Genomic DNA, 57,671 nt, shown 5'->3' on the forward strand with positions numbered 1-57,671 from the left:
CAAGAATAGTTGGGGCAAAAACAATCGTTATGGTGGCTATATGTACCTCAGTCATAAATATGTGATGTATAAAACCATAGCCGTTTATCTGCCTAAGATAGACTAAAAAGTTGGTTGAGGTCGTGGTGTACCATTTGGGAAGTTGAAACTTTTGGTCGAAAAGATTGCCCAAGTGGTCGAAAAAGATGGTAGGAAACAAAAGGATTATGGTATCTTTGCATTTATGAAGAAGTGGAGAGAATACATCAAACAACGTGGCGTGATACTCTTTATCACGCATATTAGCATCTATCTTATGTTGGTTGGGGCGTGGTCGTTGGTGGCATACGTTACCGAGGAAGACCATTTGGCAATGATACATTCTATTTCTATCAATGCCATTGTGCTTTTTATGCTTTTAATGGTCTATCTATTAAACTTCTACTTCCTTGTTCCAATGTTTTTCGAGCCTAAAGGGCGGTTGCGAAAATGGCTGTTTGCGCTCTTCAATATGGGTTATATAATGGGCGTAAACGTTTATTTGGTATTTCCAAGTACCTCGTCTATTGCTATCCCCATTATGCGTGTAGGCTATTATCAGTTCTTTATCATTTGGATAATGCTCAATTATGCAATGGTTGTGGCAGCCATATTGGGCAGATACTTTCTAAGGCAGAGCGACTTGAAGGCACAGTTGATGAAAGAGAAACAAAAGAATATGGAGAGCGAGTTGGCGTGGTTGAAAAACCAACTCAACCCTCACTTTCTCTTTAATACGCTCAACAACATTTCATCGCTCACACAAATAGATGCTGACGAGGCACAAAACGCTATCGGACAATTGAGCGACTTGCTGAGATATGCCCTTTATGAAACGCAACAAAAGGAAGTGGGAATAGACGGAGAAATAGAGTTTATGCAGAACTATATTGGTCTGATGAGTCTAAGATGTAGCGAAAATGTGGAAATAAAGACGCAGTTCAATATCGTAAACCATCATCGCACAATAGCTCCAATGTTATTGCTCTCGCCCATAGAGAATGCTTTTAAACACGGCGTGAGCAACGGCAAGCCTTCGTTCGTACATATTTCGCTTACAGAAGATAATGACACGCTGCTCTTCACGTGCAAAAACAGCAACTACCCAAAGGGTTCGCAGGACAGAAGCGGTAGTGGTATTGGCATAGAAAATATGTGTAAACGTTTGGAAATTATCTATCCTAAGGCTTACGAAATTAAGCAGTCGGTGGAGAATAATGTCTATTCGGTGAGCATAAAACTTAATTTGAAGAAAACGTAAGTTAAGTTTAAACCCAAATCGGTCGTTAGCCCGCAAAGGCTTTTTAAAGCGTTTAGATGTTATGCTTTTCTTCGTCTTTGCACCTTATTTTGGCTCTTTTCGTTTGTTTTTTCAGTTGTTTAGCTCGCTAAACGTCTTCAAAAACAACTCAAAATAGCTCAAAATAAGCTCGCAAATCTCGAAGAAGTCTAACGACCGATTTGGGTTAAAGAGGGCATAACGTGAAACGTAAGAATATAAAAAACAAACAAGAAGAAGATGAAACTAACTTGCACCATCATAGACGATGAACCATTGGCTATCAAACTTTTAGAGAACTTTGTTGCTCGCACACCTTTCTTGCAGCTTCAGGCATCGTTTACCGACTCGGTGGCTGCCCTATCGGCTATAAAGGAGCAACCTTCCGACTTGCTTTTCCTCGATATACAGATGCCCGACCTTAATGGTATGGAGCTTGCACATATAGTTCCTACTGCTACTCGCATCATCTTTACAACGGCTTTTAAGGAGTATGCGTTCGACAGTTATGAAGTGAATGCACTCGATTTCTTGCTCAAACCCATTCGCTACAACAAGTTCTTAACGGCGGTAGAAAAAGCTAAAAACTGGTTTGAACTGAGTTTACAACACGCCGAGTTGAGCACACAACCTACCGAACTTAATGCGCAGCGTCCCAAAGATGAAGTACGCACTATCTTTCTCAAGGTGAATGGCGAACTGCAACAGGTAGCTTTAGACAACGTGATATATATTGAGGGAATGAAAGACTATGTGACTTTCTATCTTACAAATAACAAATTAGTTACCCATCTTACAATGAAAGCCGTGGAAGAGCTCCTCCCAAGTCAACGTTTTATGCGTGTCAATCGCTCGTATATCGTAGCTTTGGAGCGTGTAAGAAAGGTAGATAGGAACGATTGTATCTACATTGGTAACGAAATAATTCACGTTACCGACTCTTTTCTGCCCAAATTCAAAGAATATTTGAATAGCAAAGCATTGTTATAAGTCTTACCTTTACAATTGCCCAGCCTCAACTTGCAACACGATACGTTCTATCAATCGGTCTTTGCCTTTCGGGTCATACTGCTTCTTTAACGATGCGCCGAACATCCAAGCAAAGGCTTGATAAAACCCAGCTCTTACAGGTCCTAAGAACGCTTGTATAAGTTCGTAGCCCGTTGAGTTGGTTTCGCGGTCAATGAGCTTTATGAGTAGCTTGCCTTGAGAGTAAGTAAGTTTTTTGATGCGTGGGGTATATTGCTCTTTCAATCCCTTTTCCACTCGTTTTATATGTTCGTCTCTCAACTTCTTTGTTGGGAGAGTTTCAAGGTACGCACCTGTTTCTAAGATGATTTGATTGCACTCTTTTGCTATGGGTAATACCTTCTTTATATTCGCTAACAATCGGTTGTATGCTTGCCGTTGCTTATCGTTTTTGAACGCTAAAGGCGGAAAGATGTACACCTTATTCGTAAGCACATACTGAATACTGTCTGCACCTACCTTTGTTTTGCCTACATTCACTAACGGTACAAACGTGGGCGAATTAATATCAACCACACGGTCTTCGGGGTTGATATGGTCTTGTGCTACGGCTTGAATGGTAGTCATTAGCAAGCAAAGCATAAAATATAATCGCCATCTTTTCATATAGAAAGCAAAAGTAAGGATAAATTCTGAACTGCTGAACGATTTTAGGATTAATTTCGATTTCTCTATCTTTTCAGCATATCGGTTAACCTATTGGCAAAATTAATTTAGTGCGTATTAACTTCTTCCAATGGGCTTTGCTCTATGCTGATTTAACATTTGAAATCCACAAATAGGATTGTTCGGTATTTCTTATTATATATTCGAAATCTCTTTTGTTGATATTACAGAAAGTCAAAGTTCAACTTTGACAATGCCAAACATATATGTTTTACTGCCCAAACATTGATGTTTGGCGTCCCCAAAGTTGAACTTTTACCGTCTAAAATACCACTTAATAGCACTTTTCTTGTTCATATTCTCTTTTTATTCATTCTATATTACCGCTATCGGAGTACTATATTCTTGCACACTTTCTTCTATCTCTTCATTACTCATTACTAATCAGCTATTTACAATTGCACACGCATTTATACCACTTTTGTGTATCACGCTTCTTTTGAACGCATATACAAGAATTATGACCAGTGTATTTAACACTTACCCAACATAAAACAGAAAAATAGAAAAAGATAAGCGATAAATGCGTTATCCATCGAATAAGGTAAGAATAGGTATAGTGGCTAAAAAATAAAAAGAACGCTGCCAACGGGTAATAGATACCTCCTTAATACAAGAAAACCATACCTCGTTGTTCATAAAGAGCAACCGAAGTATGGTTTTGTTTTAACTTTTTTTATCAGCTTCACATCTCCACGATGTTACACCAAAAGTGTTAGATTCATTATTAGCGTTTTTATCAATCAATTATCACATCACATGATATTTCAAAATTATTTCATAATGTTTTATATATAAATAGTTTTTGTGTTGTACCCTCATTTTGCAATGTGGGGTTTACAATTGCAAAGGTAATATTATATTTTATAAAACCTAACATTTCATCAAACAACTTCATTTCTAAGGTTCTATTTAGACTACATCAAAATAAAGTTTATAGCAAAAAAAGATGGCAAAGTGCCTATCCTCGGATAGATACTTTGCCATCTTTGTATTGCGTCCTACCTTCTTTATTGCATATCGTTAGTAGGTTTTATTCAGATATATAGCATTTTTAGGCTTGCATTGCCGACTGTCTCACGCCCATTCTTGCCTCTACAACGTTCACCACATAGTCGCCCAACTTTTCGCATTCTTGTATAATGTCCATATACATTGTTCCTATGGCGTAGGTGTATTTGTGGTCGTTCACATCTTGAATATTCTGTGTACGCAATTGGTCACGGTAGCTGTTCATCTCGTTTTCGATGTTGAAACTGTGGTTCACATCGTTTTCCGATTTATGTCCTACCAATATATTGTTCATCTGTGTGAGTGCATCATCGGTGAGTTGGAACATCTGACCTATATTACTGTACTGCTTCTCTGTAAAGTCTTCTTTCATAGAGATGCTACGATTAACGGTTCGTGCTATGTTGTAGCAAGCATCACCGATACTCTCAAGCTCTGAAATCTCACGCAACATAGAGCGCACTTTTTCCTTTGTATCGTCGCTAAGGTGGGCATTGCTCACTTGGTCGAGATACTTTGCTATCTCTATTTCCATATTGTCTGATATGCCTTCATACTTCTCTATACGTGAATAAAGCTTCACAAAGTCGGCCTCTTCACGTGTGTTGAGCAATTCTCTTACCATACCAAACATACGCTGCAAGCGTTCTGCAAACGACTGTATCTCCTTGCTTGCCTCCAACACAGAGAGCTCTGGGGTCTTCATAATACCAGCCTGAATAAAACGTAGACGGAAGTCTTCCTCGCATTCCTTCTTGCCTGTCTTTATCAAAGCGCAAACAAGGCGTTCCAACTGTGGAATAAACCAAATAAGAAGAAAAGTATTGATAACATTAAAGGTGGTGTGGAAAGCTGCCAAAACAATAGGCAACTTGAGTTTAATATCGCTTGTCATTGCGTGACTTGTAGGGTCGTAATCTACAAACCCACATACCATATTTACAAAAGGATAATAAAGGCACAATACCCAAACCACACCAATAACATTAAACATCAAGTGTGCCAAGGCTGCTCGACGTGCTTGCGTATTTGCTGCCAAGGCTGCAAGGTTGGCTGTAATGGTTGTACCAATGTTTTCACCCATAACTAAAGCAATACCTAAGTAGATAGGTAAAACGCCCGTAGAGCAAAGTAAGATGGTAATAGCCATAACGGCTGCCGACGACTGCACAATACACGTAATGACTGTACCTATCGCCAGAAAGGCTATAATTGTGAAATAGCTATTAATATCAAACGACTTGAAGAACTCTATAACAGCAGGAGTCGTATCCAAGTGTAATGCTTTACCTGCCTCGCTCAGCAGTACAAGACTGAAGAACATAAACGAAAGACCGAAAAGGAAGTCGCCCACATACCTCATCTTTCGCATATAGATGAGCACAATGCCCGCCAAAAAGGCTGGAAAGACAAAGCTCGTAAGGTCTACCGAGTAGCCTAACGACATAATCCAAGCCGTCAGCGTGGTACCAATATTGGCTCCCATAATAACGGAAATGGCTTGTGCAAGGGTAAGCAACCCAGCGTTAACAAACGAAACGGTCATCACCGTGGTTGCTGAAGACGACTGTACAGCACACGTAATAAACGTACCTGTAAGCATACCTGTAAATCGGTTGGTTGTCATTGCACCAAGGATGTGGCGCAACTGCGAGCCTGCCATTTTCTGGAGGGCTTCGCTCATTACTTTCATACCATAAATGAGTAATGCTAACGAACCTACAATCTTAAAGAAAATGGCTAAATAAACACCTGTTGTCATAAATTATATGCATTGAAATTCAATATTCTTTTGCGCTTTGACAGGAATTTGCTAACTTTATCCCCATAATAAGAAATGTAAACAGCCTAAGTATATAAATCCTATAGTATATGAAACCAGTATTACAAATCCGTTGCAAAAATAATAAAAAAACTTTAAATGTAGCAATCGGCAGCACACTTTATGAGATTTATAAGCAATTAAATCTCAATATGGACTTTGGACCAGTGAGTGCAAAGGTTAATAATAAGGTAGAAGGACTGCATTACAGAGTGTACCACAACAAAGATATTGAGTTTCTTGACCTCCATTCTTCATCAGGACTGCGCACCTATATGCGCTCCGTATTTATGGTGTTGTGCAAGGCTGTACACGACCTTTATCGTGGTAGCAAGGTAGTGATAGACATCCCCGTATCAAATGGTTACTACTGCAATTTGCAGCTCGGACACCCCGTCACCGACGAAGATGCACACCGAATACGTGAACGTATGCAAGAGATAATTGATGCCAAAATGCCTTTTACACGTTACGAAACCACTACCGAAGAGGCAATCGCAATGTTCCAAGAGAAGGGCGATGAGGCGAAAGTAAAGCTACTGAAAAGCACAGGCGCATTGTACACCACGTATTATGAGCTTGACGATTACGCCGACTTTTATTATGGATCAATGCTCACCAACACCAAGCAGATATATCTTTTCGGTATAGAAAAATACTTTGATGGATTGATTCTTCGCTTGCCTTCTACTGAAAATCCTGCCGTCTTAGGCGAAGCTATAAAACAAGACAAGATGTTCGAAGTATTTATGGAGCATCATCGTTGGCAACACATTCTTGGTATTCGCACCGTGGGCGACTTCAACGAAGCGGTGAAAAATGACCTCTCTAACGACCTTATCAACGTGAGCGAAGCCCTACAAGAAAAAAAGATAGCCCAGATTGCCGAAACCATTGCCCACAAAGAGGGTGTAAAGGTGGTACTCATAGCAGGACCTTCATCGAGCGGCAAAACCACCTTCTGCAAACGCCTTTCGGTGCAATTGCTCACCTGTGGTATAAAGCCAGTGCAGATTTCGTTAGACGATTACTTTGTAAACCGTGTGAATACGCCAAAGGACGACAATGGTCAATTGGATTATGAAAGCATCTATGCCCTCAATATTCCGCTTATCAACGAGCAATTCGCTGCACTCTTCCGTGGCGAAGAGATAGAACTGCCATTATACAACTTTATGACGGGCGAAAGCGAAAAGAGTGGTAAACACCTCCAACTCCAAGACAATAACATTCTCGTCGTGGAGGGTATTCACGCTCTCAACCCACTACTGACGGAGCAGATACCCGACGCACAGAAGTATAAGATTTATGCTTCGGCACTCACCACCATTCTTTTAGACGACCACAACTATATTCCTACCACCGACAATCGCCTACTTCGCCGCATCGTACGCGACTATAAGTACCGTGGCTGTTCGGCTAAGGACACCATTCACCGCTGGCCAAGCGTGCGTGCAGGCGAAAACAAGTGGATTTTTCCTTATCAAGAGAATGCTGATGTGATGTTCAATACGGCAATGCTGTTCGAACTTGCCGTTATTCAAGCTCAAGCGCAAGCCGTATTAGAGGAAGTGCCCGAAAACTGCGAAGAATATGCCGAGGCGCATCGCTTACGCAAGTTCTTGGCTTATTTTGCCTCGTTACCTTACAGCAGCCTCCCTCCTACTTCTTTGCTTCGCGAGTTCTTAGGCGGTTCATCGTTCAAGTATTAGGAACTAAAGGGAGTTAGGAGGAGTAAGGAGCGTTAGGAGGAGTAAGGAGCGTTAGAGGAATTAAAGCCAAATGTTTGTTCCGTGCAGCTTTGTCGGACTTGTCGGACAAGTCGGACAAGTCTGACCCGTCCGACAAGTCCGACAAGTCCGATAAAACCACAGCCCAACCACTAATAAGCTACTTATTGGAGGGAGTGGAAAAATAGAACAATAGGGATAGGATAACTTCCAATATGTTATAGATGTGGCATAGATTGCTAAAAAGTTAGAAATTTGTAGTTTTTACAATATTTTTCTTTATCTTTGCCGAAGTTAGAATTATAAGTTTGATAATATTTATTTTGAAATACCAATGATGAAGAAAGTATTTGGCCTATTGCTACTCGTTATGGTAGCCGTATCGGCAGTGGCACAAAAGAATGTGTACAAGATTAGTGTGAAGGATGGCAACAACAAGGAAATAAAGCTCAAGGCGTATAAAGGAAAAGTGTTGTTGGTAGTAAATACGGCTACCAAGTGTGGTTTTACGCCCCAATATGAGGAACTGCAAAAGCTGTACGAAACGTATAAGGACAAGGGATTGGAGATATTAGACTTCCCTTGCAACCAGTTTGGCGAACAAGCTCCTGGGTCGTTGCAAGAGATACACGCCTTTTGTACAGGAACATACGGCATCACCTTCCCACAGTTTGCTAAGATTGAGGTAAATGGAAAGAAGGAATCGCCGCTTTATACCTATCTTAAAGCACAGCAACCTTTCAAGGGCTTTGATAAGAACAATAAGATTGGGGCATACTTAGACGAGAAATTTAAGGCACAAGACCCTAATTATGAGAAAGACCCAAGTATAAAGTGGAACTTTACAAAGTTCTTGATAGACAGCCAGGGGCACGTCGTTGACCGGTTTGAGCCCACGGCTGATATGAAAGATGTTGAAGCAGGCGTGTGTGCATTGCTGAAACTAAAGAAATAAAAATAAGATTGTTCGATGCCAAAAGGTATCGAACAATTTGTATAAACACGATTGAGAATATAGGAATGAAACAGGTATTGAACGATTATATTAAGATTTTTCTCTCTTGTCCATTGGGCGCACTGATGCAAGTGGCAAGAGACAAGATGGAAGAAGATGTACAGGCGTGGGCGAAAACTCGCTATGAGGAAATGCCAACCTTGGCAGAGGTGGAACAATTTATAGATACGTGCGCAGGTACACCTATCTATCCTGAATTTGTGGACAAAGTGTTAGTACCCTTAATCATTGAAGAAGAAAAGGTGGGAAAACAAGATGCTGCTAACTATCTTGAGGAATTGAAAGAAGAAGGGATAATGATTGAAGAGATAATTTAACAAGAAAGTAAGCTTTGTCGGACGAGTCGGATGTGTCAGACAAGTCAGACAAGTCCGACAATAGTGATTTAGCTTTTCAGCACAACTTGCACTATTTGCTTAGGCTCAATGGTTTGCATACACGCAAAGTCGCCCCTATGGCAAGGCTTATTGCCGAACACCGAACAAGGGCGGCACGTCAGATTGTGGTTCTGAATGACATCGTCAACCGACTGTCCCCAACCTAAGAAACCGCAATAAGGGTGAGTTGCGCCCCAAATACTTACAACACGAGTATCGACCAATGAAGCCAAATGCATATTGGCACTGTCCATTGATACCATCGTGTCTAAATGACTCATAAGGATTAGTTCTTCGTTAAGACCACGCAACACCTCCGAAGCACAGGTGCAACGTGCATACTTCTTAGCCCATTGGTTAAGAATAGCTTTCTCTTCTTTCCCCCCACCAAAGAAGAAAAGGCGTAGTTGGGGCTGTTTCTCTACCAACATTCTGACCACTTCTTCCATCTTTTCTTTAGGATACATCTTGCCTCCGTGGGCAGCAAATGGAGCTATGCCTATCCATAGTTCGCCCTCGTGTTTCTCGCCTATTGCGGTAGGAAGGCTTGACAATAGGTTTTCGCCATTGTGGAAGATGGTTTTAAAATCGGGTGTGATGGGGTATCCTAACTTGCTGAATACATCTATATAATTTTGAAACGATGTAGGCTGCTGCACCATCACTTTGTTTTGCTTCCTACACAGACGGCGTTTACCGCTTTTATGCTTGTTGATATGAGCTGTTTTCACCCCACTAAGAAACAAGCCCGTACGAATAACCTTAGTTCTCAGCACATTGTGCAAGTCGGCAACGGCAGAAGGCTGTTTTGCAAAAACTCTACCATACAATCGCTTCAGACCCTTTGCACCTTTGTGTTCGCCCTTGAGATCGGCATCGATAAAGTCGACATTCTTAGGCATAAATTGAAAGAAGGCACGTGCAAACGGACGCGAAAGTACGCTAATTCGCAAATTAGGGTACTTTCGTGCTAAAGCATCAACAACGGGAACGGTCATAGCAACATCGCCCATTGCCGATAAACGAATAATAATGATGTGGTCTTTCTTCAACTTTACTTCTTGTAAAGAATTGGGTTGGTTGAAGGGTCGTTGTACATTTTCATCTGTCTGTACACCTTCATATATTTACGTCCAGCCTTTATATCTTCCAACAATTGGTCGATAGCACTGCCCAAATCTACCTGCTGTTCTAAAAGAATGTTGAGCTTACCCTTACATTTCTCAATGTGTTCAGCCGAAGCATCGGTGCGCTCAGCTTGCTCTTTCATATGGTAAATTTTGAGTGCGAGGATAGAAAGGCGGTCTACTGCCCACGCTGGACTTTCGGTATTGATAGTTGCATCTTCAGCCACTTTCACATCAGAGTAAAGCTGACGGAAGTAAGAGTCTATCTGTTCCACCAAGTCGGTGCGGTCTTGATTAGAGCGGTCTATGCGTCTTTTAAGACTCATACCCTCTTCTGGCGCAATGTGTGGGTCGCGTATAAGGTCTTCAAAGTGCCACTGAACAGTGTCAATCCAGCACTTCAGATACAAGCGATTTTCGATAGAGTCTCTATCGTAAGGATTATTGATAGGTGTGTCTACATTGTCCGTGATGTGGTAATCACGAATGGCTTGACTAAAAATCTCGTTACATTGCTCTGTAAATGACATCTTTTTTATGTTTTAATTTTTTGCAAATATAATCTAAATAAATGATATAAGCAAAATTATTTTTACTTATTTTAACTTCGCAAAACTTATTTTTGAGGGCTTATTTATTGTTTCGGATTTATCTCACTTCTTATCTTTGTATAGAACTGGTCTAATATTTCCAACATATCATCTGGAAGGTAAGCAAATGTACGTTCCACCATCCAGTCGGGTATGCCATAGTAAGCCTCAGCCACAGACCCTGCTATGCACGCCTTTGTGTCGGTGTCGCCATCGCACATCACTGCCAAACGAATGGTTTCTTCAAAGTTGTTGGCGTCTATAAAGCAACGTAAAGCCATCGGAACGGTCTCTTGACAAGTGGCGTCAAAGTGGCCTTGTGCCCCTATTTTCAAGATGTCTTTCATCGGAGGTATCTCGTATTGGAAGAACTTTTGTACCTTTCGTTCTATTTCGGGTTTGGTAAAACGCATGTGTCTGAGCCAACTTATCACCTCTGCGATACATTGTGCGCCCTTTATACCTTCAGGGTGGTTGTGCGTAACAACAGCACTTCGCTCGGCTTCGCCTATCACTTCTTCCCAGTCAGAGTAAAGCCAGCCTATCGGACTGACACGCATTGCCGATCCATTGCCAAATGAGTTCATGGGTTGAGGGTCGTCCGAAGCGAGCCATTGGGCAAACATATTGCCGTAAGCACCCATCGGGTCGGGGTAACGGTTACACCAATCACGCAGTGCATCTTTATATTCACGACCATTGAGCACAGCATCTGCTATTGCTACGGTGCAGATGGTGTCGTCGGTGTATGAACATTCTGAAGTAAATAGTTCGAAGTCTCTCTTCGGTGCAGCTCCAAATTCGAAGCGTGAACCTACAATGTCGCCAATGATTGCTCCAAGCATATTAAGATAATTAGATTTGTTTTTTTAATTGTACCCCCGATGAGAATCGAACTCATATTTCAGCTTTAGGAGAGCCGTGTTCTATCCATTGAACTACAAGGGCATTGGTAATTATACGTAAAGATAGTGCAAGCAAGGGTAAAGTTTTAAATGTAGGGGCGTGATTTATCACGTTCCACGCACCTAACTTTCACCATAAGGAACTCGATAAATCGAGCCCCTACACGTTGCAAGTGCAGCTATATCTTATGCAAAGGTAGCTAAAAAATATGTTTTATATGATTTTCTTGTTCTTTTTTTACGTATCCTTTAAACTTTTATACTCTTTTCTTAGTCTTAGAGAAAGTTATGAAAAGGGTAAAAATGATTTTGATGTTGCTCGTAATAGTTACGATGGCAGCATATTCGCAAGGAAGTGTAAAGGGACGCATAATAGACAAAAAGTCGAATATGGGCTTAGAGTTTATTAATATTGCAATCCGCAAAGCAGGTGCTGAAAAGATATTCAAAGGAGCTATTTCTGATATGGAGGGCAACTTTATTATCAAGGATTTGCCCAATGGCGACTATTCCTTGACAGCAAGTTTTTTAGGTTATAAAGACTTGGTAAAGACCTTTATAGTTTCAGACAAGAAGGCTGACTATAATTTCATCGCACTTTACCTTGCCGAAGATACAAAGGCACTCGACGAGGTTGTGATAACTGCCCAACGTTCGGAAATGAAATTGGAGGTAGACCGCAAGACTTTCAATGTTGACCAACAAATAGCCAACGTTGGCGGAGTGGCTTCAGACGTATTAGAAAACATTCCAAGCGTAGAAGTAGACAATGATGGTAATGTGTCGCTTCGAGGCAATTCCAGCGTAGAAGTGTGGATTAACGGCAAAGCCTCTGGTATGACAAGCGACAATCGTGCCGAAATACTACAACAATTGCCAGCCGAAAGCATCGAAAAGGTAGAGGTTATAGACAATCCAAGTTCAAAATTCTCGGCTGAAGGGTCGGCAGGTATCATCAATATCATCTTGAAAAAGAACCGCAAGGCAGGTTATTATGGTGGTGTTCAGGCAGGTGCAAACAGCCGTGGCGGTGCTAACACCTCATTCAACATCAATTATAATAGCTCGTTGGTAGATGCTTACTTCAACATAGGTTATCGCCACAGAAAGAATACAGGTGGTGCATTGAGCCGACAGACCTATACCAACAGCAACACTTATCAAAACTATGACACCGAAAACTCACGTCGGGGCAACAATCTCTTTACCCGTGCAGGACTTACCCTCCACGCTACAAAGAAAGACGACTTTTCCCTCGCAGGTATGTTTATGCTCGGTGGTGGTTCGAGCAACAACTTCACACCTTATCATTATGGTACGATAGGAATGCCTTTCGACTCACGAATAATGTACAGAGGTACAAATACCAAAAACGATATGCGTATGCTGCACGGCGACTTTGGCTATCGTCATAGTTTCAGCGAGAAACATACCATCGATTTTACTGTAGGTTACGACCGATGGAAGATGGACAATGACAACATCTACCGCGACTCTGTAGCTTACTTTGATGAAGCTGGCAAACCCGACTACACACGTCCTACAACCCAATCATACCAATCGCGCCCAATGCACGTCAACAATAGCTCGTGGGAGGTGAAGCTCGACTACGAAAACCAAATCTCTAAGGCTTTCCGTCTACAAGCTGGTTATCAGGGAAACTTCTCAAAAGAGAACACACCACAAGAAAGTTTTGTTGACCCAAATCACTGGGCAGAAACTGATGTTGTGGAAGATGAGGCTTACTTCAATCGTTTTATCTACAAGAACGATACACACGCACTTTACCTCACAACAGCCTATAACTTCGGAAAATTTGGCTTAATGGCGGGCTTGCGTGGTGAATACTGGCGCATAAACACAGAAAGCTACTCTTACGCACAAGAGCATAACCCTGCGTTGCGCAACGCTCCTTTCAAGAAGGACTATTTCCAGCTTTTCCCAAGTGTATTTATGAGTTATCAGCTCACAAAGGACGACCAACTACAATTGAACTACACCCGTCGTTTGCGCCGTCCTTGGGGAGGTCAGCTCAACTCTTTCCGCAACACAAGCGATGCTACAGTGGTATCGTTTGGTAATCCGTTGCTCACACCAGAATACAGCAATTCGTTCTCGTTCAACTATCTTCACACTTGGACACAACACTCGTTGTTGCTCTCAGCTTACTATCGTCCAACTACCGACGTGATGCAACGTATCACCTACCGCAATGCAGCAGACGGAAAACTTTATCAAACCTCGTTCAACGTAGCCAAGAGTCAGGCAACGGGTCTTGAAATTACGGCAAAGAACAAGCTGTTCCGCATACTCGACCTTAGCACCTCTGCCAACTTCTACTACTACAAATTGGACGGTTTCGACTTCAATATAGAGGGACAAAACATACACGGTGCAGGCAATAGCAACTTTAGTTGGAACGCAAGAATGCAAGCCAGCGTAATGTTGCCTTACGATATGTCGTTCCAAGTAACAGGCAATTACAACAGCCGACAAACCGTAGCGCAGGGCTATCGTAAAGGTAGCGGAAGGGTGGACTTAGGTTTCCGCAAGAGTTTCTTCAACAAGCAGTTTGTTGTAGCCCTCAATTGCCGCGACTTGTTGGACACTCGCCGACAAAAAACCTACATCAACAGCGATGCCTTCACACGTTATCAAGAGAGTTGGCACTCGGGTCGTCGCTTCCGCATCACCCTAACTTGGAACTTCGGAAACACAAAGAAACAAAAAAATCGTCACCAGAATAACGACGCTGAAGACGACTTCAACACTGGTGGATACGGAAACGATATGGGTGAAGAATAAATATTACAGAAATTTTAGATTGAAGTTTTTTTAGGACAAAGGGTGTATCAGCGATGGTACACCCTTTGTTTGTTTTACACCAATCGTAGTTTATACAGCCGTCCAAGTTGTATAACCCAAATCGTCATTAGACCAGTTTAGGGCTTGTTTATCTATTTACCGAAACTTATGAGATGTCTTTTAGATTATTCCAATGGGTTTGTTCTTATGCTGATTTAACATTTGAAATCCGCAAATAGAATTATTCGATATTTCTTATTATATGTTCTAAATCTCTTTTGATGGTATTAGGGAAAGCCAAAGGTCAACTTTGACAATGCCAAACATATATGTTTTACCACCTCAACCTTGATGTTTGGCAAAGCTAAAGTTGAACTTTTACCTTCTAAAACACCACTTAATAGCACTTTTATTGTTCATATTTTTCTTTTATTCGTTCCATATTACCACATTCTAAACGCTGTATTCTTGCACACTTTTCTCTATTCATTCATTAATCACTATTAGTCAAAGGTTTACAATTGCACACCCATTTATACCACTTTTGTGTATCACGCTTCTTTTCAACGCATATACGGGAATTATGAGCCGTGTATTTAACACTTATCCGAAGTAAAACAGAAAAATAGAAAAAGATAAAAGAGAAACACGCTATCTATCGAATAAGGTAACAATTGGGATAGTAGCTAAAAAATAAAAATAATTCCGCCAACGGGTTAAGCTTATGAGGTACACAGCACAATTATCCCAAATCGGTCGTTAGACGAGTCAGACGAGTCGGACAAGTCAGACGAGTCGGACAAGTCGGACGGGTCGGACGACCGATTTGGGATTATAAGCTATTATCCTTGTTCGATAGACCGTTTACGATCAAAAAAATAAGGACTGACCCCTTATATAGAAGTCAGTCCTTTCTCATTATTTGGCAGTCGGAAGATATCAAGCCAAATAACTATTTGTAAAAGTGCACATTTTATAGCACAGCATACGTTGCTTTAGAATACAAACTGCATACGAGCCTGTACTTGGTGGAAGTTCTTGTCGTTTGGCAAGAAGTCTTTGCTAAGATTATGGTAGGTGTAATCGAGCATTACCTGTGCAAACTTGTTGAAGCTATAGTTCAAACCGAGGGTGTAAGAGCGCACTGCGCCACCGCCAACACTTGTAGAGTTGTATGGCCAGTCTTCCATCTTTCCGTTTGGATAATATTGGTTACGACCTGCTGAGAAGTATTCACCCTTTTCAATATCGTTAAGACCTGTATAGTTGAAACGTGCCACTACTTCAAGCGAACGACCTGTAAGGCCTTTCAAAGTACCATTCTGTGAATCGTAACGATAAGGATTACCAAAAATCATATAACCAGCTTCGATATATCCACCGTGGAAGTTGTTAGCGCGAAGTGGGTTTGCTGCTTCCCAAGCACTCAATGTTCCCCAAGTATCAATACTGTTGTTGGTAGCATCGAAGAGAGTCTTAGAGTCGCGTTTCTTGGTAACGTGCTTGTAGAGATATTCACCACGTGCAAAGAATTTCTGGTTGTGATACAATACTTCTGCACCAGCATCAACTACGTTTTCTGCCCAAGGAAGGCTTGCTGATACAAACGCTTCGTTCTCATCAACAAATGTTTCCATAGTCTGACCAAGTTTGATGGTCTTCTTCAACACATTCTTTTCGGTGATACCACCACCAACGTGCTGATAACGAACGTTAGCACCTACAGCCAAAGTTTGGTCTTCGGTGGCGATTGGACGATAGATGTAGCGACCTGCTACTACCACACCATTGAAACCAGCCTCTTGCTTGTTGTACTGGTTTTCAGTAAAGACACCCTGATAAGCCATAAACTTATCGTTGTTGTACTTGTACGATACACCGAGCTCACGACCTTCGCCCAAGGCGTTAGCAGCACCTGCACGAGAGATAAAGTGATAGCTGCCAAGCGATGTATTGCGAGCCATTGTTCCTGCAGGGTCGCTGTAGTATCCACCCTTTATAGCGTGTGTGCCGCCGCGACTATCTTCTTTTGAATATTGAAGGAAGATGTTCTTCTGGCTAAACTTGCCTCCTCCGAAACCAAAGTCAGCATAGAAGTACCAGTCTTTGTAATTCAACGAAGTACGGATACGAGCATCAGAGATAGACGCACCACTCTTCATCGGTGTGAAATCGGTGTTGTAATAAGCTGCATCAGCCATAAAGCGTGCACCCACGGTAAAGCGGAGGTCTTCTTGCTCGTTGTCGATTGTCACCGTAGGTTTAGAATCGAAGTCCTGAGCTGCTGCGCTCATTGCGCAAAGTGCCAAAACAGGCATCAATATATATTTTTTCATATCAATCTTTAAGTTTGAATATAATTTCTGTTTCTTTGATTTTTACGTTGATTAATAACCCAATGCATTGAGTACGTTGTCAGCGTTTGGCACTACTGAAGGTGCTTGTGAGTTGTCGTACATCTGTCCAGGGTGGAATGGATGTGCAAGTTTTGCATTGCAACGGAAACCGTTCTCAATCATATAATGGAGTGATATTTCAGAGCGGTTGGTAAAGAAGCCGTCCATATAGATAGGGTGTGTGCTTGCTTCCTTGAACGATGTAAATGCAGTAGGTTGTACGGTAACGTTCAAAAGATCGTCAAACTCGGTTGGATTTTCGCCCCAGAAGTTTACAAAGTAGCCCATATACTTCTTCATCTGTGCATCAGAGTCGAATGAGTATGGGTGGTTCAACATACCTGACTTGCGAATCATATATGCTTGCCAAGGCTTATTCATTTCAGGATAATTGTTTGGTGCACCTGAAATAGCAGGACCTATGATGTGTGCACCGTGGTCTTGTGCGTACTTGATGAAGTCGGCATAACCTGTTGGTGTATCATAAGCAATGTCGGTAGCGTATGCAGGCTTGCTAATCCAAAGGAGATAGCACATTGGAATTTGACCCTTGAACACGTCGTATGCACGGTTGAGCGCATCGAATGAGAATGTTTGAAGAATTACCTTACCATTGGTGTTACCCACATTTACCTTACCATTTACATAGAAAGGAGCGTTAGCCTGTGCAGGTTTGGTAATGATGTTCCAACCCCAGTCGTCTAAGATGTTGTAAACACGTATTTCGATGTCCTTAGGATTCAACCAAGACTCCTTAAACTCTGGATAAATACCTGGGCGGTTACCATTGTCTACCTCGTCTTTTACGTAAGCTGTAGAACCATTCTTATCGCCAAAGCTATATTCAACGAAGTCCATATACTTAGAAGCCTTCGAGCCCTTAACTGATTCGTCGCCATTCTTTACAGCTGGTTTTGCAGCCTTGTAGATTTCAGCCAAGGTCATATCCTTGTATTCGTCCTTGATTTTGTAAGTCAACACACGACGTCCTTCAGCATCACGATTAAGTTTGTTACCCATCGCATAGTTGATTTGGTCTTGAAGAGCCGATACATATTGTCCGTCAGCATACTGAATGGTAGGCACACCATTCACTTCTATCATCTTACCATTGTGTTTTGCAGCGAATGAAGGACGTTGCATTTCCTTGTTATCATCGTTGAACCACTTACCAGCATCGAGCATCAAAAGTTCTGCATAGTAGTAAGAGAGGGTATAGTTAGAACGAAAATCTTTCAAGTCGCGAGCGTATTGTTCTGCAATATCAGCTTCAGAGAAATGCTGAGAACCATCTGCATTGCGGAAGCTACGGTAGAAATCCTTACGAGTAGTAGGTACTTCGTCAGAGAAAACGTCCTCAATGTTGGTTGTGCGCTTGAGGTTTTCGTCATGATTTGCCAATACTACACCGTCCTTGGTAGCCTGAAGGTCGCTTTCCAAGTAGTCTGCACCCATATTACGTGCCCAACGCCAAGCCGATTCGGTTTCTTCTGGAGCCCAATAAGTAGAACCACGGTGAGCCACACACGCATACAATGGCACGTAATCTCTTACCTTTGCCATTTCGTCTGAAATCTTTTGAACCTCTATGCGCTTAGCATCTCTGTTCTCATTAGTAAACTCTTGCTCTTCTGAACAAGAAGCAAAGACTGAAAGGGCTGCAATACCCACGAGTCCTGCTTTGTAAAGACTTTTAATCATTGATTTTGTTGTTTAATTATTAAGTTTAAAATATTGCTTATTTTTCTTCTTCCTTTTGTTTCTTTACAAGGTATTGTTCTTCCTTGTAGGTCAATCCCATAAAGAGAATAGACAGACCACAAGCAGCAATAAGAAGAACGAAAGTCATATCCCAGCCTGCGTGTTCAGCCACATAGCCTATTACTACGTTAGCCAAGAGGGCTGTACCCAACACGTAACCCATAAAGCCTGTTAATCCTGCGGCAGTACCTGCAGCATTCTTTGGAGCGAGGTCGAGTGCCTGAACACCTATAAGCATCACAGGACCATAGATGAAGAAACCAATAGCGATGAGACACATCAGCACTACATTGATATTGTCCAAGAACTGCCAATAGATAAACACAAAGACTGCCACAACACCCATAAAGAGAATAGTAGGCAAGGCACGACGACCGTGGAACACCTTATCGCTCAACCAGCCACATATCAATGTACCAGGGATAGCTGCCATCTCGTAAGCGAAATAAGCCCAGCCTGCATCTTTAAGGTTCACACCTTTTTCGGTAAGAATAGTAGGTGCCCAATCCAAACAGCCATAGCGCACCATATATACAAAGGCATTCGCAAAGGCGATATACCACAAGAACTTGTTGCTCAATACAGTGCGGAAGATTTCAGAGGTGGAGAGAACTTCTTCCGATTTTGCACTATAAGTTTTAGAGTATTCACCCTTCCATTGCTCGATGCTTGGCAATCCGCACGATTGAGGCGTGTCTCTAATCATCAGGTAAGCTACGATTGCCACCAAGATAGCCACAGCGGCAGGGAAAATATATGTACCCACCATAAAGTAACGTTTCTCGTCAGCACCGTAAAGCCACTGTCCGAACCACATAGCACCATAAACCGCCATAGGTCCTACCAATGCTCCACCCACGTTATGGGCGCAGTTCCAAACCGACATCCACGTGCCTCGCTCCTTGATAGAGAACCAATGGGTCATAACACGACCGCAAGGAGGCCAGCCCATACCATTGAACCAACCCACAAGGAAGTTGAGTGCTGCCATCAGCAAGATAGCCCACGACTTATGTTCAGCTCCAATCCACTCGATAGGAACTATCATAAACATCATTGACAAAGCTGCCAGAATAAGTCCTAAAGGCAAGAAACGCTGCGCATTACTTCGGTCGGAAATACTTGCCATAATAAACTTAGAGAAGCCATAAGCTATGGCATTCATTGATAGTACAATACCCAATTCGCCTTTTTCAAAGCCAAATGGTGCAAGCATAGGTATGGCCATAGAGAAGTTTTTACGAACGATGTAAAAACCAGCATAACCAATAAAGATACCTAAAAATACCTGCCAACGCAGGCGACTGTACTTAGCATCTGCTCCAGCTCCTGTCTGTTCAGGCTTAAAAGCAGGCGGTGCTAAAAAATTCCACATAATTTTTACTTAATTTTTTATGATTACTTATTTTCTATTGTTTGTCGTTTTAATTTTTAATAGTTTACTTCACCAAATCCCAAGTCTTATTTCATAGTGTCTTTATAGTTCGTTTTTACGCATTGTCGATGCTTTTTACCGACTAATAACACTTGTTCTATTTTTTGTTATTGCATCTTTTGAAAATAAAACACTCATCTTTGAGAAGCAAAACATATATGTCTGAGGTGGTCAAAGTTCAACTTTGAGACGGTGGAACATATATGTTTGGAGTAGTAAAACATATATATTTTGCATCACTCGTATAACCATCCTGTATTCAATGCTTTATAAATTCGTTTTTCCTATTTTTATGTTTATTTCTTTCTTATTCTCTTTTTCCTTATCTACATTTTCGTCTTATATGCTTATCTCCCAGCCTTACATTTTCTAAATATAAGGTTGGGAGTTGAGGCGAAATTATGCTCACATCGTAGCATATCGCATTGGCAGTCTCTCTATATTTCGTTTAAAATAGCGTTAGAGAGAACTTAAAGCACTTAACTTATAACGTTGTTCATCTCATTATGTTGTATTTCGTATTGAGCATTTCCTGTTTTCCTGTTCAGCTTCAAATCTGAAGAAATTGTAGGCTGGTTCTATAAATTAGCTTTGTTAGATTTTGAGCTTATTTTTGAGGTCAAAATGCAAGAGCGTGAAGGAGTGTAGCGAGCTACACAACTGAACGAACTTACATTTTGAACTCATAAGAAGCCAAAAGATAACAAAACGTATTTCATAAAAATTTAATGACTATATGCGGTGGTAATTTATAGAACCTACCTGTAAAGATTCTGCCAATGCGTTTTTCGCTTAGAGATTTAAGAGATTTACTGACGCACAGAAATACCCCTTATTTGCTTCTGGGTTCCACATTGCTGTTGCTGTAACAGGCAATGGATGGTTGCCAATCTTTAGTTTGTAGGTAACGTTGAGGCGCACATCATTGATGCCTGCACTCTTGCCGTAGAAAGTAGCGTGGCTGCCATCTTCAGGATTGAGGGCAAAATTGCCACCGATTGATGGAGTTACCACAAAATTGTCGTCCTCGTAAGCCTTGTACGATGCTTGTACGAAGGTAGAGTAGAGATTTTGTTGGTTCAATGCACCACGGTCGCGACCTGCAATAACGGTAGACCAAGAAAGGTTTAATGGAAATTTCTCGCCAAAGTTGTAAGCTATGGTAGCATCAAGGAAGTGACCCGTGTCGTGACAGTCGTAATTGAATATCTTGTAAGCACGGTCGTTAGCGTATATACCATCAGAGAAATTGTAAATGTCCCAAAGCGAAGCCGAGAAACCACCATTGGTATAAGATACATAGTAGTCGAACTCCTTATAGTTGCCTGCTATTTGCATACCACCCCAAAGTCCGAAACGGAAATGGTTGTTGTTGTCAGAGATAGCTACCTCGTTATCGAGTGTAAGACCCTTTGAAACTTCAAGACCACGCCAAAGGTGAGTAGTCTCAAGTCCTGATACAACGTGCAATTTCTGTGCATTAGCATTTACACCCATCGCAAAGAGTGCTGCCACAGCAAATGCTTTATATATATACTTTTTCATCGTTCTTAAAAATTAAGTTGTTCTTATTAGATAAAGGTGATGAGCCTGTCGGGAGAGGGAGTAAAGTTCCCGATAAGCTCCTTGTTTATATTTTAGAGTGTTAAGAGCCAAGCTCCAGCCAAACCAGCAATAACACCACCAATCATTGGACCTACTACAGGTACCCAAGCATAGCCCCAATCGTTATTTCCACCAATACATATAGCGTGTGCAATACGTGGTGAAAGGTCGCGGGCAGGGTTCATAGCGTAACCCGTAGTACCACCGAGCGACATACCGAGGGCAATAATCAAGAGCGTTACAGGGATTGGGCCAAGGGCTGCAAGTCCCATCTTGAAATGTTCTACATCGCCTGCGTTACCCTTTGTGCTGAACGAGATAATGATGAAAATCAAAACCAATGTTGCAATCACTTCGCTAAAGAAGTTCATAAAGGTACTCTTTATCGCTGGTGCAGTACAGAATGTGCCGAGCTTAGCAGCTTCGTCTTCGGTCTGGTCATAATGGTCTTTGTAGAACAACCATACGAGCACACCGCCCAATACACCACCAATCATTTGTGCAGCAATATAAGTTGGCACTGATGCCCAAGGGAACATACCTGCTACAGCTAAACCTAACGATACAGCGGGATTGAGGTGAGCACCTGTATAAGGTCCAGCTACGAGAACGCCCATACATACTGCCAAGCCCCAAGCTATAGTAATTACTATCCAACCAGCGTTTTGTCCCTTACTCTTGTTTAAGGTTACGCAAGCGCAAACGCCATCTCCAAATAGCACTAAGATTAAAGTGCCGAGCAGTTCCATAATGAACTGCGTAGTCATTGAATACTCCATAGGTTTTTGTCTTTAAAGGTTATTTTTGTCTTGAATAAGGTAGCGATGAGCTTGTTTTAGTATCGAGAGTGCTCACCGCTCCTTATACAATCGTCGTTTATATGTCTTTATTTTGTCAAGGTTCTGCCAATAGCATTTGCCCAACCTTCCTTAGCCTTCTGAATGGTTTCTGTGTCAGGCGATGGAGTGAAGCTTTTTTCTTCTTTCCATTGGCTCTTTATATCGTCAATGTCTTTCCAGTAACCTACTGCAAGACCAGCCAAATAAGCCGCACCGAGGGCAGTTGTTTCGGTGATACGTGGGCGCACTACGTTGATACCCAAGAGGTCTGCTTGATATTGCATCAAGAGGTTGTTGCGTGAAGCTCCACCATCGACTTTCAATTCTACCAATGGTGCATTCATATCCTTAGCCATTGCCAACGCAATATCGTAAGTCTGGAATGCAATGCCATCAAGGGCAGCACGTGCAATGTGGGCAGCTGTTGTGCCACGGGTGATGCCTACCATTGTGCCACGTGCGTATTGATCCCAGTAAGGTGCAGCCAAACCTGTCAAAGCTGGTACAAAGTAAACGCCGCCGCTATCAGGAACGCTCATCGCAAGGTCTTCTACCTCGCTTGACGACTTGATGATCCCCAAGCCATCGCGCAACCACTGCACTACCGAACCACCCACGTAGATAGAGCCTTCGAGTGCGTAAGTAGTTTCGTTACCTATCTTCCAAGCAATCGTGGTGAGCAAGTTGTTTTTAGAGATTACAGGCTTGTTACCAGTGTTGAGCATTACGAAACAACCTGTTCCGTATGTATTCTTAATTGCACCTGGTTTGATACACATCTGTCCAAACAAAGCTGCTTGTTGGTCACCAGCAATACCTGCGATAGGCACTTCGTGAGCAAAGATGGTGGTTTTAGTGTGACCATAAACCTCAGAGCTTGACTTCACTTCAGGCATCATTGATGCAGGAATGCCGAGAAGGTCTAAGAGTTCTTTGTCCCACTCCAATGTGTTGATGTTGAACAACATTGTGCGCGATGCGTTGGTTACGTCTGTTACGTGCACTTCACCACGAGTGAGTCGCCAAACCAACCAAGAGTCTACGTTACCAAAGCGAAGTTTGCCTGCTTCAGCACGCTTTCTTGCGCCTGGAACATTGTCGAGAATCCACTTAATCTTGGTTCCGCTAAAGTAAGCGTCAACGATAAGACCTGTCTTCTCACGTATTTTGTCTGTATGGCCTGCAGCTCTCAGCTCGTCGCAGAACTCTGCTGTGCGGCGGTCTTGCCATACAATAGCGTTGTAGATGGGTTCTTCAGTGTCTATATCCCATACGATGGTAGTCTCACGTTGGTTAGTGATACCGATACCAGCAATGTCTAAGCCGTTAATATCGATGGCTGAGATGGCTTCCGCAATAACTGAAGCCTGAGACGACCATATCTCGTTAGGGTTGTGCTCTACCCATCCAGGTTGTGGAAAGTATTGAGTGAACTCCTTTTGAGCAACGGAACAAATCTGTCCATCGTGGTCAAAAACTATTGCTCTTGAACTTGTAGTTCCTTGGTCGAGGGCTAAAATGAATTTTCCCATAATTGCTTACGTTTTTAGATTAATATTTTTATTTTAAGTTCTTTAATTTTTGTAGTCGTAAAGGTCGGTCTTAGACGTTGTTAAGTCGCATTGTTTCCTCCACATCTATTGCATCTGCGAGGATTGAGATAGGATTTATCACATCGTAACCTGTCGACATTTCTATCTGCCACTTGCAGGTTTCGCAATCGGTCGATACACAATCAGGGTTGAGCGATTTGATTTGGTCGAATAGTCCTGCACCTATCTTCTGCGAACGTTCGTAATTTTCTTTCTTAAAGCCGTATGTTCCAGCAATACCACAGCATTGTGAGTCGAGCATAATTAGCTCTAAACCAGGTATCATCTTCATCAATTCGGTGCTATACACCACCCATCCCATCTTTTCCATGTGACAAGCTGAATGGTAAGCTGTACGTATTTTGAAGTCTTTGCGGAAGGCTAACTTCACCTTACCTGACTCTACTAAGCGGTAAAGATAACGTGTGGCAAGCGAAATACCCTCGCGCACATCTTCATTTTCTATCTTTAACACGTGTTTGTACTCGTCGCGCATTGTGAAAGTACAAGTAGAACTGGTTGTGAGCACCATTCTGTTCTGCTCTTTGTACGACTTTCTGATGGCACGCATATTGTTATTGCCTTGACGAGTAGCTTGTTTGCTGAGTCCGTTGGCTATCAATGCCACGCCACAACATTGCTCTTTCTCTAACAAATGCACACCATAACCAATGGCATTCATTACCTTTACCAAGTCTTTACCCAACTGTGGATAATTATAATTTACGTAACAGCCGTGGAAATAGCTAACGTGATGCTTGAAACTATCTTGTTTAGCGGCGGCAAACTTCTTGTACCACGTTTCAAACTTCTGACTGCTATATGCAGGGAATGTACGATGCTTGTCCACACCCATAACTCCGTGCAACACAGCCTTGACTGGTTTCAAACCTAAGGTGACGTTTACCACGGGTGCAACGATGTTTGCCATTGTTCCAACAAAGTCGGTATTTGCCAACATCACATCTCTTAGTGCTGGTCGCTTCTTGCTATGCTCGATACGAGCCGACTGAATGATGTCGGCAATGCGTACCCCTGAAGGGCAAGCCACCTCACAACGCTTGCAATTCAAGCACATTTTGAGGGTTTCATCAAAGAACTTGGTATCCTTTAGTCTGTATCGCTCTTGGTCAGGACCAGAATGTTTAGGGCCTGGATATTCGGGCGATACGGCAGACACGGGGCAATAAACGGTGCATATAGAACACTTCAAACACTGCTCTAAGTTGTTTCCGCTTATGTTTTTAAGTTGTATTCCTTGTTCTTTCATAATGTTTTTTTATTTCTCTTTTATGATGTTTGCCACTTGCAAAGCTGTAAGCATTGCCACGCCTTCTTTGCTTGCAAGTTTTATATCGTTATTGCCACAGAGAATAGAACCTGCAGCATAGAGATTTTCTATTGCTACGCCTTCCTTTAGTGCGTGGAACTGCGCATCGGTCTTCACACCAAATTCCATATAGGGTTGTGCGTCGTACACATTTTCTTTTGTCCATTCTACACGATTGGCAACAGCCTCAACATCTACGCCCAACACAGGTTCGTACACCTTCTCATAGTCTGACTTTAGTCCGTGACTAAGGAATGACCCTGAAGCCAAGATGAATTGGTCGGCACGAAGCACCTCGTCGGGTAACTGACTTGTAGCTATCGACACGAGACGATTGTTCTCGAACACGCCACTAACAGCTGTATCGCTAACGAGAATAGTACCTCCCAACGCCATAAACTTACGTTTCAAGAGCGTAGAAGTGCGCATTCCTGAAACCGATGGGGGCATCGTTGCTATAAATTCTATAGGCTTTTTCACCAAAGCCTTTAGTTCTTCGGCTTGTGCACTATTGTTCAATCCTAACACAGCAGGCACGAGTACCACCTCTGCATCGCTATCAATAGCGTTTATAGCATTAGCAAAGTCCATCAAATCGGTCTTACTATCAAGGTATTTTGCAACATTTGTCGCACGCATTTCGGTAGGACTTTTACGTGCCTGTGTCAATGCTTCAGTATTGATATTGCGAATGGTACAAGTTGTACCTGTATCACGCAAGTTGTCCACTAAGAACTCTATTGGGAAGTCCAAGAAGCCTTGAATGTTTATCAAGTCGGCTTTCTTCCATCTTGTTTCTGTAAGCGATGCTGCCGTAGCATATCCTTCTATGGTGAGCCACGTTGGCTTGATAGTGCCTATCGGTGTAATGCGATAGTGGTTTTGTGCTATCTCGCCTTTAGTTTCGACCCCAGCATCAGAGAGCAAGGCTTGAGCCGAAGTGACCAAACTGCCAATATTTTCCTCACCAATGATGCGATAAGGGTGAATTGTTGGCAATGTTTTTATTGCTTCTATTGGGTTTGTTACTGCATTTCCATCAGCATCATAGCCCAAGAAATCGAATGAACCAGAGCTAAAATGAAGACTATTTTGTCCAGCAGCCACCATACAAACACGCTTTCCGTTGCTTGCAAGGGTTATACCAGCTGTAAGTGCGCTCAATCCGCCACCAATAATAACAACATCATATTTCATTACTTACTCTCCTTTTTGTTCATAATTTGGTTAATTCCACATAATCCTTGATAAACCGTAGCTGCCAAGTGTGCCTCGTCCAAGGTGCTTCCCCAGCCCACAGCACGCATACCTTTCCATCGTTCGTTAACGAAGTTGCCAAGGTCGTGAAGCGTCTTCTTAGGGTCTTTATTCATCGAACACATCACCCCAGCAGCCCTGCAAGCGCACAATTCGCTTTGACAAGTACCCATTCCCACACGAGTGCGACGGCGTAAGTCTATCAAGTTGTGAATGTTAAGATTCTCATAGGCATATTTCACTTCACCCACACTTACCTCCTCACATTCGCACACCAAGGCACGATCGGTCAATGTTTCGTTCTTTATTTCGTTAACTCGCATACCCTGACGACCCTTTGCAGCGTTGTAAGCCTTAGGCAGATGCCATTCTTTTGCGTTCTTATCCAAGCCCTCGGACCCTGGTAGAGGCTTTACAGCTGTTTCGCAAGGCTTGTCGATGCCCAACTTCTTGCAAGCAAGGTTGGTAGCTTCTTCTGCCATCAGACGATAAGTCATCATCTTACCACCCGTGATGGTAATCAGTCCGCCCAGTCCATCACGCTTTTCGTGGTCAATACAGATGATGCCACGACTAATGCTGCGCCCTGAAGGGTCGTTATCTGCAGCCACCAATGGGCGCACACCAGCATAAGCACGCAATATACGGGTTGTAGCCAATGCAGGGGCAAGCTTTTCGCCCTCCTTTATTAATATGTCAACCTCTTCAGGTGTAATCTTCAAATCGTCAACCGTCTCAATAGGCACACGGTCGCTTGTAGTACCAATAACACATACTGCATCGTCTGGAACAAGAATATCGGCATTGGCAGGTTTGCGACAACGGTTTATCACCATATTGTTTATGCGATGCCCCATAATGAGCAATGTACCCTTTGCAGGAAACATATTGAGCTTTATGTCAGCCATCTGCAAGATTGGCATACCCCATATACCAGCCGCATTGATTACAACTCGTGAGCGTACTTCATACACCTCGCCCGTGTGATTGTCGCACAATTGCACGCCTTCCACCATTCCATTCACAATAATCATTCCCACAACCTCGTTGTAAGTCAGCACATCTGCACCGTGGCGACACGCATCAAGAATGTTAGAAGTGGTAAGATGGAACGGGTCGACCGAAGCATCGGGCACACGCACAGCACCAATGAGTGTTGGGTTAACCGATGGTTCAATGTGGCGAGCCTCCTCTGGCGAGATAATATCGGCACGAATACCAGCTTTGCCACAAGCTTCTACAAATGTAGATTGAAAAGAAAGGTCGTCTTCGGGCAAGGTAATAAACAGTCCGTCGGTTTCTTCCACACAGTGTGCTGCAATTTTACGAAGTATCATATTTTCTGTGATACACTCTGCAGCCGACTCGTGGTCGGTTACGGCATAACGAGCACCGCTATGCAACAAACCGTGATTGCGCCCTGTTGCACCATTTGCCAAGTCGTACTTCTCTACGACGAGTACGCTAAGTCCACGCATTGCGCAGTCGCGCGCAGTTCCTGCACCCGTAATTCCTCCGCCAATAATGATGACGTCGTATGATTCTTTGATGTTATGTTTATTGTTCAAAGTCATAATTAGGTTTTTATTCAAATTCTTTCTTTTCGAAATCTTGTTCGCCAATAAAAAAGTTCGTTTTGAAAACGTTTTACTTTCGTTTGCGAAACAAAGATACATTATATTTATAAAACTTACCAATTTTATTTAAACTTTTTAACTATAAATTTTAAAATATACATTATGACGCAATAATTATTTTGGTTTTATACTGTTTCAAGCCTACTTATTTTTGTTTACAACCGTCTATCGTTACCCAAACTTAGTTTGCATTTGCAGCACATTTCTATTTTATTACACCAAAATGTAAATAAAAAGTAACAATACATCAACTTAATGTAATGAATATTAATCTATGTGTTTATAGCAAACAATAAAACGAAACCAAGAAATAGACTTTCTTAACTATAACGTTTCGTTTTGATGATAATAAAATGATGTACCTAATGGGGCAAATCCGACTTTTAGGCGAATTACAACTATTGTTATTGCACCAAAGTATAAAGAGAGAACAGCCGTTGTTGTGGTTACACCTTCCGTAGTTCACCTTCTTATATATATGTCCACATTTTCTTGATGTCAAAAACTAAGCCTATCGCTTGTTTTCGTTAAACCCAAATCGGTCGATTTGGGTTAAACATTAATTGCTTCTAAAGAACTTTTCTCTTGCAAATATCCACGACAGCTGCAGCTTATCCATTGCCAAAGCCAATATTATCGACCCCACTAAGCAAAGCGCAACAGTAACCGCAGTGTAGACTAAACCTGTGCTGTCCCACGCAAAAAATGGTAAATAGTACTTTCCCATCATCGTAAACACGGGGTGAAAAAGGTAGATGGGCAGCGTATTCATACCTATCCATTGGGTGGCAGAACGAAGTTTTGTAACAAATGGTTTGTCTCCTATCCTTTCTATCTTGTTACTCACCCATACCGAAAAACTAAGAAACGCATACACGGCAACGACAATTAGCAGACTTCCCCAATCCTTCTGACCACTAAAAAAGATAATGCCGAAAAACACAACACTACTCAATACGTATGGACAGACAGCCTTCTCGTATGCCAACTTGTATTGTCTAATTGCTACACCAGCAAAGTAGTACATCACCGTTTTCACAGCCATAAGGGGCAAAAGTAGAGACAAGGTATACAATATAGCAGCAAAGGCAAGCAACCGCAATGTAGTGCGACCCTCGCCAAGAGGAAGCATACGGAACGCAACATAATAGGGAATACCACAACCTATCATCACGTAAAGAAACCAATAAGGTCCGATAGACGTAACAAACAGTTTCTCAGCCACTGCTGTTACCGACAATTCGCTTATCCCATCTCGAACAGGCAGAAAATAAGACAATACCGAATAGCCCACCACCATAATAATATAAGGTACGGCAATGCGCCAAAGGTAGCGCACAAAGTCTTTTGCCGCCTTCTCCACATTCACCAAATAGCCCGTAACTACCAAGAATGCAGGCATCATAAACGAAAGAATACCTTCCTTAACTTCAGGATAGAGCGTGCCAAAATGGACAATATGTACCACGATGACAAGCAATATAAGCACTGAACGCGTGAAGTTGATGGCGTGATTTTGTTTCATTTTACTTTCTGCAATGTAGGTTTCGGAGCGACAAAATTACGAAAATAAAATGTATTCTGCACACTTACACACGTGTTATCATAACAATAAGCTCCTAAAAAGTACCTTGCTTTCAAGATAATTGTGTAATTTTGCAGACAAAAGAATAAACGTTTATACAATAATATGGCACTAAAATGTGGTATTGTGGGCTTGCCTAACGTGGGCAAATCTACACTTTTCAATTGCCTTAGTAGCGCAAAGGCGCAGGCAGCAAACTTTCCTTTCTGTACAATAGAACCCAACTTGGGCGTGATTACTGTACCAGACGAACGCTTAAACAAGTTGGCAGAGATAGTAAACCCAGGGCGTATCGTACCTGCAACTTGCGAGATTGTGGACATTGCTGGACTTGTAAAGGGTGCAAGTAAGGGTGAAGGACTTGGCAATAAGTTCTTGGGCAACATTCGTGAGTGTGATGCCATCATTCACGTTATTCGTTGTTTCGACGATGATAACGTTGTGCGCGAGGGTGGAATGTCGGTCAATCCTATCGAAGACAAGGAGATTATCGACACCGAACTTCAGCTTAAAGACCTTGAAACCATCGAGGCACAACTCAATAAAAACAAGAAGATAGCTGCTGCAGGCAACAAAGATGCCAAGGTATTGGTATCGGTTTGCGAGGCATACAAAGAGGTTTTGGAGCAAGGAAAGAATGCGCGCAGTATTCAGTTTGAGAGCAAAGAAGAACAAGACGCTGCTCACAATCTATTCCTTCTTACTACCAAACCTGTACTTTATGTATGCAATGTGGACGAAACTTCGGCAAAGTCGGGCAATGAGTACAGTCAGAAGGTGGAAGCCATTGCAGCCGAAGAAGGTGCAGAAACAATGATTATTGCTGCTAAAACCGAGGAAGATATTGCGTCATTGGAAAGCTATGAGGACAAAAAAATGTTCCTTGACGAGTTGGGCTTGGAACAGAGCGGTGTGAACCGATTGATCAACAAGGCTTATCACTTGCTCAATCTTCAGACCTTTATCACGGCAGGCGAAATGGAAGTTAAGGCGTGGACCTTCCAAAAGGGTTGGAAAGCTCCTCAATGTGCAGGTGTTATCCATACCGACTTCGAAAAAGGATTTATCCGTGCCGAAGTTATCAAGTACGAGGATTACCTCAAATACAAGACCGAAGCGGCTATCCGCGAGGCTGGAAAGTTGGGAGTAGAAGGCAAAGAGTACGTTGTACAAGACGGCGACATTATGCACTTCCGCTTTAATGTTTAATCTCTATAAGTTATGAATCCACTTCTTTACATTCCTTGGCAGCCCGATGAATACCTATTGCGTATAGGTTCTGGCGGTGTGCGTTGGTACGGACTTTGCTGGGCTATGGGTTTGGCAGGTGGCTACTTGCTGATGCAGTGGCTGTACAAGCGACACAAGTATCCTCGCGAAAAGTTCGAACCACTCTTCCTTTATGTGTTTGTAAGCATCATTATTGGTGCTCGCTTAGGGCATTGCTTGTTTTACGAACCCGATTACTATTTCTCGTCGTTCCAACACATTATTGAGATAGTTCTCCCTATTCGTTATATATCGGGTTGGGAGTGGAAGTATGTGGGGCTACAAGGTCTTGCTTCACATGGCGGAGTAGCAGGTTTGCTCATTGGTGTATGGATGTATATTAGCCGTTCGGGTATGAAACCGTGGGTGGTACTCGACTTCTTCGGACTTTGTTCGTGCATCACAGGTGCTTTTATACGTTTGGGCAATCTGATGAACTCTGAAATTATAGGTAAAGTAACCGATGTGCCGTGGGCGTTTATCTTCTACGATGTGGACACCTATCCTCGTCACCCAGGGCAACTTTATGAAGCCCTTGCTTACACGGTGTTCTTCTTCTTGATATTTGCCATCTATCTGAAGCGTCCAGAAAAGGTGGGAACAGGACTTTACTTTGGACTTTGTGTTTCCTCGGTATTCATTTTCCGCTTCTTTATAGAGTACACCAAGGAAATACAAGTGGCATTCGAAGCAGGTTTGCCTTTCGATATGGGGCAGCTATTGAGCCTTCCACTCATTGCCTTCGGTCTATATTCTGTTTTCCGCTCACGTGGAAAGATAGAGCCAGAGTCGAAGATTTAAGAATAAGACCTCTAACCTAATATAACTTTTATTAGGATAGAGGTCTTACTTTTACAAAGTAGTATTATTATGTAATTTGAAATTTATTGAACGCTTTAGTTATATATGCTAAATTAAACCCAAATCGGTCATTAGCCCGCAAAGGCTTTTTAAAGCGTTTAGCTGTTATGCTTTTCTTCGTCTTTGCACCTTATTTTGGCTCTTTTCGTTTGTTTTTTAGTTGTTTGGCTCGCTAAACGTCTTCAAAAACAACCAAAAATAGCTCAAAATAAGCTCGCAAACCTCGAAGAAGTCTAACGACCGATTTGGATTAAACAATTGCAAGCAACATAAAAGTAAATTGTCATCTGAAAATAAAATCTTAATTTGTCAGCCACGGTTGACGAATTGAAAACTAATAAAGTATCGTTTTCCATCTCTATATTATTCAGCCTATGAAACCTTATTTATCGATTGTCGTATTTTTTACATTGATGCTTTCGGCAGTTTGTACAAGCATCAACAGTTATAATTGTGAAGAGAACAGAATTGTAAACGATATGAACCAAGCCTTGGCGCAAACACTTGCACAGAAACAAGAGGTGTGGATTACTCCCGATACGATAAGGAATTACAGGCAAAACCTAAAGATAGAGGCACTTCGCAACGAGTCTTTCGTGTCTTATGCTGTCTTAAACACACCCCGAACATTGTGTAGCAAACCCATAGCGTGGAAGGGTAAAGACAATAGAGGTGTAGCCTTCCAATCCTACGCCACCTGCTCTATGATCACCATTTGGCAACTTTCCGACCAACGCTCTTCAGCTTTGCTCCTTCTTCTTTCGATGCTTTGGCTCACAGGGTCGATGTATTGGATGCGCAAAAAGCAGTTGGGAATGGTAGTCTTAGGAAGTTTTATTTATGCAAAAGACACCCAAGCCTTCTATACGCTGCACCATACCCCCGTTGCGCTTACCCCAATGCAACAACAACTGATGCAACTTTTTATGGCTTCAGACAATTATTGTTTGTCTAAACAAACCATTTGCGATGCGCTGTGGTACAAGAAACCCGATGCGTCTGAAACCCTTTACACCCTTATTCGCAGAACTCGCCCCGTCCTAAAAGAACATTTTGGGCTGAATATAGTTACCGAAAGAGGAGGAGATTATCGGTTGGAAAAGGTTTAAAACACTATTTAAAGCACTTTCTCCAATAGCTTATTATCGTTTAACCCAAATCGGTCGTTAGACCAGTCGGACCAGTCGGACGTGTCAGACAAGTCCGACTGGTCCGACTGGTCCGACTGGTCTAACAACCGATTTCGGTTTAATCCCTATTTTTGCTTTATTTTTGATTAAAGATAAAACCTTGTAAACCAATGGTATTGGCAATTGTCAGATAGTTGTCAGCTACGTTTTTCGTTGTTTTTTCTCTTATCTTCTATCTTTGTTGAAGCAATTCAACCCCAATCGGTCATTAAACCAGTCAGACCAGTCGGACGGGTCTGACAAGTCCGACTGGTCTGACGACCGATTTTTGTTAAACTAACTATATTCAACAACGATGAAGAAACTTTTAATTTTATTACTCACCACCTTTGGAGCGCAATCGATGCTCTTTGCAACTTCCCGAATACAAGTGGAAGTATCGTCAGAAATGCCTTCCGACACCATCAAAACCAAGGAGAAGAAAGGCGAAGTGGTACTAACAGAAGTTACTGTTGAGGCTGCACGAGTGGTGCAAAAGCCCGACGGACAAGTTATTTTCCCATCTAAGAAACAATGTGAAACGTCTAACAATGGTTATAGTCTTTTGGCAAAACTTGCCTTACCTCGACTGCGTGTAGACGAGATGATGCACACCATTACGGCATTGAACAATAAGGGAGAAGTGCAAATTCGCATCAATGGTGCATTGGCATCAAAAGACGAAATGATAAGTCTTAATCCCTTGCAGATAAAAAGCATTGAGTTTGTTGACAATCCCAGTATTCGCTATGGCGAAAACGTAGGGTATGTGCTGAATATACGCACCCTCAAAGCCACCTATGGCGGTGTTGTAGGCATAAATCTTAGCAATTCGCTCACAGCTGTCAATGGCAATCACACCGCATACGCCAAACTCAACCGAGGCAATAGTGAGTTTTCCCTATCCTATAACTTTGCATATCAAGATTTTAAAGGCAATAGAACAACAAGCAAGGCTGACTATTTGCTCAACGATGGCACGCACTACATCATCTCCCGAAACGATATTTCTGCACGCACTCGCTTCTTTATGAATGGATTGCAACTGAAATATAGCCTTGCCGACTCGGCTTCTTACCATTTTCAAGCCGCATTTTCTACCGACTTTTCCAATACGCCAAATGCCGATAAAACCTACAATACGCTTACGCCAACAGCTGTTTGGCTATCAGAATTGCGCACATCAGACCACAGCTTTACCCCAACATTAGACCTCTTTTACTATCATAAGTTGGGCAAGACAGCCAGTCTTACAGCCAACGTGGTAGGTACGGCAATACGAACAAAGGAGAACAACTATCACAAAGAAGAGCTCCCTTATATATATAAGGTGGACGGACGTATGCGCTCGCTCTACACCGAACTTATCTACGAGCAAAATTTGCGCCCCGTAACGCTATCGGCAGGAATAAAAGGAACATTGAAACGTATTGAAAACACTTATACAGGCGATGTGCAATCGCTCAACAAGATGGATTATTCTACGCTCTACACCTTTGTAGAAGTCAAAGGTAAGTGGGCAAAGCTCAGCTATATGACAGGTGTAGGGCTGACCAATGCACGTTACAAACAAAGTGATGCAAAATACAATTACTCGTTGTTTCGCCCAAAAATAAGCCTTAACTATGCGCTAACCCCTTCTTTTGCTGTAAAATACAGCTTTGAAACCTACGAACATATATCACGGATAGCAATGATAAGCAACACCAAGATACGTGAGAACAGCCGAGAATGGCGTGTGGGCAATCCTAACATTGTGCCTAACAGAGTGGTAGACCAATCGATAAACTTCTCTTACACGCTTCCAAGGTTCTATAATATGGTAGATGTAAATCTAAGGATAAACTCCAACCCTAATATGTCGAAATATATACGTACCGAGGACGACCAATTTTACTATATGCAAGCCAATCAGAAAAGCATCAAAATGTTTTATGTATCCGATTATTTCAACTTTAAAATCATACCCGATGTGTTGGAAATAACCTTGAGCGGAGGCATTTATCGCTTCTTAAACAAGGGCGATGATTACAAACACTACCTCACTTCATACAACTTTCAAGCCAATGTAAATGCTTATTTGGGGCGTTGGGTACTTACTGCATACGCCGATAATGGTTGGAAATTCTGCGAGGGAGAGAGCCAAAGCCATAGCGGAAGTGCCATTTACGTGGGCGGAAGTTACCAAGTGGGCAATCTGCAACTATCGCTTTACCTCCAAAATCCCTTTATGCAACATCCCAAGATGGAACATTCGTACATCTTGAACCGCTATGTAAACAAAGAAAGCATTGTCCGTGGTAGCCAATTTGGCAATCTTATCAACTTCAACCTTGCGTGGAAATTAGAGTTTGGACACCGCAAACACAACGGAAAAGACCATCAAATGCGTAAGGATAAGGACACGGGAATAATGTAAAGCCGACGGCTTTTGTTATTCCACACTTCAAGGAGTTATCGCTCGCTGCACACTTCACGCTCTTGCATTTTGACCTCAAAAATAAGCTCAAAATCTAACAAAGCTAATTTATAGAACCAGCTAAAAAAGAGAATGGGTCTATTTTGACACACCCTCGCTCATCGCAAGTTAAGCGGAACTCGATACGTGTTGATGAGCTTGCGAATAAATCGAGCCCCTACACCATAATGACTGAATATTTGGCTTTAAATCCAACCGAGTGCAGCGAGTGGCAACTCCCCTTAACTCCTCTAATTCCATAACAACGGAACGTAATAAATCACGCCCCTACGTTCCTCCTTGAACCCTCTACTATTATTGTTCTATTCATTACCTTACAAGCGTTGAAAAACAAGACATCTATCTTTCAGCCGCAAAACATATATGTTTGGCATTGTCAAAGTTCAACTTTGAGAGGGTAAAACATATATGTTTTGGGTGGTGAAACATATATGTTTTGGAACGCATTTATAAACTATTGATATTCAATAATTTACAAATGCGTTTTTAATAATTTGTAGACTAAGATTTATTGTTCTATTTTTCCTAACTCGAAAGTCTTAATATGGAAGTGAAAACATCTTCTGCTGCTTGCATACGCTTGCTATATACTACGCTTTATACACATCTCTGTTTAACGAAATATCACTAAAAGAAAGCTCCTGTCGAAACAGATTTTAATGTGAGCAAGGGCATGTAGGGGCTCCACAAATATTTGGGTTTAATGTGCTTCATTATGCAATATTAAAAACAAATGTAGTATATTTGCAACACCATTTACACCTTATTATATACATAGCGTGTGAGTTGGGCAATGCTTTGATGGCTTTTGGGCTGCTAAGCGTAAGGCAGAGATAACGCTATTAATATGAATTGATTTAAGATAAAGTGGAGTTACAAAATATTATTATTGCGTAGAAAAAACTACAACTTGTTGCTGCAAAAAGCATAAATTATCATATATATACGTAAAATATTGCAGAAAATGAATTTTAATAGTTAAAATTAATTAACCAGTATGTTTGTTGAAAAAAAATTAATAAATTTGCCATTTAACAAAATATACTGACTTATGAAAAAAACACTTTTAATACTTGCAGCTCTATTGACCTGTGCTTTCAGCACGGTTAGTGCTCAATTGCCTTCAGTGACACTGAAAGACATTAACGGAAATGCGATTCGTACCGACACATTGTCTAACAATGGCAAGCCATTTATCATCGACTTCTTTGCTACATGGTGTAAGCCTTGCAACCGCGAGTTGAAAGCTATTAGCGAAGTTTACAACGACTGGCGTGAAGAAACAGGCGTGAAAATCTTTGCAATCTCTATTGACCAAGCGCAAAACGCTAACAAGGTAAAACCTTTGGTAGACGAAAACGGATGGGAATACGATGTATTGCTCGACCCAAACAGCGAATTTAAGCGTGCATTGGGTGTACAGATGATTCCTTATGTACTCATTTGCGATGGCAAGGGAAATATTGTTTACAAGCACAATGGTTACACAGAAGGTGCTGAAAACGAATTGATTGAAAAGGTACGCGAACTTGTAAAATAACATTATGAAGAATTATAGCTGGCTGGTAGGTCTCCTTGCTGCAGCTGCTACAACAGCTCAAGCACAGACAACAACAGACGATAATAAGGTCTCGGTTACGGGAAGTATTCAGAGCGATGTACTTATTCCACAAGAAGACTTAAAGATTGGGTCGCCTAAGTATGACGAATGGGCATTAACAAACTCGTTCCTCGACCTTAATCTCATTAGCAAAAATGTAGATGCTGGTGCACGCTTTGAGTTCCTTAAGCACCCATTGCCAGGTTTTGAAAAAGACTATAAAGGCTATGGTGTACCTTATTTCTATCTGAAAGGTAAGTTTGAAAAACTTGAAGTTACCTTAGGAAACTATTACGAGCAGTTTGGTTCGGGATTTGTTCTCAGAACCTATGAAGAGCGTAGCTTGGGTATCGATAACTCGTTGCTCGGCGCACGCATAGTCTACAAACCCTATAAGGGTATCGTATTAAAAGCCGTAACAGGCGAACAGCGCAGATATTGGGCGCATAACAATTCGTGGATAAATGGTGTCGACTTGGAGTTGAACCTTGATCAGTGGTTCAAGGGCTTAGGTCAGTCGGGTACACGTGTAATGTTGGGTGGTTCGTTCGTAAACAAATACGAAAATAACAAGCACGATAACATTATGATAGACCGTACACACGAGCTCGTTCTCCCACAAAACGTTAACGCGTGGGACGCACGCTTCCAAGTACAGAAGGGTGGATTTAATGTCTTGGCAGAATATGCACAGAAGACACAAGACCCATCGTTCACCAACAAGTATATCTATCGTACAGGTAACGTAGCTATGCTTTCGGCATCTTATTCACAAAAGGGATTGAGCTTCTTGGTACAAGCTAAACGTTCTAACGATATGGCATTTATGAGCAATCGTAACAACGTTGGCGTATCATCGTACATCAATCACCTTCCAGCCTTTACACAGGACCAAACCTACGCATTGGCTGCATTCTATCCATACGCAACTCGCCCTGATGGAGAGTGGGCTTATCAAGCTCAAATGGGATATAAATTCAAGCGTAAAACATTCATTGGTGGTCGTTATGGTATGAACGTTAAGGTTAACTTCTCATACGTTCACGCTATTGACAAGTCTACAAACCTCACAGGTTCGTTCGATAACGTAAACCTCAAGGGCTCAAAGGGCTATGGCTCGGCTTTCTTTAAGTGGGGCGACCAAACCTACTACCAAGACTTGAATGTTCAGATTGAACGTAAAATCTCTAAAAACTTCAAGCTCAACTTGATGTATATGAATCAATTCTATAACAAGACTGTTGTGGAAGGCGAGGGAGGTATGATACACTCTGACATTTACATTGTAGATGGTAAGTACACATTCTCACCTAAGGTTAACCTACGTGGAGAGGCACAGTTCCTCCGCACAAAGGGCGACCAAGGCAACTGGTGGTTTGGATTGTTAGAGCTTTCGCTCGTACCACACTTTATGGTCACCGTGTCGGATATGTACAATGTGGGTGAAACCAACTTACACTACTACCAAGGTCTTGTTACCTATAATGCTGGAGCACACCGACTACAAGTAGGCTACGGCCGTACACGTGCAGGTTTCAACTGTTCGGGTGGTGTTTGCCGTTACGTTCCTGCAAGCAAGGGATTCACTATATCATATAATTATAACTTCTAAACGAAAAGTTTAAAACAAAGAACGCAATATGAAAAAGATATTCCCTATACTCGTTGCATCGGTAGCTATGGTGCTCGCATCATGCGCAAATGTAGATGAGGCAGACAGATACAAGACTGTTGAGGCAAAAGATGCTAATCGTGCAGTGCTCGTAGAAGAGTTTACTGGACAACTATGTATCAACTGTCCAGAGGCTCATAACCTATTGGCTAACATCACAAAACAATATGATGAAGACAAAATCATTGCAGTATGTATTCACGCATCTGCATTGGCTGTAGCCCCAAAACCTAATGTGATAGGTCTTAAAACCGAAATAGGCGAAGAATACTACAAGCATTGGAAGGGTGATGGTGTTCCATCGGCAGTAATTAATCGTACCGGAGGACTCAAACCAAAAGATGCTTGGGCTGGAGTTATCAATCGTGAAATGCAACGCACTACACCTTTGAAGCTCAATGTTGAGAACGCTTACGATGCAAATACTCGTAAAGTGACCATCAACGTTAATGCTTTGAGCATTGAAGACCTCAATGGCAAACTCCAATTGTGGATTGTAGAAGATGGCATTAAGGCTATCCAACTGCTTCCAAACAATGGTCGCAACAGAGAATACGAACACAATCACGTGTTCCGTGCAGCAGTAAATGGTGCTTGGGGTACCGACATTTCGCTCAAAGCAAATGATGCTAACAAGAGCACATTCACATACACAATAGACCCACAATGGGAAGCTAACAACCTCTCTGTGGTAGCTTTTATTTATGATGAAGCAAATGGCGTGCAGCAAGTAACACGCCAAAAAGTAAACAACTAATAGTATAACAAAATTAAAAGATTAAAACAAAAATGAAAAAATTATTAACTTTAGCAGCTGTATTGCTTATGGGTAGTGCTGCAGCAATGGCACAAGAAGCAAAGAAATGGATACAGTTCGTAGACGAAAATGGTATTGAAGTTAAGGACGGAAGTGTATTTGTAGTTAACGAAGTTACTGTTAAAGAAGACCCAGACCTTGGTACTAAAGAAACATTTATGCAGCCTAAACTCTCTTTGAAGAATGTTACAGACCATGCCATTCGTATTCAGATGCGTATCGATGCTACACAAATGCCAAACGGACGTATACAATGTTGTATGGCTAATGCGTGTAAAGCAAAAAGTGAGAGTATTGTTTGGGCATCTGCTTCAGCAGAGATTGCACCAGCAGAAACTATGTTTATTGAAACCGAATGGTTCTTAAATAAAATTGCTCCAACTTGGGATATGAAGCTCACAGGTCAGTTGTGTGAAGACGATGAAAACGAATCAGGTGACTATCCAGTTGCAGATGCTAAGGGTCCAGAAGTTACTGTACGCTTTGTTTCTGACCCTACTGCTATCACTGGTATTTCTACCGACAAGAAGGCAAATGCTGTTGTTGCTCGTTACAACGTAGCTGGTCAGCAGATTTCAGCTCCACAGAAGGGTATCAACATCGTGAAGTATGCAAATGGTAAGACTGCACGTGTAGTTGTAAAGTAAAGGTCGCACGCTCGTAATGAGTGCACCAATAATAAAAAAGAGGATAAGCCTTCAAAAGCTTATCCTCTTTTTATTGTATCGTCTTAATGCTTCTTTCGTACGCTAATCGTTCCGAATTTCGTACTTCATTGCTCCACCTTTTGTGCTTTATCGTTCTGTCTTTGTGTTTGTTTGTTAGAACTTTGGACAGTGCTTAGCAATGCTTTTAGAGCCATTAGAACGACTTATTTTCTGCGTTTAGCTTGCGTTTTAGTTGCGGTAGTTTTACCTTTTGCAGGTGTTGCTTTAGCCTTCTGAGCACCAGCACTCTTCTTTACCTCGCCAACGTTGAGACTTGGTTTGGGTTGCTCTTTAGGTTCTATGCCTTTAAGACTTAGTGTGAACACGAGTGTAGCGTATGGTGCGATGTCTTCGCCAGCACCTCTTGCGCCATAAGCCAAGTCGGAAGGGATATAGAGCGTCCATGTTGAGCCTACAGGCATCAATGTTAGGGCTTCTGTCCAACCCTTTATCAGACCGCTTACACCGAAGGTATCGTATTCTGTGCCGTGTCTTTCGGTAGCGTCGAATATCTTTCCATCGAGTGTGCGCCCCTCGTAAGCCACGTTTACTCTATCGTCAGCCTTTGGAATAGGTCCATTGCCTTGGGTTATCACCTTGTATTGCAATCCGCTTGGCAGTGTTACTACGCCTGCTTGCTTCTTGTTTTCTGCCAAGAACTTTTCACCTTCAGCCTTTATTGCAGCTTCTTTTTCGGCTTTAACGGCTTGTTGTTTGCCTTGGAAGTATTGTTCTGCGTTGGCTTGCTTGAATAGTGTAGAGTCTTTCTCTAACGCTGCTACAAAGCCTTTGTACAACATATCTGCATCGATAGCATTAGCTGTGCCTTCAAATTGCTTTATCAGTCCTTGTAGCATAGTTTTGTCTACCTGATTTGCAATCTGCAGTCCTGCTGTGTAAGGTGCGAAGTTTGCATCGTTGCGCTTTGCAATTCCTTCTTTAAGACCACGAATAAATTCGGGCATCTCTTCTTTTTTCACGCCCAATTGGCTCATTACGTAGCCTTCCAATCCGCGTGTCATCGACATACCTGCCGCATAGCTTACTGAGTCTTTGGTACTGTTAAGTGTTACCTTTTCAATGGTTGCAGCCTTGCAACATTCAGCCATTTGAGCTTCGCACTGTTCTTTGTTCTTCTTTTTCTTCTTACTTTGTGCGCTTGCGGTATTGAGTGTAGCACCTGCTGTTACCAATAGCGCAAGGAGAATTACTCGTTTCATAATTTGTTTAGTTCTAAGCTATAATTAAAAATGTCGGACTTGTCGGACGGGTCTGACTTGTCGGACAGGTCTTACTTGTCTGACAAAGCCGACTAATCCGATTAGTCCGACACTTATTTATATTTTATTTATTGTGCTGGTGCACCCTGCACTTGTGGTGCCTGTGGTGCTTTTTCAATAGATACAAGTTCTACTGTGAATACCAATGTAGAGAATGGCTTGAGGTCAGGACTTGGCTGTTGTGCGCCATAACCTGCTGCGTAAGGGATATAGATTTCCCACTTTGAACCTACAGGCATATTGGTCAATGCTTCTGTAAATCCAGGTACAGCACCACCTACAGGCATTGTTGCGCCCTCACGTTGGTCGAATACCTTGCCATCGATGGTCTTACCTACGTAATTGATTTTAACTACGTCTGAGGTCTTTGGCTTTGCGCCTGTTCCTGCATTGATTTCCTTGTAGTAAACACCTTGCTTCAAAGCCTTTACGCCTGCAGTCTTAGCAATCTTAGCCATATAAGCATCGTTCTGCTTCTTGTTAGCACCGTATGTCTTTACAGCACTCTTTTCGCGGATAGCTTGCGATACTTTCTGTTCTATTTCTCGAGCCTGTTCCACTGTAATTTTCTGGCCTTTGCCCTTAGCACTTGCAGCAAAACCTGCGAGGAAGTTGTTCAAAGAGATGGTCTGTGTAGAGTCTTCGCCGAAGATGGTCTTGTTGATTTGGTTTTTGATAACCATATTCATATTCATTCCGACACCGATACCAGCGTTGTAAGCTGCCTTCTTCTTGTCGTCCATATTCTTTGCACCATCGTTCATACCCTTAACAAACTCGTCGATATAAGCTGTATCGATGTCCATTTGTTGGAGATACTGCTTTACACTCTGACCTTGGTCTATACCGAAAGCATAGCTCAATGAGTCTACATCGGTCTTCAAGTCTTCCTTAGGTGATGATGAGTTGCCACAAGCTGTAAATCCTGCAGCTGCAATAGCCAAAGCGGCTACCATTGTAAGTTTCTTCATTTCGTTTTATCGTTTTAATGTTTATTGTTTGATCTTATAATTATAGCACCTCGATGAGTTCGACAACGAATACCAAGGCTGCAAATGGAGGGATAGAAGCACCTGCGCCACGCTCGCCATAACCCAAGTTGTAAGGGATAAAAAAGCGATACTTAGCACCCTCGCCCATCAGCTGTACACCTTCTGTCCAGCCTGGGATAACTTGGTTCAAACCAAATGTAGCAGGTTCGCCACGGTCGTATGAGCTGTCAAACTTAGTGCCGTCTACCAATGTACCTTCGTAATGACACTTCACAGTGCTTGCTGCGCCTGGCTTCTTGCCGTTACCTTCGGTTATTACTTCGTACTGCAAACCTGAAGGCAATACCACAATGCCCTCTTTCTTAGCATTCTCTGCCAAGAAGTCTTCGCCTATTTGCTTAGCCACCTTGCCTGCTTCGGCTGCTGCAACCTGTTGTTTAGCCTCCTGTTCAGCAAAGAAATTGTTTACCAACTCTTGTGCTTCTTGGTTGCTAACTTTTGGCTCGTTGCCTGCCAACATATCCTTAATAGCCTGTGCAAAGTCGTCAATATTCAAGTTGTTTGCACCCATTCCTGCGAGTTGAGTACCAATACCGATACCCAAGGCATAGCTCAATTTGTCCATTATTGTTCTTTCGTTTTTTATATTATTAATGTGCAAAGATACTATTTTTCAAATATAATAGGGCATTTATCTAATTAAAATTACTAAATTTGTGGAATGTTATGCAATCGTCCATAAGGCACGCTAAGACAACCCATAATGTGTGCCGAAAAGGGAAAGAATGAAAAGGAGACAGAAAAATGAAGAAAATAGTATTTCTTACAGGTGCTGGAATGTCGGTAGAGAGTGGTTTTAAAACCTTTCGTGGCAGCGATGGGCTATGGGAAGACTATCCTGTGGAGCAAGTAGCTACACACGAGGCGTTAGAAAACGACCCAGCATTGGTTATCAACTTTTACAATCGCTTGCGCAAAAAGCTCTTTGCTTCACAGCCCAACGAGGGACACAAACTCATCAGCGCATTGGAGAAGGATTACGATGTTACGGTTATTACACAAAACGTAGACGACTTGCACGAGCGTGGGGGCTCATCGCACGTGATACACCTACACGGCGAACTGAAAAAGATGTGTTCGAGTGCCGATGCGTACAACCCAGACTACATAGAAACTCTTACCGAGGACAATTGGGAGGTAATACCCGGGACGAAAGCAAAGGACGGTAGTATGCTTCGCCCCTTCATTGTATTCTTTGGCGAAGCTGTGCCAATGATAGAGGAGGCTGCACGTGAGGTGAGCCAAGCCGACCTCTTTGTCATCGTTGGCACATCGCTCAACGTCTATCCTGCCGCAGGTTTGGTGCGCTATGTGCCCATAGGTGCGCCCATCTATCTTATCGACCCCAACGAGGTGACACAAGGCAAAAAGTGTGATGTAACGGTGATACGCAAGGGGGCAACCGAAGGACTGCAAGAACTCTTTGCGTCTATTAAGCCATAAAACAAGGTGAAACCCACACTTATAACTCCATTCTGTTCACACGAGAACAGAATGGAGTTATTGTATTACGATAATTGTCGCTTACAGAAAAATAGAACAATCAGAAACATTGATCCATCCTTCAAATCCACATTGATATCCAGCCAAGTACAGGGCGGAACGTCTAAGTTCTACCGACGGGCTTGTCATATATTTTGATAATTCCATATTTTTAACGCTTTATAGTTTGAATATTCAACCGTGAATTCAACAAGCAAGTGCAAATTTACTTAATTAGTTCGTAAAAGCACTCATATGGTGTTCTAAATTCTAATTTCTTTCTTGGTCTCATGTTAATTTTCTTTGAATACTTTGTTATTTGTTGATGACTGACATGTTCAAACGTTTCTTTTTTTGGCACGTATTGTCTAATCAGTCCGTTAGCATTTTCTATAGCCCCTTTCTGCCATGAAGCGTATGGGTCAGCAAAATAGACGGTGACACCAAGGCTTTTGCTTATCATTTCATGGCAAGCGAATTCTGTGCCGTTGTCCGTTGTAATAGACTTGACATACTCTTTGAATGGAGATAGCAAATGTATTACAGTGCGTGCTAACTCCTTGGCATTCTTTCCCTTTTTAAGTTTTCTCATAAATAGCATATTTGTACTGCGTTCTATCAGTGTCACAATAGCACCATGATTTCCTCTTCCAACAATTGTATCCATCTCGAAGTCCCCAAAGCGTTTTCCGTCAACTTCAGTAGGTCTCTCGCTGATACTTGTTCTATTGGGTATGGATATACGTCTGCTACCAACAGGCTTGGCACGATGCTTTAGCTTGTGACGACAGTGTTTATATAGTGTTCCACCTTTTGCCTTGTCCTTACGTATCGTACGATATATGGTTTCATGGCTAATACGTTTACCTTCCTTAGCCAACACGCCAGATATTTGTTCAGGAGACCATTGTTCTGTAATAAGAAGACGTATCGCTTCATCCATAACATCCTTTTTGATTGAATGATTGCCTGGCTTTTTTCGCTTTGTGAGAGCTGCATTTGCTTGGGCAGTTTCCCAATTATACTGTCCTTTGGTCCCACTATTACGTTTTATTTCACGAGATACTGTACTTGGACATACTTTTATCGCTTTCGCAATATCTTTTAATTTAATTCCATTTTGGAGTAGCACAGAAATTGTGTACCTTTGCTCCGAGGTTAATTGTTTGTACATAACAATGCAAAATTAATTAATCTTTGGGAGACAGAGGTCTCCCTTTTTTATTTTTTAAGCATTGCTTGTTGATTTTCCACTCATGGGGGCTGCTCGCCCCCAAACCCCTCGGTGTTTTCTGGTATAGATTATTAAGCTAAACCTACACCTGAAATTGCAGTTCTATGTTGAACTTGTGAACTTTTCTTTTTATCTTTGCAAATGGTTGATGGTCGCATCGGTAGCGAGACTTCCCAAAAGGCAGTATATTGCAAGGTTCGACTCCTTCGCCAACCATTAGGGGGCTTATGCCCCCTATTTTACTTTTCTGTATTGTTTACTTTTCATATTATTTCTATCTACGACGCCATACGATACTACTCTATTATAACCTCAAATCCGCAACTAAGCCCTTGAACGTCCTTATCGCATTTACACGTCCTCTCATTAGGGTCTGCTAATTTACGTCTTTCATACAACCTTGTGGTGTGGGCAATACAGCCTCCATGCTGTCAAAAAAAATGCTCATAATTCTCTTTTGGAAGGTCTTCAAGCCCGATTTTTCGAAAATGAGACAAAGAAGTCCCCTTAGGAACTTCATAATGTTCTTAGCGAAGAAGCAAGCTCCTATCCAAGTGTCAGCCGTTTGGTCAAGTTTCGCTCGGATGTCGTTGGCTCGGTAAACTCTCTTGGTTGTTTCAGATGTGCCTTCTAACCCATTTTGCTCGCCGATGGCTCTCTTCTTGTCCTCTGCGTGTGTGTCGTTCTCTTCCTTGAGAGGCCTGCCTAATGGACGGTTGTCGCAATTGATATGGCAGGACTTGATATGCTTCCTGTTCGAACATCATTTTTTGCTGTTCATACATCTTGAACGCAGCCTGAAGACATTTGTAGTCATGGCGGCTGAAGCAAGCAGGAAGTGTGCTTGACTGTTTGCCCAGGAAATTAAGAAACAGCTGGAAGTCTGCCTGCAGGCATCGTATCTGGATTAGTTTTGTCTTGTCAATGAGTTTCTTTCCCTTGCGTTTCTTCTTAATCAGTCCGATGAAGGCCTGGCGGGCTTGTTGCCGGTGCCATTGTGACTATTTATCAGACGTTTGTTGTATTCTTTCTCTATCCTTCCCCAGGGAAGGTGGTCGGCCAGCTTGACCCAACGGTTGGTTTTGCTCAATCCCGAAAGTGACTCCTGAAGTTCAAATAGGTCGTGACTGCGATATTGTGAGTAGTATTTCATCTCAACTCTTTAATGTTTTAACATCCAAAGGTAGTCATTTTGGGCGAATTGACTAAATTTTATACAACATAAATAGTTAATTATTAGATAGTTATAGTTAATCAGCAGACCCAAATTAATTCCGCCACGGGTTAATCAGACAATATATACCGAAAAAGGATTCGTTTGAACATTATACAGAAAAGAGAATTATGTCGATACAAAAGAAATTGAACGAAAGACCGAGAGAAAAATTAAACTATTCTACTCCAAAATGCGAATTCTTCAAATACGTTTTATAATTTTGCACTTGCTGGTTGACTCTACGGGTTGACTCTGCGGCCTTTTATTTTATAACACAATAGCTTAGAAATATTTTGTTCTTCCATATATTTTTTTTAACTTTGCAACGAATAATACAAACTATTTGCATCTAAAGAAAAGATGCGTAAATGATGAATGAATTAAATAGTAACTATTAAAATAATGGACAAAAAGTCCATTACCTAATTTAACTAACAAAATTTTTATATGAAGAAACTGTTACTTTTAGCTTTTACAGCTATCTTAGGAATGAGTGTGAACGCACAGGAATCATTGCTTTCAGAGCGTCCAGACGGCGTTGTTAAAGTCTACGACCGCGCAGGTAAGGGCATCAGACTACAACAGGGAGATGGTGGCTCACTTGAAATGACCAGTCTTAATTTAGCAGATGCATCTGAATTTGAAGTTGTTTTTTTAGCCGACAACAAGACCGTTTATGTAAAAAACCCAATTGTTGCACTGCCCGAAACATTTTCTGACGTATCAGATCGTTGGGTAAAAGGAAGCATAGAAGGTAATAAAATTACCATTCCTCACAAGTCTTTAATCCTATCTATTAAAACAGACAAAGGCCAGACCCTAAATATATATATGGGATATTATGGCATCGAAAACAATCAGGCTTTTCCTTGCAGTCCAACTGTAGATGTTACCTATACTATAAATGGCGATAAAATAACGCTCGATGCACCAGGAACCGACAAAGTTTATGTATTGTCATGTATTGCAGAAGACGGTTCATGGTTTAGAATGAGCGAATACACGGGTGCTGTTTACACATTTAACCAAGAAAAAACACCAAACGATATTACATCGGTAGAGAAAGAAAATAACGCACAAGCAATTGGCGAAACATACTACGACCTCTCTGGTCGCAAACTTTCTGAACCTACTAAGGGTGTTACTATCAAGACCATAAAGTACAGCGACGGTACGCAAAAGGTTGTAAAATCTATCAGCAAGTAAATAAAAACAAATTCATAAAACAAAAACAAGCGGTGCACTTCTCTAAGTACACCGCTTATTTTTTTGCCATTAATCATCGAAAGAAATACACAGAGGTTCTGTTTTAACTTTCGGGTCAGTCGTAAAACCCAGTTGCCCCCTCTCCCCTCATACACATAATTTCATAAGCCTGTAAAGGAAGAAAGAAATATCCATTACTTCCCTGAACTATGCCCTGAAGGCTTTGACTTTTGCGTTGAAGAGTAAGCATCCAATATTAGCCGACTTTCACACCAACAAATAACCCTTATATGTCTGGCAGCATATAAGGGTTATTTGTTATTTGAAGTTTGAAGGTAGCATTTTCGTGAGTTCCTCCTCCGTCATGTCGGGCAGGGGTCTTGAAAGAACTTCCTTCATCCATTTGTATGGCTCTATGTCTGCTTCCCTGCAACACGCCACGAAGGTATAGAAGATGGCGTTGTTCTCCGCTCCCTCATTGTTACCACAGAACAGGTAGTTCTTTCTTCCAAGCGTGATGGGTCTGATGGCCTGTTCCATAAGGTTGTTGTCTATGTTGAAGCGTCCGTCCTGCACATATCTGCCAATGCGTATCCATACGGCGAAGGCATAACGCAGTGCCTTCTCCATAGCTTCGCCTGGGGTGTACTGTTTGTGTACATCCAACATATAGGTCTCCAAATACTTAAGAATAGGGTAAGCTTTAGCCTTTCGTTCTGTCTCCACTTCCTCGGGTGGTGCTTTCTTGTGTTTGAGGTTTTCCTCCAACTCATAAAGCGTGGCTATCGTTTCGATGATATGGGCGGCGTTCTTATCGTCAGACGCCAGATGTTCGAACTTACGTCTCACGTGTGCCATACATCCTAACAGCACGATGCCCTGAACGTTCTCAAACCTGCTGTAGACCTCATACCCATCAGACTGTATGGCACCCTGGTAGCCCTTGAAGAGTTCATCTGCCACAGCGCCCGACCGCAACCCGTCCTTCCAATGGAAGAACACACCCTGGGAGTGCATGGCGTCACGCACGCCCCACAGGTATCCCTTGCGCGTCTTTCCCTTGCGGTCGGCAACCTGTACGCTGGTCTCGTCAACTTGAAGATAAGGACTTTGCAGGATCTGTCTTACTTGAAGTTTGTAAAGCGGATAAAGCGCATCGGCGGCATCGTGAACCCAGCTATTGACGGTTGAGGTGGGGATGTTCACGCCCAGTTCCTTCCATCTTTCACATTGCCTATACTCGGGCTGGTGATAGGCGAACTTGGCGGTGATGATCTCGGCGAGCAGGGAAGCGTCGGCAAAACAATCCACCGCTTGCTTTTTCAAGGGGGCTTCCAGGATGTCGACCTTCGCATCCGTTGGACGGGCTTCCTTCAGGCGGCAGATGACACGATCTTCTACCCTGACATAAAAGGATGAGGGACGCAGACACAGATGCTCACTTCTGTCATGTCCGATGATGACCATGCGCTCAGCATCATAACCCTCTGGAAATATCTCCGTCACCTGTCGCTCTATGTTCTCGGGAACATAGGAGGCGTAGGCCCTACCCTTTCTGGAAGGACGGCTCACACGGCGTGATGACCTGCGTTGTCCGGCCTGCTGTTTTATCTCCTTGATGATGGGAAGGGCTTCCACCTGAGCCAGGGAACCCTCTTTGGCCCACTGCTCGTCAAAAAGCGTACCCGCCCAGCCGCTTGCACTCTCAGGCAGGCGTTTCTCGCTGCGCCTGCCAAATACCATGCGCTCAAGTTCAAGAATACGACGGGACTTTCGTTCCAGCTCAGCATCCTTAATCTTAAGCTCAGCCTCCTTATCCTTGAGCTCAGCATCCTTATCCTTGAGATCAGCATCCTTATCCTTGAGCTCAGCATCCTTATCCTTGAGCTCAGCATCCTTATCCTTGAGCTCAGCATCCTTATCCTTGAGCTCAGCATCCTTATCCTTGAGCTCAGCATCCTTATCCTTGAGTTGAGTATCCTTGTTCTTAAGCTCAGCATCCTTGTTCTTGAGTTGAGTATCCTTGTTCTTAAGCTCAGCATCCCTTTGCTCAAGAAGTTTAACAACAGCTTCCCGAGTGAGAGAATGGTAGTCAGATGTCATTGTGCAATAAGGCATATCCATCACATTATCAGTTCTTTATACGATGTAAAATTACAAAAAATATCTGACACTGGCAAGAAAATACTAAGATTTATTGTATCTTTTTCTTCGGTAGCAATTAGGATTTATACCTTCAATATAGAGTACCAATTCGTCCCAGCGAAGTTCATAAAATCCAGCTCTCGCCCGTATGATTTTAGGACTTAGGCAACCCTGTGCCATCTGTTTATGATACACGACAAAACCACAGCGTTCCCAGTGCAGCAATTTAATTCGGTTACGGGCTCGATTGTAGAAAACGTAGACAACACCATCAGAAGGATTGAAGTCATTGCGGCGTACCAATTGGGACAGGCGAAGAATACCCTGACGCATATCCACAGGAGTGCAACAAACCCGAAAAACATTTGTTTCGTTGAGTACAAACATAAGTTTTTCGGGCAAAGGTAGTAAAGTAAGAATGTTACACAAAGGCGGCTAATATTGGATGCTTACGTTGAAGAATTCAGCATTGGCATTTGTGGCTCTGTTGACAAAGAAATTGAGTATGCTATCATAATGGTTCTTAAACCCAAATCGGCCATTAGAATGAGAATGTATTTTGCGATTACTTTGAGATTTATTTTGCATATATCAAAGGAGCATAGCGGGCTATGTGACTGCAGATATAGGTAAAATAAAGCCAAAATAATCCAAAAGACATCTCATTCTAACGACCGATTTGGGTTAAAAAGTTTAATTTATAATAGTGTTGCGGAATTAAGGTTTTAATCTGCCGAGTGGCAGCGTTCGGGTCTTAAATTTATTTTACCATGCGCTTGACAACACGTCCATCAGAATACTGAATAATGTGAAGTCCTTTGTTATGCTTGCTTATCTTTCTACCACATACGTCGAAGTGTACTTTATCTATGTTCGACTCATAGACAGACTGCTTCGCAACTCCAGCGGTTGTGATGTCAAGGATTTCGTACATTGTACCTAACGCAACTTTTTTTGTGGTAAAAGCTTCTTTAAATTTGTCAATCAAGTTTTTTTCTACATAGACTTTAAGTATTACGTCCTTAGGTGTAAATACGTACTGGCCGAACTCAGGCATAGCTGAACCAGTAAACTGCACGACAGAAAGTTTCTTGTTGTTTTTGAATGCATAATTTCCTATTCCACCAATTGCTCCTTTGAAGTCAACAGTTTGCAACTCGACACAGTCGCTGAATGCCGATTCTCCAATAGAAAGATTAGAGGCAAGTGAAGTAAATTGCTCAAGTCCAGCATGCTCAAAAGCATATTTGCCCACGTTGGTGAGTCCTTCCGGAAGACTGATATTCTTCAGGTTTTTGGCATAAGCAAAGGCATACTCGCCTATTTCTGCAACACTTCCAGGTATCTCAAACGAAGTTGCACTGCTGCCTGCAGGATACTGTTGTATTGATATTTTATCGGCATCGTAAAGCACGCCATTGCTAGCACAATAATACTCGTTGTCTTCTGCCACCGTGTACGCCGTAACAGCAGTATTGTAGAAAGCTTTTTCCTCTATTTCTGATAATGATGATGGGAACTCGGAAAGAGTAGCAAGCGAGGTGCAATTCTCGAAAGCTTGTGCGCCAATTTTCTCCAATTGTGATGGAAAAGTCACCGAAGTAAGTGATTTGCACCCAGCAAAGGCACCCTTGCTTATTTCCTTGAGCGAGTTGGGAAGTGCGATTGACGCTAATTTGCCACAATCTTTAAAGGCATTCTCCCTTATGGTAGCGACGCTTTGCGGAATGACGCATTCCGTAAGCGAAGTGCAACCGCTGAAAGCGTGTTGTTCTATACTCTTTGTACTTGCAGGCAATTTTAGTGTTATAAGTGCCTGGCATTGGTAGAACATGTAGGCACTCACCTCGTCATCATAGGCAGGTGCGTAGTATTTGGTAGACATACTTCTCTTTACCTGATAATAATTGCCACCGTTGGCAACAATCTTAGCCCCAGAGAGGTCAAGTATGGAAAGTTTTCCCTCTGTTGGTTTCCCCTCTATGTCCCTGCCAGCCATCTCGCGAAGGCACAAGATATCGGCACCATTAATACTACCCGATATGGTAAGATTTGTAATGGAAAACTTTTCGGACTGGGTGATTTGTTTTGAAAGTTCACCAGGCTTTTCTACTTTTATTACTTTCTGCGCATGAGACACACTAAACACCAGTAACAACGCCAAGGTTGTTATGCTTTTTCTAATTTTTGAGATTTGCATGTTGTATTGTTATATTTTATTGATAATTTGAATACGTCTTTCTTTTGCCAAAAGTTATATAGGACAGATGGCAAACATATATTGAAAATTAGATATATTATTTTTTCTCGTAAGGTATTACAAATTTAAATCCACGCCCGGCAAGTACTACATGGTTCGCCCTGACTTCCTGGACGTATAATTTGTATTTGCCCTCTTTTAGAGAGCTGAACTCGTCTGGATAGCGAAAACCGAGCTCAACATCAATATAGGTGCCTTGTTGGGGATTTATGATAACAGGCGTAATCTTGATGGTTTTCTTGGAGGCTGTTGGGGTGGCCTCATTAAATATCCATACACCCACACCTTTGCGATGTACCACCAACGTGTTGCGCATCAAAACGCTTAAACTTCTCGATGTGGTGCTATATACTCCCGACTCATCAGCCTCGCCTTTGCATCGCACTTCTACTTTAATCGTTTTGGTTTGATGATCCTGCCCTGTGATGTGGAGATAAGCGTCGCCCTCGCAATAGGTATCTATTTCTATGATGTTGGTCTTGGCGTTCCACTTAACCTTCTTCAGAACACGCATAGGGTCTTCCACACGCATTTGTGCTATGCCGCCTCCACCATTGACACTTACCGATCGGCTCTCATCCCGAGGGTACAACCGTATGACATCCTCGGTAGAGGTAATGTTGGGCACTATAACATTTATATCCAACTTGCGACACTCATCGCCCGACCAAACAGAGGCATACGTTTCACCCTCCAATATACCTGTAATACGTAATGTATCTTCGTTGATGCTGACGGTAGCCAACTTTGAGTTGTTGATATTGCACTTGTATTTACCAGTCCCACCCTTTAAGATTAACATACGGGTCGTGTGCGTAAACACATCAATAGATGATAAGTCGTTATCCCCTATCAATATTTTAGACGGTTCTAAATCCGACTCATTGTGGCATGCGGTTAACGACATGCCAAGTATTATCACTGATAGCCAACTATATATATGCTTCATGTTGATTAGCTTATTTCACATTTAAGTTATATTCCAAGGTCCAAGCCTTGCCATCACTCTCAATGATGTCCACAATCAATATATGTTTACCCGTTTTGTTGAAAACCAATTTGTATCCGTCGACAGGGACGAAGGGAATGCCGTCAAGCGTATATTTAATTTGAGCGTTGACATCATACAAATCATTGAAAAACAACTCTATGTTTCGTGGACAATCACCATAGTTCTTAATTTGATAGATGTAGGGAATGCGATTTTCATCCTCCCTGCCTGTCATCATTAATTCTGTGGTAATGTTTTTTTTAGCCACTTTCGACTTCTTTCCGTCAGGCATAATCGTCTGCACACCTATTTCGTAGGTAGTGTTAGGCTGCATTTTTTGCAAAATATAGTCGGTTGTGCTTATTGTAGATACTTGCCTTCCATTAAGCAAAATATTGTATTTGACGCCACTGCCTTGCACAGGATTCCACGACATAAAAATTTCGCGTTGTTGTGCAGAAATCTTCACATCATAAGGCATCGGTACATCCTCGGTAATAGTACTACTTTTTATTTTCTTAAAAACCACATCGTCAATCAATAGATAGTTATTGGCATCGGAATTTTCTTCTTTCATTTCAAAACAAAATCCCGCGTAATCCACTCCTTGCGGAGCGACAAAATCTATAGTTTTTTGTTTCCATTCAGTAGGGGATGCATCTGTGACCATATCCCTTGAAGCTTTCTTTGCATCCGTTTTAACTTTGCGCTTTTCTTTGCACCATATCACGGTGGAAACACAATTGGCACGCTGTAACGTGCCTTTATACCAATAGGTAAGGCGATAAGTTGCTCCGCCCTCAATTTTCATATAATAATAGTTGTTTGATCGGTCAATTATAGATAGCGTATGCGGGATTGCTACTAACTTGACAGCGTGGCTGCCACCATGTGATTGATTTGATTTTTCAATGCTACCCACTGAAAAATACCAACACACAGGTTTCTCATAGATGCCAGCGGTGCGCCATTCTTCAAACCCACCGTTCAATATCAAGTTGGGATGTGTTTGAGCTGTTACGTCTAACGTACAACATAGGAACGCCAACAATAATAGTTTGTATAAATTCATCGTTTTATTTTTTCTTATAAGAGTTATCGCATATATGCTTATCATTTTATGCGCTGCTTGATTTGTGCTACAGTATAGGCAATGGATCCAGGGGTAGTGGAATCGCCTTCCAGACGCTGCTTATCCCACAACCCAGAGTTTTGAGTAAGTGCATCTAAAAGCGTTTGTACCTCATCAAAGGTATATAATGGTTTCCCTTCTGTATTCACGGCAAACTGCAACGAGAACACGGCACCATAGGCACGTGACAGGAATACCAAGGCATTGCTGATGTCCTCGTGTAAATTGGCATTTGTCACTTCGCCTGACAACAACTGAATGGCATGCACGGCGACCACCTTAGACAGTTCTTGCCTAATGGTATGAAGACATGTTCTCATCTCGTCAAACCTATACTCAGTCATGGCCAATCGTCCTGCCGCAAAGGCGTTGTAAAGTTTTATACGACTTCCCTTTAGCGCACTGCGCTCATTTTTTTGCACAATGGGCAACCAGTATTGGTAATAACCATAGGCCAAGTCCCAATGATGTTCCAATTCTGTGTAATTATGTCCGTTTACCAGATTTGAAGCTGCCTGATCTTTCAAAAGCTGTTGGTCGTTGTATAACTCAGGGTTAAGGTGTACGTTCAGGATTTTATCCAAATAAATGCTTCCCCTAACCATCTCATAGTACACTTCCGCCACGGCTACACCTTTGGCATTGACAAACGCTAAGTTTTCATCGCCAATATTATAGCCTAAATATCCTCCTTTGCCCATTTGTGCCTTGGTGTTGCGAATATCGGCAGGACGAGGGTAGCCATAACCACTCAATGCTCTCGACTCATCGAATAATTGTTGAAAGACTGCAAGGATGCGATCCCTGTCAACACGGTGAACCATAGATGTAGCTATCTCATCAAATGGTGCTTTACCATACACTCCTTGCTTGAAATATTCGTTCATCCGATCCTGCTGTACGACACTTGATATACGAGCTTCTTTCATGAACGAGTGATATACAATATCAGCAGGCTCTTTTAACAGCTCACACTCTAATGTATTAACACTACTTTCATCATTCCTGACAAACTTATATTCCGGGTCGGGCCATGTAGGCATAATGTACGACGACTCAATGGTTTCGTCTGGCCATGTTGTGCATGATGTTATGGAGGTACACAGTGCCAACCACAGCATAAACATACAAAAAGGTCTGTTACGTTTATTCTTCATAATTTTAATCCCTTTATCTTTATGGCAATATGATATATCCACAAAATGGATTTTTAATTAAATTGATACCCTCTTCATTTTGAAATTGCTCTACATGTAAAGGGCGCACAATGGTAAGTCCATCATTGGATACTGCCGAAATGGTGGCGCGCACAGATGAGTTACTTGGACCTCCGCCCTTTACTTGCAAAAACATAGGGAAGCCAGACATAGCTTGAAAAGTAATTTTTTGCTCCTCTCCGTTTTTAAGCAATTTTACATCGCTATCATCAAGACCATAACCTTTCGTGGAAATGGTTTTCAGGGCCTTGTCAGCATCAATGTATCTGATAGTATAAGTTGAGGAAAGTTCACCATCAGGCACCAAGCTGCCTTGCAATTCCTTTTCAAAAAAAGAACAAATCAGGGTTACCGTATAAGTACGCTTCTCACCGTTAATCTCAACTCCTGGATAGACGTAGCTATGCTCATTCATATCGATGCTTGCCAATTGCAAGGCTTGATCATCGTACGATATCTTTGGTTTTTCTATTCCCTTAAATGGAAATAATTTGTCGTAGTCTTCATCAGCATCGTCGTTCACGGCAGGCGAACATGCGGAGAATAATATTATGGTAAAGGCAGAGAGTGTTATATATAATTTCTTTTTCATACCGTTCGTTGTTATCTGTTTATATTTTATTCATTGGTAGGAACGTCTTGAATAACCGCTTTCAAACCAGTTATTTTTCCTTCCGGATGCAAATGCTTACTTACTAACCTAATGCTTCTCCATTCGGGATGATACACTTCTACCAATTCAGCTTCGAAATGGTTGCCAACACGTTGAAAGTCGGCAAACACCTGTTTGTTGTTCAATCGCAGACCTGCTCTAAAAGTAATACCTTTAGGCGTGCCACAATATCCAGAACCCAACACGGAAAATTCTTTAGGTGGATAGTCTGGGATAGGGTTAGGTTTCGTTACCTCCATAAACAGATAATATCTCTGTTTTTCGGTTGTGGCCACGCGTCCACCGTTTCTGCCAAGATAGTAATCGCTCTGAAAGTAAACACGGCCGCCTCTGTGTATATATAACTGTGGATTTTTCATTTGCTCAAATACTCGTCTGTTATCGTATGCTTGTTTTACTGCATCGGCAAACTCATGCACATCATGCAAGGGTTTCATCAAAATATATTCGCATGCTGGCTTAAGGTACGAGGCGGTTTTGAATACCAGTAATCCGTCTTCATCACGTCCTTGGTATAACCAGTCGCATGCGCCTCCATAACTATCATTGACTAGCTTGTGTAGATAGTTTGTGGTAAGAAAAGTAAGTTGGGTGCAACTATTTGCCCCTATTTTGTATTCGCTCATTATGGAAGTAGCAACACTTTTGGGGTCAAAGTCGGCACGCATCTCTACTTTCCCATGTTGTAAAAAACGCATGGTAAAACAAACACCTCCATAACCATATCTGTCAGTTCCGTATTGGTATTCGGCTTTTATTTTATCACTGATGTTAGAAAACAGCAAAGAGTCTGTTTTAGGGAAATACATAACCAACCATCCTGCTTTGTTGTTAACCAGCTCAGTGTTCAACGCCTCAATGGCTTGCCTCTTGCGCTGGGTAGGTGTATTCACAAAATCTCTTTCTTCATCATGGCAGCTGTAGAAAATGCAACCAAGTAGAGTGAGGAGTATGTATGAAAGATACTTCATCTTATTTTGTATTTAGATATTTATTCAAGGTCCTGACACTCTTAAGTTGCAATGTGAGCAATTTCACGTGCCAGTTATTCCAAGCATACTGTTCGACAAACATTTTTTTTGCCATAAAATCATGATAGGCACGTTCGGCCTCTTGTTCATAGCGTTTATTCACTTCGGGGTCAGAGTCTTCGTCTGGTGTATGTGCTTCATCTTCTGCTTGTTTAAGTTTTGCTGGTGTAGATGTCAAGGTAACGCTTAACATCTCTGCCATGTCGTCCTCGGGATTAAGCATAGAGAGATAGGTGTAAAATCCACGTTTGTTGGCATATCCCACTAACCCAATATCGTTGTTCGCACCATTTATCTCGGAGAGGAGTTGAGTGTCGGTGATGTATTTTCCTTCACTGATGGCAGCAAATTTAGCTCTATCGTATGG

Annotated in this window: 46 protein-coding genes, 1 tRNA gene and 1 pseudogene (2 of these 48 only partly in view); 19 read left to right on the forward strand and 29 right to left on the reverse strand. The window is 42.1% G+C overall.

Annotated elements, in window-relative coordinates:
* The 3 genes from CZ367_RS10815 to CZ367_RS10825 form a co-directional block, all read left to right on the forward strand.
* On the forward strand, positions 1 to 106 hold the 3' end of the coding sequence (locus tag CZ367_RS10815; protein ID WP_077196870.1) for a C1 family peptidase. The gene continues 944 nt to the left of window position 1, outside the view; only the last 106 of its 1,050 coding nucleotides appear in the window; its start codon lies beyond the left edge, outside the window; the stop codon is at positions 104 to 106.
* Between the two features lie 45 nt (positions 107 to 151).
* Entirely contained in the window at positions 152 to 1,279 is a 1,128-nt protein-coding gene (locus tag CZ367_RS10820) for a sensor histidine kinase (RefSeq protein ID WP_317041829.1), read from the forward strand.
* A 258-nt stretch (positions 1,280 to 1,537) separates the two neighbouring features.
* Positions 1,538 to 2,287 carry a LytR/AlgR family response regulator transcription factor gene (locus tag CZ367_RS10825; protein ID WP_077196871.1) on the forward strand — a complete coding sequence of 250 codons (750 nt, stop codon included), beginning with the start codon at positions 1,538 to 1,540 and terminating at the stop codon, positions 2,285 to 2,287.
* 9 nt (positions 2,288 to 2,296) lie between these two features.
* Here CZ367_RS10825 and CZ367_RS10830 read toward each other — a convergent pair whose 3' ends face one another.
* Together CZ367_RS10830 and CZ367_RS10835 are read right to left on the reverse strand one after the other, a co-directional pair.
* The gene (locus tag CZ367_RS10830; protein WP_394334144.1) at positions 2,297 to 2,908 is read right to left on the reverse strand and encodes a DUF4294 domain-containing protein; all 612 of its coding nucleotides are present in this window, start codon (positions 2,906 to 2,908) and stop codon (positions 2,297 to 2,299) included.
* A 1,138-nt stretch (positions 2,909 to 4,046) separates the two neighbouring features.
* Positions 4,047 to 5,765, reverse strand: a complete 1,719-nt coding sequence (locus CZ367_RS10835) for a Na/Pi cotransporter family protein (protein ID WP_077196873.1) — start codon at positions 5,763 to 5,765, stop codon at positions 4,047 to 4,049.
* A gap of 110 nt (positions 5,766 to 5,875) precedes the next feature.
* Between CZ367_RS10835 and CZ367_RS10840 the strand changes: the two genes are divergently transcribed.
* From CZ367_RS10840 to CZ367_RS10850, 4 genes are all read left to right on the forward strand, one after another.
* Positions 5,876 to 7,537 carry a nucleoside kinase gene (locus tag CZ367_RS10840; protein ID WP_077196874.1) on the forward strand — a complete coding sequence of 554 codons (1,662 nt, stop codon included), beginning with the start codon at positions 5,876 to 5,878 and terminating at the stop codon, positions 7,535 to 7,537.
* A 74-nt stretch (positions 7,538 to 7,611) separates the two neighbouring features.
* The gene (locus tag CZ367_RS16495) at positions 7,612 to 7,743 is read left to right on the forward strand and encodes a hypothetical protein (RefSeq protein WP_262500737.1); all 132 of its coding nucleotides are present in this window, start codon (positions 7,612 to 7,614) and stop codon (positions 7,741 to 7,743) included.
* 149 nt (positions 7,744 to 7,892) lie between these two features.
* Positions 7,893 to 8,510, forward strand: a complete 618-nt coding sequence (locus CZ367_RS10845) for a glutathione peroxidase (protein ID WP_077197436.1) — start codon at positions 7,893 to 7,895, stop codon at positions 8,508 to 8,510.
* Between the two features lie 65 nt (positions 8,511 to 8,575).
* A complete protein-coding gene (locus CZ367_RS10850) occupies positions 8,576 to 8,887 on the forward strand; it encodes a hypothetical protein (RefSeq protein ID WP_077196875.1) in 312 nt (103 codons plus the stop codon).
* Between the two features lie 68 nt (positions 8,888 to 8,955).
* Here the strand turns inward: CZ367_RS10850 and CZ367_RS10855 are convergent, their stop codons facing one another.
* The 4 genes from CZ367_RS10855 to CZ367_RS10870 form a co-directional block, all read right to left on the reverse strand.
* Positions 8,956 to 9,999: a glycosyltransferase family 9 protein gene (locus CZ367_RS10855; protein WP_077196876.1), complete on the reverse strand. Its 1,044-nt coding sequence runs from the start codon at positions 9,997 to 9,999 to the stop codon at positions 8,956 to 8,958.
* Positions 10,000 to 10,001: 2 nt separating this feature from the next.
* Positions 10,002 to 10,604, reverse strand: a complete 603-nt coding sequence (locus tag CZ367_RS10860; RefSeq protein WP_077196877.1) for a DUF4254 domain-containing protein — start codon at positions 10,602 to 10,604, stop codon at positions 10,002 to 10,004.
* A 104-nt stretch (positions 10,605 to 10,708) separates the two neighbouring features.
* Positions 10,709 to 11,509, reverse strand: coding sequence for an ADP-ribosylglycohydrolase family protein (locus tag CZ367_RS10865; protein ID WP_077196878.1), 801 nt, complete (start codon positions 11,507 to 11,509; stop codon positions 10,709 to 10,711).
* 31 nt (positions 11,510 to 11,540) lie between these two features.
* Positions 11,541 to 11,612: transfer RNA gene (locus tag CZ367_RS10870), tRNA-Arg, on the reverse strand.
* A gap of 245 nt (positions 11,613 to 11,857) precedes the next feature.
* Here CZ367_RS10870 and CZ367_RS10875 point away from each other — a divergent pair.
* A complete protein-coding gene (locus tag CZ367_RS10875; protein ID WP_077196879.1) occupies positions 11,858 to 14,374 on the forward strand; it encodes a TonB-dependent receptor in 2,517 nt (838 codons plus the stop codon).
* Positions 14,375 to 15,369: 995 nt separating this feature from the next.
* Here CZ367_RS10875 and CZ367_RS10880 read toward each other — a convergent pair.
* The 10 genes from CZ367_RS10880 to CZ367_RS10925 all read right to left on the reverse strand — a co-directional run bounded on the left by CZ367_RS10880 (position 15,370) and on the right by CZ367_RS10925 (position 29,751).
* The gene (locus CZ367_RS10880; protein ID WP_077196880.1) at positions 15,370 to 16,710 is read right to left on the reverse strand and encodes a porin; all 1,341 of its coding nucleotides are present in this window, start codon (positions 16,708 to 16,710) and stop codon (positions 15,370 to 15,372) included.
* A gap of 51 nt (positions 16,711 to 16,761) precedes the next feature.
* Positions 16,762 to 18,471 carry a glycerophosphodiester phosphodiesterase family protein gene (locus CZ367_RS10885; protein ID WP_202613126.1) on the reverse strand — a complete coding sequence of 570 codons (1,710 nt, stop codon included), beginning with the start codon at positions 18,469 to 18,471 and terminating at the stop codon, positions 16,762 to 16,764.
* A 37-nt stretch (positions 18,472 to 18,508) separates the two neighbouring features.
* The gene (gene pgtP / locus CZ367_RS10890) at positions 18,509 to 19,906 is read right to left on the reverse strand and encodes a phosphoglycerate transporter protein PgtP (protein ID WP_077196881.1); all 1,398 of its coding nucleotides are present in this window, start codon (positions 19,904 to 19,906) and stop codon (positions 18,509 to 18,511) included.
* Positions 19,907 to 20,758: 852 nt separating this feature from the next.
* Entirely contained in the window at positions 20,759 to 21,511 is a 753-nt protein-coding gene (locus CZ367_RS10895) for a hypothetical protein (protein WP_077196882.1), read from the reverse strand.
* Between the two features lie 92 nt (positions 21,512 to 21,603).
* Positions 21,604 to 22,350: an MIP/aquaporin family protein gene (locus CZ367_RS10900; protein ID WP_077196883.1), complete on the reverse strand. Its 747-nt coding sequence runs from the start codon at positions 22,348 to 22,350 to the stop codon at positions 21,604 to 21,606.
* A 107-nt stretch (positions 22,351 to 22,457) separates the two neighbouring features.
* Positions 22,458 to 23,942, reverse strand: coding sequence for a glycerol kinase GlpK (glpK, locus tag CZ367_RS10905; RefSeq protein ID WP_077196884.1), 1,485 nt, complete (start codon positions 23,940 to 23,942; stop codon positions 22,458 to 22,460).
* Between the two features lie 70 nt (positions 23,943 to 24,012).
* The gene (gene glpC / locus CZ367_RS10910; protein WP_077196885.1) at positions 24,013 to 25,272 is read right to left on the reverse strand and encodes an anaerobic glycerol-3-phosphate dehydrogenase subunit GlpC; all 1,260 of its coding nucleotides are present in this window, start codon (positions 25,270 to 25,272) and stop codon (positions 24,013 to 24,015) included.
* A gap of 9 nt (positions 25,273 to 25,281) precedes the next feature.
* A complete protein-coding gene (glpB, locus tag CZ367_RS10915; RefSeq protein ID WP_077196886.1) occupies positions 25,282 to 26,529 on the reverse strand; it encodes a glycerol-3-phosphate dehydrogenase subunit GlpB in 1,248 nt (415 codons plus the stop codon).
* Entirely contained in the window at positions 26,529 to 28,163 is a 1,635-nt protein-coding gene (glpA, locus tag CZ367_RS10920) for an anaerobic glycerol-3-phosphate dehydrogenase subunit A (protein WP_077196887.1), read from the reverse strand. The genes glpB and glpA overlap by 1 nt, the downstream gene beginning before the upstream one ends.
* A gap of 622 nt (positions 28,164 to 28,785) precedes the next feature.
* Complete coding sequence (locus CZ367_RS10925) at positions 28,786 to 29,751, reverse strand: acyltransferase family protein (protein ID WP_077196888.1); 966 nt, start codon at positions 29,749 to 29,751, stop codon at positions 28,786 to 28,788.
* Positions 29,752 to 29,916: 165 nt separating this feature from the next.
* On the opposite strand from CZ367_RS10925, the gene ychF reads away from it, so the two are divergent.
* The 8 genes from ychF (at position 29,917) to CZ367_RS10965 (ending at position 40,325) form a co-directional block, all read left to right on the forward strand.
* Complete coding sequence (gene ychF, locus CZ367_RS10930) at positions 29,917 to 31,020, forward strand: redox-regulated ATPase YchF (RefSeq protein WP_077196889.1); 1,104 nt, start codon at positions 29,917 to 29,919, stop codon at positions 31,018 to 31,020.
* Positions 31,021 to 31,032: 12 nt separating this feature from the next.
* Positions 31,033 to 31,881: a prolipoprotein diacylglyceryl transferase gene (gene lgt, locus CZ367_RS10935; protein WP_077196890.1), complete on the forward strand. Its 849-nt coding sequence runs from the start codon at positions 31,033 to 31,035 to the stop codon at positions 31,879 to 31,881.
* A gap of 434 nt (positions 31,882 to 32,315) precedes the next feature.
* Positions 32,316 to 33,050, forward strand: a complete 735-nt coding sequence (locus tag CZ367_RS10940; protein ID WP_077196891.1) for a helix-turn-helix domain-containing protein — start codon at positions 32,316 to 32,318, stop codon at positions 33,048 to 33,050.
* A gap of 376 nt (positions 33,051 to 33,426) precedes the next feature.
* Positions 33,427 to 35,529, forward strand: a complete 2,103-nt coding sequence (locus CZ367_RS10945) for a porin family protein (RefSeq protein WP_077196892.1) — start codon at positions 33,427 to 33,429, stop codon at positions 35,527 to 35,529.
* Between the two features lie 1,111 nt (positions 35,530 to 36,640).
* Positions 36,641 to 37,129, forward strand: a complete 489-nt coding sequence (locus CZ367_RS10950; RefSeq protein ID WP_077196893.1) for a TlpA family protein disulfide reductase — start codon at positions 36,641 to 36,643, stop codon at positions 37,127 to 37,129.
* Positions 37,130 to 37,133: 4 nt separating this feature from the next.
* Positions 37,134 to 38,801: a DUF6029 family protein gene (locus CZ367_RS10955; protein WP_077196894.1), complete on the forward strand. Its 1,668-nt coding sequence runs from the start codon at positions 37,134 to 37,136 to the stop codon at positions 38,799 to 38,801.
* A 28-nt stretch (positions 38,802 to 38,829) separates the two neighbouring features.
* On the forward strand, positions 38,830 to 39,618 hold the full coding sequence (locus tag CZ367_RS10960) for an Omp28 family outer membrane lipoprotein (RefSeq protein ID WP_077196895.1): 789 nt from the start codon (positions 38,830 to 38,832) through the stop codon (positions 39,616 to 39,618).
* A 32-nt stretch (positions 39,619 to 39,650) separates the two neighbouring features.
* Positions 39,651 to 40,325: a hypothetical protein gene (locus tag CZ367_RS10965; RefSeq protein ID WP_077196896.1), complete on the forward strand. Its 675-nt coding sequence runs from the start codon at positions 39,651 to 39,653 to the stop codon at positions 40,323 to 40,325.
* Between the two features lie 224 nt (positions 40,326 to 40,549).
* Here CZ367_RS10965 and CZ367_RS10970 read toward each other — a convergent pair whose 3' ends face one another.
* The 3 genes from CZ367_RS10970 to CZ367_RS10980 all read right to left on the reverse strand — a co-directional run bounded on the left by CZ367_RS10970 (position 40,550) and on the right by CZ367_RS10980 (position 43,282).
* Positions 40,550 to 41,605 carry a BamJ family beta-barrel-assembly machinery protein gene (locus CZ367_RS10970; RefSeq protein ID WP_077196897.1) on the reverse strand — a complete coding sequence of 352 codons (1,056 nt, stop codon included), beginning with the start codon at positions 41,603 to 41,605 and terminating at the stop codon, positions 40,550 to 40,552.
* Positions 41,606 to 41,733: 128 nt separating this feature from the next.
* Complete coding sequence (locus tag CZ367_RS10975) at positions 41,734 to 42,636, reverse strand: FKBP-type peptidyl-prolyl cis-trans isomerase (protein WP_077196898.1); 903 nt, start codon at positions 42,634 to 42,636, stop codon at positions 41,734 to 41,736.
* A 40-nt stretch (positions 42,637 to 42,676) separates the two neighbouring features.
* Positions 42,677 to 43,282 carry an FKBP-type peptidyl-prolyl cis-trans isomerase gene (locus CZ367_RS10980; RefSeq protein ID WP_077196899.1) on the reverse strand — a complete coding sequence of 202 codons (606 nt, stop codon included), beginning with the start codon at positions 43,280 to 43,282 and terminating at the stop codon, positions 42,677 to 42,679.
* Between the two features lie 179 nt (positions 43,283 to 43,461).
* On the opposite strand from CZ367_RS10980, the gene CZ367_RS10985 reads away from it, so the two are divergent.
* A complete protein-coding gene (locus CZ367_RS10985) occupies positions 43,462 to 44,160 on the forward strand; it encodes an SIR2 family NAD-dependent protein deacylase (protein ID WP_077196900.1) in 699 nt (232 codons plus the stop codon).
* Positions 44,161 to 44,425: 265 nt separating this feature from the next.
* Here CZ367_RS10985 and CZ367_RS10990 read toward each other — a convergent pair whose 3' ends face one another.
* A complete protein-coding gene (locus CZ367_RS10990) occupies positions 44,426 to 45,373 on the reverse strand; it encodes an IS30 family transposase (protein WP_077195399.1) in 948 nt (315 codons plus the stop codon).
* A gap of 1,344 nt (positions 45,374 to 46,717) precedes the next feature.
* On the opposite strand from CZ367_RS10990, the pseudogene CZ367_RS16295 reads away from it, so the two are divergent.
* Positions 46,718 to 46,867 (forward strand): annotated as a pseudogene (locus CZ367_RS16295) (IS30 family transposase); the annotation flags it as partial.
* Between the two features lie 229 nt (positions 46,868 to 47,096).
* Positions 47,097 to 47,855 carry a hypothetical protein gene (locus CZ367_RS11005; RefSeq protein ID WP_077196902.1) on the forward strand — a complete coding sequence of 253 codons (759 nt, stop codon included), beginning with the start codon at positions 47,097 to 47,099 and terminating at the stop codon, positions 47,853 to 47,855.
* Between the two features lie 318 nt (positions 47,856 to 48,173).
* On the opposite strand, the gene tnpC is transcribed toward CZ367_RS11005, so the two are convergent.
* The 9 genes from tnpC to CZ367_RS11050 form a co-directional block, all read right to left on the reverse strand.
* Entirely contained in the window at positions 48,174 to 49,979 is a 1,806-nt protein-coding gene (tnpC, locus tag CZ367_RS11010) for an IS66 family transposase (protein ID WP_394334145.1), read from the reverse strand.
* A gap of 63 nt (positions 49,980 to 50,042) precedes the next feature.
* On the reverse strand, positions 50,043 to 50,387 hold the full coding sequence (gene tnpB, locus CZ367_RS11015; protein ID WP_077195221.1) for an IS66 family insertion sequence element accessory protein TnpB: 345 nt from the start codon (positions 50,385 to 50,387) through the stop codon (positions 50,043 to 50,045).
* 373 nt (positions 50,388 to 50,760) lie between these two features.
* On the reverse strand, positions 50,761 to 52,164 hold the full coding sequence (locus CZ367_RS11020; protein WP_237581698.1) for a leucine-rich repeat domain-containing protein: 1,404 nt from the start codon (positions 52,162 to 52,164) through the stop codon (positions 50,761 to 50,763).
* Between the two features lie 133 nt (positions 52,165 to 52,297).
* Positions 52,298 to 53,209: a hypothetical protein gene (locus CZ367_RS11025; RefSeq protein WP_077196904.1), complete on the reverse strand. Its 912-nt coding sequence runs from the start codon at positions 53,207 to 53,209 to the stop codon at positions 52,298 to 52,300.
* 10 nt (positions 53,210 to 53,219) lie between these two features.
* Positions 53,220 to 54,323: a fibronectin type III domain-containing protein gene (locus CZ367_RS11030; protein WP_077197438.1), complete on the reverse strand. Its 1,104-nt coding sequence runs from the start codon at positions 54,321 to 54,323 to the stop codon at positions 53,220 to 53,222.
* A 41-nt stretch (positions 54,324 to 54,364) separates the two neighbouring features.
* Entirely contained in the window at positions 54,365 to 55,540 is a 1,176-nt protein-coding gene (locus CZ367_RS11035) for a DUF4856 domain-containing protein (protein ID WP_077196905.1), read from the reverse strand.
* Positions 55,541 to 55,559: 19 nt separating this feature from the next.
* Positions 55,560 to 56,192: a hypothetical protein gene (locus tag CZ367_RS11040; protein ID WP_077196906.1), complete on the reverse strand. Its 633-nt coding sequence runs from the start codon at positions 56,190 to 56,192 to the stop codon at positions 55,560 to 55,562.
* 26 nt (positions 56,193 to 56,218) lie between these two features.
* On the reverse strand, positions 56,219 to 57,244 hold the full coding sequence (locus CZ367_RS11045; protein ID WP_077196907.1) for a DUF4302 domain-containing protein: 1,026 nt from the start codon (positions 57,242 to 57,244) through the stop codon (positions 56,219 to 56,221).
* Between the two features lies 1 nt (position 57,245).
* Positions 57,246 to 57,671: the final stretch of a putative zinc-binding metallopeptidase gene (locus tag CZ367_RS11050; protein WP_077196908.1), read on the reverse strand. The gene runs 528 nt beyond the window's last position; 426 of the gene's 954 nt are visible here — the last part of the coding sequence; its start codon lies off the right edge, out of view; it ends in the stop codon at positions 57,246 to 57,248.

Origin of the sequence: Prevotella ihumii, assembly GCF_900155655.1 — a bacterium.
Classification (GTDB): domain Bacteria; phylum Bacteroidota; class Bacteroidia; order Bacteroidales; family Bacteroidaceae; genus Prevotella; species Prevotella ihumii.

Excerpts from the sequence above, each read along its gene's own strand:
- CZ367_RS10825 (WP_077196871.1), top strand. The coding sequence starts at position 1,538 with ATGAAACTAACTTGCACCATCATAGACGATGAACCATTGGCTATCAAA.
- CZ367_RS10830 (WP_394334144.1), bottom strand. The coding sequence starts at position 2,908 with ATGCTTTGCTTGCTAATGACTACCATTCAAGCCGTAGCACAAGACCAT.
- CZ367_RS10835 (WP_077196873.1), bottom strand. The coding sequence starts at position 5,765 with ATGACAACAGGTGTTTATTTAGCCATTTTCTTTAAGATTGTAGGTTCG.
- CZ367_RS10840 (WP_077196874.1), top strand. The coding sequence starts at position 5,876 with ATGAAACCAGTATTACAAATCCGTTGCAAAAATAATAAAAAAACTTTA.
- CZ367_RS10845 (WP_077197436.1), top strand. The coding sequence starts at position 7,893 with ATGAAGAAAGTATTTGGCCTATTGCTACTCGTTATGGTAGCCGTATCG.
- CZ367_RS10850 (WP_077196875.1), top strand. The coding sequence starts at position 8,576 with ATGAAACAGGTATTGAACGATTATATTAAGATTTTTCTCTCTTGTCCA.
- CZ367_RS10860 (WP_077196877.1), bottom strand. The coding sequence starts at position 10,604 with ATGTCATTTACAGAGCAATGTAACGAGATTTTTAGTCAAGCCATTCGT.
- CZ367_RS10865 (WP_077196878.1), bottom strand. The coding sequence starts at position 11,509 with ATGCTTGGAGCAATCATTGGCGACATTGTAGGTTCACGCTTCGAATTT.
- CZ367_RS10875 (WP_077196879.1), top strand. The coding sequence starts at position 11,858 with ATGAAAAGGGTAAAAATGATTTTGATGTTGCTCGTAATAGTTACGATG.
- CZ367_RS10880 (WP_077196880.1), bottom strand. The coding sequence starts at position 16,710 with ATGAAAAAATATATATTGATGCCTGTTTTGGCACTTTGCGCAATGAGC.
- CZ367_RS10885 (WP_202613126.1), bottom strand. The coding sequence starts at position 18,471 with ATGATTAAAAGTCTTTACAAAGCAGGACTCGTGGGTATTGCAGCCCTT.
- pgtP (WP_077196881.1), bottom strand. The coding sequence starts at position 19,906 with ATGTGGAATTTTTTAGCACCGCCTGCTTTTAAGCCTGAACAGACAGGA.
- CZ367_RS10895 (WP_077196882.1), bottom strand. The coding sequence starts at position 21,511 with ATGAAAAAGTATATATATAAAGCATTTGCTGTGGCAGCACTCTTTGCG.
- CZ367_RS10900 (WP_077196883.1), bottom strand. The coding sequence starts at position 22,350 with ATGGAGTATTCAATGACTACGCAGTTCATTATGGAACTGCTCGGCACT.
- glpK (WP_077196884.1), bottom strand. The coding sequence starts at position 23,942 with ATGGGAAAATTCATTTTAGCCCTCGACCAAGGAACTACAAGTTCAAGA.
- glpC (WP_077196885.1), bottom strand. The coding sequence starts at position 25,272 with ATGAAAGAACAAGGAATACAACTTAAAAACATAAGCGGAAACAACTTA.
- glpB (WP_077196886.1), bottom strand. The coding sequence starts at position 26,529 with ATGAAATATGATGTTGTTATTATTGGTGGCGGATTGAGCGCACTTACA.
- glpA (WP_077196887.1), bottom strand. The coding sequence starts at position 28,163 with ATGACTTTGAACAATAAACATAACATCAAAGAATCATACGACGTCATC.
- CZ367_RS10925 (WP_077196888.1), bottom strand. The coding sequence starts at position 29,751 with ATGAAACAAAATCACGCCATCAACTTCACGCGTTCAGTGCTTATATTG.
- ychF (WP_077196889.1), top strand. The coding sequence starts at position 29,917 with ATGGCACTAAAATGTGGTATTGTGGGCTTGCCTAACGTGGGCAAATCT.
- lgt (WP_077196890.1), top strand. The coding sequence starts at position 31,033 with ATGAATCCACTTCTTTACATTCCTTGGCAGCCCGATGAATACCTATTG.
- CZ367_RS10940 (WP_077196891.1), top strand. The coding sequence starts at position 32,316 with ATGAAACCTTATTTATCGATTGTCGTATTTTTTACATTGATGCTTTCG.
- CZ367_RS10945 (WP_077196892.1), top strand. The coding sequence starts at position 33,427 with ATGAAGAAACTTTTAATTTTATTACTCACCACCTTTGGAGCGCAATCG.
- CZ367_RS10950 (WP_077196893.1), top strand. The coding sequence starts at position 36,641 with ATGAAAAAAACACTTTTAATACTTGCAGCTCTATTGACCTGTGCTTTC.
- CZ367_RS10955 (WP_077196894.1), top strand. The coding sequence starts at position 37,134 with ATGAAGAATTATAGCTGGCTGGTAGGTCTCCTTGCTGCAGCTGCTACA.
- CZ367_RS10960 (WP_077196895.1), top strand. The coding sequence starts at position 38,830 with ATGAAAAAGATATTCCCTATACTCGTTGCATCGGTAGCTATGGTGCTC.
- CZ367_RS10965 (WP_077196896.1), top strand. The coding sequence starts at position 39,651 with ATGAAAAAATTATTAACTTTAGCAGCTGTATTGCTTATGGGTAGTGCT.
- CZ367_RS10970 (WP_077196897.1), bottom strand. The coding sequence starts at position 41,605 with ATGAAACGAGTAATTCTCCTTGCGCTATTGGTAACAGCAGGTGCTACA.
- CZ367_RS10975 (WP_077196898.1), bottom strand. The coding sequence starts at position 42,636 with ATGAAGAAACTTACAATGGTAGCCGCTTTGGCTATTGCAGCTGCAGGA.
- CZ367_RS10980 (WP_077196899.1), bottom strand. The coding sequence starts at position 43,282 with ATGGACAAATTGAGCTATGCCTTGGGTATCGGTATTGGTACTCAACTC.
- CZ367_RS10985 (WP_077196900.1), top strand. The coding sequence starts at position 43,462 with ATGAAGAAAATAGTATTTCTTACAGGTGCTGGAATGTCGGTAGAGAGT.
- CZ367_RS10990 (WP_077195399.1), bottom strand. The coding sequence starts at position 45,373 with ATGTACAAACAATTAACCTCGGAGCAAAGGTACACAATTTCTGTGCTA.
- CZ367_RS11005 (WP_077196902.1), top strand. The coding sequence starts at position 47,097 with ATGAAGAAACTGTTACTTTTAGCTTTTACAGCTATCTTAGGAATGAGT.
- tnpC (WP_394334145.1), bottom strand. The coding sequence starts at position 49,979 with ATGGATATGCCTTATTGCACAATGACATCTGACTACCATTCTCTCACT.
- tnpB (WP_077195221.1), bottom strand. The coding sequence starts at position 50,387 with ATGTTTGTACTCAACGAAACAAATGTTTTTCGGGTTTGTTGCACTCCT.
- CZ367_RS11025 (WP_077196904.1), bottom strand. The coding sequence starts at position 53,209 with ATGAAGCATATATATAGTTGGCTATCAGTGATAATACTTGGCATGTCG.
- CZ367_RS11030 (WP_077197438.1), bottom strand. The coding sequence starts at position 54,323 with ATGAATTTATACAAACTATTATTGTTGGCGTTCCTATGTTGTACGTTA.
- CZ367_RS11035 (WP_077196905.1), bottom strand. The coding sequence starts at position 55,540 with ATGAAGAATAAACGTAACAGACCTTTTTGTATGTTTATGCTGTGGTTG.
- CZ367_RS11040 (WP_077196906.1), bottom strand. The coding sequence starts at position 56,192 with ATGAAAAAGAAATTATATATAACACTCTCTGCCTTTACCATAATATTA.
- CZ367_RS11045 (WP_077196907.1), bottom strand. The coding sequence starts at position 57,244 with ATGAAGTATCTTTCATACATACTCCTCACTCTACTTGGTTGCATTTTC.